Annotated in this window: 56 protein-coding genes and 1 tRNA gene (2 of these 57 only partly in view); 36 read left to right on the top strand and 21 right to left on the bottom strand. The window is 47.6% G+C overall.

Annotated elements, in window-relative coordinates:
* Positions 1 to 856: the 5' portion of a bifunctional DNA-binding transcriptional regulator/O6-methylguanine-DNA methyltransferase Ada gene (ada, locus tag HGT71_RS01415; protein WP_214216206.1), read on the bottom strand. Its footprint begins 212 nt before the window's first position; 856 of the gene's 1,068 nt are visible here — the first part of the coding sequence; it begins with the start codon at positions 854 to 856; the stop codon falls past the left edge of the window.
* 216 nt (positions 857 to 1,072) lie between these two features.
* Here ada and HGT71_RS01410 point away from each other — a divergent pair, with 216 nt between their 5' ends.
* The 4 genes from HGT71_RS01410 to dld all read left to right on the top strand — a co-directional run bounded on the left by HGT71_RS01410 (position 1,073) and on the right by dld (position 5,171).
* The gene (locus HGT71_RS01410; protein ID WP_214216504.1) at positions 1,073 to 1,882 is read left to right on the top strand and encodes a shikimate 5-dehydrogenase; all 810 of its coding nucleotides are present in this window, start codon (positions 1,073 to 1,075) and stop codon (positions 1,880 to 1,882) included.
* Between the two features lie 122 nt (positions 1,883 to 2,004).
* Positions 2,005 to 2,628, top strand: a complete 624-nt coding sequence (locus HGT71_RS01405) for a trimeric intracellular cation channel family protein (RefSeq protein ID WP_048913279.1) — start codon at positions 2,005 to 2,007, stop codon at positions 2,626 to 2,628.
* Positions 2,629 to 2,713: 85 nt separating this feature from the next.
* Positions 2,714 to 3,358 carry an oxygen-insensitive NAD(P)H nitroreductase gene (gene nfsB / locus HGT71_RS01400; RefSeq protein ID WP_048913278.1) on the top strand — a complete coding sequence of 215 codons (645 nt, stop codon included), beginning with the start codon at positions 2,714 to 2,716 and terminating at the stop codon, positions 3,356 to 3,358.
* Positions 3,359 to 3,473: 115 nt separating this feature from the next.
* On the top strand, positions 3,474 to 5,171 hold the full coding sequence (gene dld, locus HGT71_RS01395) for a D-lactate dehydrogenase (protein ID WP_214216205.1): 1,698 nt from the start codon (positions 3,474 to 3,476) through the stop codon (positions 5,169 to 5,171).
* 40 nt (positions 5,172 to 5,211) lie between these two features.
* Here the strand turns inward: dld and HGT71_RS01390 are convergent, their stop codons facing one another.
* Together HGT71_RS01390 and HGT71_RS01385 are read right to left on the bottom strand one after the other, a co-directional pair.
* Positions 5,212 to 6,081, bottom strand: coding sequence for an NAD(P)-dependent oxidoreductase (locus HGT71_RS01390; RefSeq protein WP_214216204.1), 870 nt, complete (start codon positions 6,079 to 6,081; stop codon positions 5,212 to 5,214).
* Positions 6,082 to 6,466: 385 nt separating this feature from the next.
* Complete coding sequence (locus HGT71_RS01385) at positions 6,467 to 7,513, bottom strand: AbrB family transcriptional regulator (RefSeq protein ID WP_214216203.1); 1,047 nt, start codon at positions 7,511 to 7,513, stop codon at positions 6,467 to 6,469.
* Between the two features lie 163 nt (positions 7,514 to 7,676).
* Between HGT71_RS01385 and HGT71_RS01380 the strand changes: the two genes are divergently transcribed.
* Both HGT71_RS01380 and HGT71_RS01375 read left to right on the top strand, forming a co-directional pair.
* Positions 7,677 to 8,834 carry a hypothetical protein gene (locus tag HGT71_RS01380; protein ID WP_214216202.1) on the top strand — a complete coding sequence of 386 codons (1,158 nt, stop codon included), beginning with the start codon at positions 7,677 to 7,679 and terminating at the stop codon, positions 8,832 to 8,834.
* On the top strand, positions 8,831 to 11,602 hold the full coding sequence (locus HGT71_RS01375; protein ID WP_214216201.1) for a virulence factor SrfB: 2,772 nt from the start codon (positions 8,831 to 8,833) through the stop codon (positions 11,600 to 11,602). The genes HGT71_RS01380 and HGT71_RS01375 overlap by 4 nt, the downstream gene beginning before the upstream one ends.
* Here the strand turns inward: HGT71_RS01375 and HGT71_RS01370 are convergent.
* From HGT71_RS01370 to HGT71_RS01355, 4 genes are all read right to left on the bottom strand, one after another.
* A complete protein-coding gene (locus HGT71_RS01370; RefSeq protein ID WP_214216200.1) occupies positions 11,599 to 11,895 on the bottom strand; it encodes a barstar family protein in 297 nt (98 codons plus the stop codon). The genes HGT71_RS01375 and HGT71_RS01370 overlap by 4 nt on opposite strands.
* Positions 11,896 to 12,369 (bottom strand): ribonuclease domain-containing protein, encoded by a 474-nt coding sequence (locus HGT71_RS01365; protein ID WP_214216199.1) that lies wholly within the window; start codon positions 12,367 to 12,369, stop codon positions 11,896 to 11,898.
* 107 nt (positions 12,370 to 12,476) lie between these two features.
* Complete coding sequence (locus HGT71_RS01360) at positions 12,477 to 12,818, bottom strand: helix-turn-helix domain-containing protein (protein ID WP_048912118.1); 342 nt, start codon at positions 12,816 to 12,818, stop codon at positions 12,477 to 12,479.
* Positions 12,819 to 12,932: 114 nt separating this feature from the next.
* Positions 12,933 to 13,382: an RrF2 family transcriptional regulator gene (locus HGT71_RS01355; RefSeq protein ID WP_048912117.1), complete on the bottom strand. Its 450-nt coding sequence runs from the start codon at positions 13,380 to 13,382 to the stop codon at positions 12,933 to 12,935.
* A 206-nt stretch (positions 13,383 to 13,588) separates the two neighbouring features.
* Between HGT71_RS01355 and tus the strand changes: the two genes are divergently transcribed.
* Positions 13,589 to 14,509, top strand: a complete 921-nt coding sequence (gene tus, locus HGT71_RS01350; RefSeq protein WP_214216198.1) for a DNA replication terminus site-binding protein — start codon at positions 13,589 to 13,591, stop codon at positions 14,507 to 14,509.
* Here the strand turns inward: tus and fumC are convergent.
* On the bottom strand, positions 14,506 to 15,903 hold the full coding sequence (gene fumC / locus HGT71_RS01345; protein ID WP_214216197.1) for a class II fumarate hydratase: 1,398 nt from the start codon (positions 15,901 to 15,903) through the stop codon (positions 14,506 to 14,508). The genes tus and fumC overlap by 4 nt on opposite strands.
* Positions 15,904 to 16,149: 246 nt before the next feature.
* Here fumC and HGT71_RS01340 point away from each other — a divergent pair, with 246 nt between their 5' ends.
* Positions 16,150 to 17,643, top strand: coding sequence for a YdgA family protein (locus HGT71_RS01340; RefSeq protein WP_214216196.1), 1,494 nt, complete (start codon positions 16,150 to 16,152; stop codon positions 17,641 to 17,643).
* Positions 17,644 to 17,704: 61 nt separating this feature from the next.
* Here the strand turns inward: HGT71_RS01340 and HGT71_RS01335 are convergent, their stop codons facing one another.
* Together HGT71_RS01335 and HGT71_RS01330 are read right to left on the bottom strand one after the other, a co-directional pair.
* Complete coding sequence (locus HGT71_RS01335; protein ID WP_214216195.1) at positions 17,705 to 17,965, bottom strand: putative hemolysin; 261 nt, start codon at positions 17,963 to 17,965, stop codon at positions 17,705 to 17,707.
* A 66-nt stretch (positions 17,966 to 18,031) separates the two neighbouring features.
* A complete protein-coding gene (locus HGT71_RS01330; protein ID WP_214216194.1) occupies positions 18,032 to 18,277 on the bottom strand; it encodes a hypothetical protein in 246 nt (81 codons plus the stop codon).
* A 197-nt stretch (positions 18,278 to 18,474) separates the two neighbouring features.
* On the opposite strand from HGT71_RS01330, the gene add reads away from it, so the two are divergent.
* From add to dtpA, 9 genes are all read left to right on the top strand, one after another.
* Positions 18,475 to 19,476: an adenosine deaminase gene (gene add / locus HGT71_RS01325; protein ID WP_214216193.1), complete on the top strand. Its 1,002-nt coding sequence runs from the start codon at positions 18,475 to 18,477 to the stop codon at positions 19,474 to 19,476.
* A 130-nt stretch (positions 19,477 to 19,606) separates the two neighbouring features.
* The gene (gene rsxA / locus HGT71_RS01320; protein WP_048912111.1) at positions 19,607 to 20,188 is read left to right on the top strand and encodes an electron transport complex subunit RsxA; all 582 of its coding nucleotides are present in this window, start codon (positions 19,607 to 19,609) and stop codon (positions 20,186 to 20,188) included.
* Complete coding sequence (gene rsxB / locus HGT71_RS01315) at positions 20,188 to 20,766, top strand: electron transport complex subunit RsxB (RefSeq protein ID WP_099822106.1); 579 nt, start codon at positions 20,188 to 20,190, stop codon at positions 20,764 to 20,766. Before rsxA ends, rsxB begins: the two co-directional genes overlap by 1 nt.
* A complete protein-coding gene (rsxC, locus tag HGT71_RS01310) occupies positions 20,759 to 23,161 on the top strand; it encodes an electron transport complex subunit RsxC (protein WP_214216192.1) in 2,403 nt (800 codons plus the stop codon). Before rsxB ends, rsxC begins: the two co-directional genes overlap by 8 nt.
* Complete coding sequence (gene rsxD / locus HGT71_RS01305) at positions 23,162 to 24,220, top strand: electron transport complex subunit RsxD (RefSeq protein WP_214216191.1); 1,059 nt, start codon at positions 23,162 to 23,164, stop codon at positions 24,218 to 24,220.
* 3 nt (positions 24,221 to 24,223) lie between these two features.
* A complete protein-coding gene (rsxG, locus tag HGT71_RS01300) occupies positions 24,224 to 24,856 on the top strand; it encodes an electron transport complex subunit RsxG (RefSeq protein ID WP_214216190.1) in 633 nt (210 codons plus the stop codon).
* Positions 24,853 to 25,557: an electron transport complex subunit E gene (locus HGT71_RS01295; RefSeq protein WP_048912106.1), complete on the top strand. Its 705-nt coding sequence runs from the start codon at positions 24,853 to 24,855 to the stop codon at positions 25,555 to 25,557. Before rsxG ends, HGT71_RS01295 begins: the two co-directional genes overlap by 4 nt.
* Positions 25,554 to 26,186, top strand: a complete 633-nt coding sequence (gene nth / locus HGT71_RS01290; RefSeq protein ID WP_214216189.1) for an endonuclease III — start codon at positions 25,554 to 25,556, stop codon at positions 26,184 to 26,186. The genes HGT71_RS01295 and nth overlap by 4 nt, the downstream gene beginning before the upstream one ends.
* 239 nt (positions 26,187 to 26,425) lie before the next feature.
* The gene (gene dtpA, locus HGT71_RS01285; protein WP_214216188.1) at positions 26,426 to 27,907 is read left to right on the top strand and encodes a dipeptide/tripeptide permease DtpA; all 1,482 of its coding nucleotides are present in this window, start codon (positions 26,426 to 26,428) and stop codon (positions 27,905 to 27,907) included.
* Between the two features lie 30 nt (positions 27,908 to 27,937).
* On the opposite strand, the gene uhpT is transcribed toward dtpA, so the two are convergent.
* From uhpT to anmK, 5 genes are all read right to left on the bottom strand, one after another.
* Entirely contained in the window at positions 27,938 to 29,323 is a 1,386-nt protein-coding gene (uhpT, locus tag HGT71_RS01280) for a hexose-6-phosphate:phosphate antiporter (RefSeq protein ID WP_214216187.1), read from the bottom strand.
* A gap of 124 nt (positions 29,324 to 29,447) precedes the next feature.
* Positions 29,448 to 30,317, bottom strand: a complete 870-nt coding sequence (gene pdxY / locus HGT71_RS01275; RefSeq protein ID WP_214216186.1) for a pyridoxal kinase PdxY — start codon at positions 30,315 to 30,317, stop codon at positions 29,448 to 29,450.
* A 52-nt stretch (positions 30,318 to 30,369) separates the two neighbouring features.
* Complete coding sequence (tyrS, locus tag HGT71_RS01270; protein ID WP_214216185.1) at positions 30,370 to 31,644, bottom strand: tyrosine--tRNA ligase; 1,275 nt, start codon at positions 31,642 to 31,644, stop codon at positions 30,370 to 30,372.
* 129 nt (positions 31,645 to 31,773) lie between these two features.
* Positions 31,774 to 32,433 (bottom strand): pyridoxamine 5'-phosphate oxidase, encoded by a 660-nt coding sequence (gene pdxH / locus HGT71_RS01265; RefSeq protein WP_214216184.1) that lies wholly within the window; start codon positions 32,431 to 32,433, stop codon positions 31,774 to 31,776.
* Positions 32,434 to 32,464: 31 nt separating this feature from the next.
* A complete protein-coding gene (anmK, locus tag HGT71_RS01260; RefSeq protein ID WP_214216183.1) occupies positions 32,465 to 33,586 on the bottom strand; it encodes an anhydro-N-acetylmuramic acid kinase in 1,122 nt (373 codons plus the stop codon).
* 209 nt (positions 33,587 to 33,795) lie between these two features.
* Here anmK and HGT71_RS01255 point away from each other — a divergent pair, with 209 nt between their 5' ends.
* The gene (locus tag HGT71_RS01255) at positions 33,796 to 34,275 is read left to right on the top strand and encodes an outer membrane lipoprotein (RefSeq protein ID WP_048912097.1); all 480 of its coding nucleotides are present in this window, start codon (positions 33,796 to 33,798) and stop codon (positions 34,273 to 34,275) included.
* 88 nt (positions 34,276 to 34,363) lie between these two features.
* Here the strand turns inward: HGT71_RS01255 and slyA are convergent, their stop codons facing one another.
* The gene (slyA, locus tag HGT71_RS01250) at positions 34,364 to 34,807 is read right to left on the bottom strand and encodes a transcriptional regulator SlyA (RefSeq protein ID WP_048912096.1); all 444 of its coding nucleotides are present in this window, start codon (positions 34,805 to 34,807) and stop codon (positions 34,364 to 34,366) included.
* Between the two features lie 139 nt (positions 34,808 to 34,946).
* On the opposite strand from slyA, the gene HGT71_RS01245 reads away from it, so the two are divergent.
* From HGT71_RS01245 to HGT71_RS01235, 3 genes are read left to right on the top strand one after another with little or no spacing between them, the layout of a single operon-like run.
* The gene (locus HGT71_RS01245; RefSeq protein ID WP_214216182.1) at positions 34,947 to 35,177 is read left to right on the top strand and encodes a DUF1656 domain-containing protein; all 231 of its coding nucleotides are present in this window, start codon (positions 34,947 to 34,949) and stop codon (positions 35,175 to 35,177) included.
* Between the two features lie 18 nt (positions 35,178 to 35,195).
* The gene (locus HGT71_RS01240) at positions 35,196 to 36,062 is read left to right on the top strand and encodes an efflux RND transporter periplasmic adaptor subunit (RefSeq protein ID WP_214216181.1); all 867 of its coding nucleotides are present in this window, start codon (positions 35,196 to 35,198) and stop codon (positions 36,060 to 36,062) included.
* Positions 36,062 to 38,077 carry an FUSC family protein gene (locus HGT71_RS01235; protein WP_214216180.1) on the top strand — a complete coding sequence of 672 codons (2,016 nt, stop codon included), beginning with the start codon at positions 36,062 to 36,064 and terminating at the stop codon, positions 38,075 to 38,077. The genes HGT71_RS01240 and HGT71_RS01235 overlap by 1 nt, the downstream gene beginning before the upstream one ends.
* Here HGT71_RS01235 and HGT71_RS01230 read toward each other — a convergent pair.
* On the bottom strand, positions 38,069 to 38,308 hold the full coding sequence (locus HGT71_RS01230) for a DUF1289 domain-containing protein (protein ID WP_214216179.1): 240 nt from the start codon (positions 38,306 to 38,308) through the stop codon (positions 38,069 to 38,071). The genes HGT71_RS01235 and HGT71_RS01230 overlap by 9 nt on opposite strands.
* A gap of 131 nt (positions 38,309 to 38,439) precedes the next feature.
* On the opposite strand from HGT71_RS01230, the gene nemA reads away from it, so the two are divergent.
* From nemA to rnt, 3 genes are all read left to right on the top strand, one after another.
* Entirely contained in the window at positions 38,440 to 39,552 is a 1,113-nt protein-coding gene (gene nemA / locus HGT71_RS01225; RefSeq protein WP_214216178.1) for an N-ethylmaleimide reductase, read from the top strand.
* A gap of 40 nt (positions 39,553 to 39,592) precedes the next feature.
* Positions 39,593 to 40,003 carry a lactoylglutathione lyase gene (gloA, locus tag HGT71_RS01220; RefSeq protein ID WP_048912091.1) on the top strand — a complete coding sequence of 137 codons (411 nt, stop codon included), beginning with the start codon at positions 39,593 to 39,595 and terminating at the stop codon, positions 40,001 to 40,003.
* A 75-nt stretch (positions 40,004 to 40,078) separates the two neighbouring features.
* The gene (rnt, locus tag HGT71_RS01215; protein ID WP_214216177.1) at positions 40,079 to 40,753 is read left to right on the top strand and encodes a ribonuclease T; all 675 of its coding nucleotides are present in this window, start codon (positions 40,079 to 40,081) and stop codon (positions 40,751 to 40,753) included.
* A 13-nt stretch (positions 40,754 to 40,766) separates the two neighbouring features.
* On the opposite strand, the gene HGT71_RS01210 is transcribed toward rnt, so the two are convergent.
* Positions 40,767 to 41,099 (bottom strand): Grx4 family monothiol glutaredoxin, encoded by a 333-nt coding sequence (locus HGT71_RS01210; protein ID WP_048913987.1) that lies wholly within the window; start codon positions 41,097 to 41,099, stop codon positions 40,767 to 40,769.
* Between the two features lie 346 nt (positions 41,100 to 41,445).
* On the opposite strand from HGT71_RS01210, the gene HGT71_RS01205 reads away from it, so the two are divergent.
* Together HGT71_RS01205 and purR are read left to right on the top strand one after the other, a co-directional pair.
* Positions 41,446 to 42,231: a C40 family peptidase gene (locus HGT71_RS01205; protein WP_214216176.1), complete on the top strand. Its 786-nt coding sequence runs from the start codon at positions 41,446 to 41,448 to the stop codon at positions 42,229 to 42,231.
* Positions 42,232 to 42,431: 200 nt separating this feature from the next.
* The gene (gene purR, locus HGT71_RS01200) at positions 42,432 to 43,457 is read left to right on the top strand and encodes an HTH-type transcriptional repressor PurR (protein WP_214216175.1); all 1,026 of its coding nucleotides are present in this window, start codon (positions 42,432 to 42,434) and stop codon (positions 43,455 to 43,457) included.
* On the opposite strand, the gene punR is transcribed toward purR, so the two are convergent.
* The gene (punR, locus tag HGT71_RS01195) at positions 43,454 to 44,356 is read right to left on the bottom strand and encodes a DNA-binding transcriptional activator PunR (RefSeq protein ID WP_214216174.1); all 903 of its coding nucleotides are present in this window, start codon (positions 44,354 to 44,356) and stop codon (positions 43,454 to 43,456) included. The genes purR and punR overlap by 4 nt on opposite strands.
* A gap of 103 nt (positions 44,357 to 44,459) precedes the next feature.
* Here punR and punC point away from each other — a divergent pair, with 103 nt between their 5' ends.
* Together punC and cfa are read left to right on the top strand one after the other, a co-directional pair.
* Positions 44,460 to 45,629 (top strand): purine nucleoside transporter PunC, encoded by a 1,170-nt coding sequence (gene punC, locus HGT71_RS01190; protein ID WP_214216173.1) that lies wholly within the window; start codon positions 44,460 to 44,462, stop codon positions 45,627 to 45,629.
* A 211-nt stretch (positions 45,630 to 45,840) separates the two neighbouring features.
* A complete protein-coding gene (gene cfa / locus HGT71_RS01185; protein WP_214216172.1) occupies positions 45,841 to 46,989 on the top strand; it encodes a cyclopropane fatty acyl phospholipid synthase in 1,149 nt (382 codons plus the stop codon).
* 37 nt (positions 46,990 to 47,026) lie between these two features.
* Here cfa and HGT71_RS01180 read toward each other — a convergent pair whose 3' ends face one another.
* Positions 47,027 to 47,635 carry a riboflavin synthase subunit alpha gene (locus HGT71_RS01180; RefSeq protein WP_214216171.1) on the bottom strand — a complete coding sequence of 203 codons (609 nt, stop codon included), beginning with the start codon at positions 47,633 to 47,635 and terminating at the stop codon, positions 47,027 to 47,029.
* A gap of 159 nt (positions 47,636 to 47,794) precedes the next feature.
* On the opposite strand from HGT71_RS01180, the gene HGT71_RS01175 reads away from it, so the two are divergent.
* The 8 genes from HGT71_RS01175 to HGT71_RS01140 all read left to right on the top strand — a co-directional run bounded on the left by HGT71_RS01175 (position 47,795) and on the right by HGT71_RS01140 (position 57,399).
* Complete coding sequence (locus HGT71_RS01175) at positions 47,795 to 49,168, top strand: MATE family efflux transporter (protein WP_214216170.1); 1,374 nt, start codon at positions 47,795 to 47,797, stop codon at positions 49,166 to 49,168.
* Positions 49,169 to 49,300: 132 nt separating this feature from the next.
* Positions 49,301 to 49,377, top strand: a tRNA-Val gene (locus HGT71_RS01170).
* A gap of 350 nt (positions 49,378 to 49,727) precedes the next feature.
* On the top strand, positions 49,728 to 51,152 hold the full coding sequence (gene treB, locus HGT71_RS01165) for a PTS trehalose transporter subunit IIBC (protein ID WP_214216169.1): 1,425 nt from the start codon (positions 49,728 to 49,730) through the stop codon (positions 51,150 to 51,152).
* Positions 51,153 to 51,188: 36 nt separating this feature from the next.
* Positions 51,189 to 52,850 carry an alpha,alpha-phosphotrehalase gene (locus HGT71_RS01160; RefSeq protein WP_214216168.1) on the top strand — a complete coding sequence of 554 codons (1,662 nt, stop codon included), beginning with the start codon at positions 51,189 to 51,191 and terminating at the stop codon, positions 52,848 to 52,850.
* A gap of 94 nt (positions 52,851 to 52,944) precedes the next feature.
* The gene (locus tag HGT71_RS01155; protein ID WP_483407263.1) at positions 52,945 to 54,234 is read left to right on the top strand and encodes a maltoporin; all 1,290 of its coding nucleotides are present in this window, start codon (positions 52,945 to 52,947) and stop codon (positions 54,232 to 54,234) included.
* A gap of 446 nt (positions 54,235 to 54,680) precedes the next feature.
* The gene (pykF, locus tag HGT71_RS01150) at positions 54,681 to 56,093 is read left to right on the top strand and encodes a pyruvate kinase PykF (RefSeq protein WP_214216166.1); all 1,413 of its coding nucleotides are present in this window, start codon (positions 54,681 to 54,683) and stop codon (positions 56,091 to 56,093) included.
* A 526-nt stretch (positions 56,094 to 56,619) separates the two neighbouring features.
* Positions 56,620 to 56,856: a major outer membrane lipoprotein gene (locus HGT71_RS01145; RefSeq protein ID WP_048912082.1), complete on the top strand. Its 237-nt coding sequence runs from the start codon at positions 56,620 to 56,622 to the stop codon at positions 56,854 to 56,856.
* A 129-nt stretch (positions 56,857 to 56,985) separates the two neighbouring features.
* Complete coding sequence (locus HGT71_RS01140; RefSeq protein WP_048912081.1) at positions 56,986 to 57,399, top strand: hypothetical protein; 414 nt, start codon at positions 56,986 to 56,988, stop codon at positions 57,397 to 57,399.
* On the opposite strand, the gene ydiJ is transcribed toward HGT71_RS01140, so the two are convergent.
* Positions 57,396 to 57,671: the end of a D-2-hydroxyglutarate dehydrogenase YdiJ gene (gene ydiJ / locus HGT71_RS01135; RefSeq protein ID WP_214216165.1), read on the bottom strand. The gene runs 2,784 nt beyond the window's last position; the window shows 276 of its 3,060 coding nt (coding positions 2,785-3,060); the start codon falls outside the window, past its right edge; the stop codon is at positions 57,396 to 57,398. The two genes, HGT71_RS01140 and ydiJ, sit on opposite strands and share 4 nt — an antisense overlap.

Raw genomic sequence — 57,671 nt, 5'->3', positions numbered from 1 at the left:
CTAGGGGAATATCGCGTAACGCCCGCCATACACGCTCTTGGAAGACAGTACCTTGAATATCTAAGGGTAAGTGCCAGGTCGAGCCAGGGTGTTCGATATAACCAATGATTTGGGCGACGATCTGTTCGTAATGCGCATCCCCGCCCACCAAAATGGCATGAGGATATTGTTGCTGGAATTGTTCAATTAACGAGTCAGGCTCATCGCCTAAGCTAATCGCACAGACCCCCTTCTCGCTTTGCGCGACCAATACCGAGCCGAGGCTGCACTGCCCGAGTGCAAAATAAATCGTCACTCCCGCAGCGCCCCGCTGATAGTGCTTCGCTGTCATCCCGAGGCGTTGCGAGGCAGTTTCGTAAAATCGGCTATTGGCATTGAAACCCGCTTGGTAAATGGCCTCGCTGACCGATTGCTGTGGATTCTTAAGCTGTTCTCGTAAGCGTATGGCACGCAATCCCGCACTGTACGCTTTCGGCGTCAGTCCCGTTACCGATTTGAAAATACGGTGAAGATAGCCGCTGCTTACTGCACAATGATCGGCCAGTGTCGATAAATCCGGTAACTGTTCAGCATTCTCGATCAGATAACAGCTCTTTTTTACGATGGCGAGCCACTTGGCAGGATAGCGAGGCGTCGGTGTGCTGGCCTCGCTTAAGGTGTAGCCTGCTGCCTCGGCCGCCGCACTATGGCGAAAGAATTCGACATTGTCTCGGGCAGGTAAAATCGTCACCGCACTCGGGAGGCAATATTGACCGGTAGACGGAACTGCCACGACAAAGTGGTCATCGGCGGTGGCATCACGGGTCTTCACGGCTTGCCAACAGGCGTCATCATTCGGATAGCGTGGGGTAACCATTAGGCGTTAACTCCTGACAGTGACTGAGTGGCCTAAACGATAGAGGATTATACTGTTCATTAATATCCGTTTTTTAACCTGCTGTCCTTTTTGCAGAAATATCCACCTGTTTGATCACTAAATAATTTTCTGCGTCGCATTTTTTTAGCGTTTATCTTCCAATGGAATGGGTTCACTGATAATAATATCGCAATATATTATGACTGGGACTGAATGATGCTTAATAAAGATACCCAACTCTGTATTTCTCTTTCCGGCCGCCCCAGTAATATTGGCACCCGTTTTCATAATTATCTTTATCAGAAACTCGATATTGATTTTATTTATAAGGCTTTCTCGACGACCGATATTGAAGCAGCGGTCAAAGGCGTGCGAGCATTAGGTATCCGCGGTTGTTCAGTTTCTATGCCGTTTAAAGAGAGCTGCATTCCATTTATCGATCACTTAACGGATTCGGCCATAGCGATCGATTCCGTCAATACCATCGTCAATGATAACGGTGTCCTCACCGCTTATAACACCGATTTTTTAGCGATTCGCCAGTTGATCACCGACCATCTGCCAGACAATTCACAAACTGTGCTAGTACAGGGTGCAGGCGGGATGGCTAAGGCCGTGGTGGCTGCCTTTCATGATGCCGGATTTACTCAACTCAGTGTAATGGCGCGTAATGAGCAGAGCGGTAAAGCGCTTGCAGAGAAGTATCACTATCGCTATCAGTCGCCCGACGAGACTACCACTGCCGATATTATCGTCAATGTCACCCCAATTGGTATGACTGGCGGCGCAGAAAGTGACACCCTCGCCTTTACCGAATCGATCGTGGATGCGGCTGACACCGTCTTCGACGTCGTTGCGTTCCCGGCACAAACTCCGCTGGTGAAAAAAGGTCATGCACTGGGTAAGAAAGTCCTGAGTGGTGATCAGGTGATTGCGCTACAAGCGTTAGAACAATTTGCGTTATATACCGGGGTCAGACCCAGTGATGCATTAATGCAAGAGGCCTCTGTTTTCTCCCGCCAATAACGTTTCCTGCCCTCAAGGCACGGGAAACGCTTTTTTCCGTGCCCGTTATGGCATATCATCTGCCGGTCTCGTTGAGACCCATCCTTGATGGTGCTCCCTAATCTGCTATGAGCGCTTAAGCCATGACTGTTCTTCTGCATTTTATTGATGTATTTGGTACTTTTGTTTTCGCATTAAGTGGCGCGACAGTCGGCGTTCGGCATCGCTTTGATCTGTTTGGCGTTTTCGTCTTGGCTTTTGTCACGGCGGTAGGAGGTGGTTGTGTTAGGGATCTCTGTTTAGGTGCTACCCCTCCTGCTGGGTTGATCAACGTTGAGTACCTTGTCTGTGTCATCATCGCGATTATGCTGATCAGCTTTTTTCAAAAGATTGTGTTCTCTTTCGAGAAACCCGCCCTCTTCTTTGATGCCCTTGGTCTTGGCTTTTTTGCCGCTTTTGGTGCAAACAAAGCTTACGTACATACCCACGAGATCTTTTTTTCCATCCTAATGGGCTGTATTAGTGCCGTGGGCGGTGGATGTCTGCGGGATATTCTTACTGGCCGTTCTCCTGTGATCCTCACAAAAGAGATTTATGCCAGTGCGGCACTGATTGGTGCGGGTATTCAGATTTTAGGTTCATCGGGTATTATTCCGCCGCAATACAGTATCTGGCTTGCAATTGGTAGCTGCACGGCGATACGGATGCTTTCCCTGCGCTATAACATCACGCTAAAAACCATCGCCAATAAGTATCTCGATGAATGAGTTAACCCTATGTGCTTGATGTATTGCTCTACTCAATAGAAATCATTACCGTATTGAGAAATTCGCGCACAAGGTCCCTTATAACATGAACATTACTGAACTGGCTTCTAACCGATTTACCACTAAGGCCTACGATGCCTCACGTCCACTGACTGAACAGCAGATCGCAGATGTCCTATCGTTGTTACAGAACAGCCCTTCTACACTTAATTTGCAAGGTTGGCATTTCCATGTGATCACCACTGAGGCTGGCCGCGAAAAAATTGCGCCCGCTATCTTCGATTTGAATAAAACCAAAGTGGCACAAGCCCCTCTGGCTATCGTTTTCTCCAGTATCAATGGTATCAGTGAGCAACACTTGGACGAATTAGTGGCGCAAGAAGCGCAAGACGGCCGTTTTCGTGATGCGGAAGCTCGCCAGAAAAATGATGCAGGTCGCCGCGGTTATATCAATAATGTCGCCCACTCCGCTGAGTTTCAGCACAAGTGGATGGAACGTCAGCTCTATATTGCCTTAGGCTTCCTACTACTCGGTGCCCCTGCGCTCGGGCTACATGCTACGCCAATCGAAGGCTTTGATACCCAAGAGATGGATAAGATTCTGGGATTAGAGGCTCAAGGTTTGCACAGTGTAGTGATGGCAACGGTTGGCTATAACAGCGATGCTGATTTCAATGCACAGCTGCCTAAGTCGCGCTTCCCACTCGATAAAATTATCACTAAGTTATAACCCTTAATTCGGTAATCGCTAAAGATTACCGAATTGTTGATTTCCCGCCCCCTTTCCCCTCAAAGCTTTTAGGTATATTGTTTTGCTATCACTTAGCAGCAAGGACCAGGCGGATATGGAACAACAAGCTTCAGCATTGCTCAACACGTTATCGGGCATAGTCGGTAACAAGCAAGTCTTAACCTCTCAAGATGATAAATCCTTTTACACTACTGGGTTTCGTGTCGGCCAAGGCGAGGCACTCGCCGTAATAATCCCCGAATCCTTGTCTGCACTCTGGCAGGTATTGCAACACTGCGTTGCCGCAGAGGTTATTATTTTGATGCAAGCCTCTAATACCGGGATCACTGGCGGCTCGACGCCGGATGGTAACGATTACGATCGTCCCATCATTATCATCAGTACTCGCCGCTTAAAAGGGATTCAGGTTATCGATAATGGCCAACAGGTCATCGCTTATCCTGGCTCTACCCTTACCGAATTAGAAGATATCCTTAGGCCCTTACAGCGAGAGCCTCATTCGGTGATTGGTTCGTCCTGTATCGGTGCCTCGGTTATCGGCGGCTTATGTAATAACTCAGGTGGGTCACTCATTCGGCGGGGGCCAGCCTTCACTGAAAAATCGCTTTACGCGCAGATTAGCGAGCAAGGTGAAATTTCCCTCGTTAACCATCTAGGGATCGAATTAGGGGAAACACCTGAAGAAATCTTACAGAATCTTGAGGCCAAGCAGTTCACCACTGGGGATATCGATACGTGGCAAGGCAAGATATGGGCCGATGATTACGCTGAAAAACTGCGTGATACCGACTCTGCCACCCCCGCGCGTTTTAATGGCGACCCGCATTATTTACATGACAGCGCAGGGTGTGCCGGAAAGATTATCGTTTTTGCGGCAAGGCTTGCCACCTTTCCTGCCAGTAAAGGAACAGAGACCTATTATATCGGGACTAATGATGAAAAAGTCCTGATAGCGCTACGACGCTATCTATTAACGAAGCTGGATCAGTTACCGATCCAAGCGGAATATATCCACGCTAACGCCTTCGATATGACGCTACGTTATGCCAAGCATATGATCTTAGCGATACGCCAACTCGGCCCTCAGTCAATTCCCGGTATGATGGCGAAAAAAGCAAAATGGGACGTCAGGGTAAAAAATATCAAGTGCCTACCAAGGAATTTAACCGATCGCTTGATTCAAGGCTTCAATCAAATTACCCCTCCGCTCGTCGCCAAGCGTATCTTAGACTATCGCCGTCGCTATCCGCATCATTTACTGATAAAAGCGGACAGTGAACAAGCCGCGCAAATGACTGCCCTGCTGAATACCTTTTTTAGCGACCAGCAAGGTGATTATTTTATCTGCGATAAAAACGAGGCCCAAGATGCGTTTTTAATCCGCTTTGCGGTCGGTGGGGCTGCGATTTCGTATTGTGATTATTTGGGTATCGACCCGAATGAGCGGCTGATAGCCTTTGATGCGGCATTTCGCCGTAACGACGAGCAATGGTTATTTGATCTTCCTGCTCACCTTCAGGACCAAATCCAAGCCGATTCGTGTTGCGGGCACTTCTTCTGTTTAGTGAACCACCAGGACTATATATTAAAACCTGAGGTTGATGGTAAGCAGTTTAAGCAAGAGGTTATCGATTATATTGAACAGCGTGGCGCGCGCTATCCTGCTGAACATAATGTCGGGCATTTGTATGCTGCTAAGGAAGATTATCAGCAACACTGGCGCGAACTCGATCCCACTAATAGTTGTAATCCGGGTATAGGTAAGACGAGTCGTCGCAAGTTTTGGCAGTAATTGGAAACGGCGTTCTCCCTGTGGAAGAACGCCGATTAGCTTACTGTTTTTCGAGATACTGTGCGATCACCGAGAGATCTTTTTCCCCCAATCCGGCGTCTACTGCAGACTGCCACAGTGATGTGATCGAATGTAGATTTGGCATCTGTTCAGCCCCGCCAGCTTCTGCGGCGAGCGTTGCATCTTTTAACGCCCACTTTAGCTGCATCTGTGGCGCATAAGTACCTTCATCAATCATCTCTAATTTCGTTTTCGCATAAGGGGCAGCGAGCGGTCCCCCTTCTAAGACTGACCAGAGCGTTTCGGGACTAAAACCCAGTTGCTTCGCTAAGCAGTGGCTTTCCGCCAAACTCTGTACCAGACCGATTAACCAACTGTTGACCACGAGTTTCATGGCGCTGCCTGCTCCGGCATCACCTAACCAGTGAGTGCCTTTGCTGATGGCGGTAAACACGGGTTCGATCGTTGATTGCAGCGTGCGATCGCCGCTAGCAAGTATCGAGATCTGTGCCATTTCTGCGGGTTTTTTCGTTCCTGAAACCGGGGCATCGATAAAACCGATATCAGGACGTTTCTCTTTCAAAAAGGTATGGAGTTGCTGCGTAGCATCGACGCCTATCGTTCCCATTTGAACGACGATGGCTTGGTCTGCTAAGGCGTCGATGACGTGATGCATAACATCTAAGGTGATCTCAGCATTCGCGAGCATGACCAGCACCACTTCACTTCCCTCAACCGCTTGAGCCGGGCTAGAGGCTAGGGTCGCGCCCTGTTCAACTAAGTCTTTCCCTTTTTCTGCGCTACGGTTCCATACCCTTAACGTAAAATTATTTTTTAGTAAGTTACTGGCAAAAGCGTGACCCATTGCCCCTAACCCAAGTACTGAAACAGTAGTAATCTTCGTTGGCATTTTGGCTTCCTCTCGTGAGTAAACACAGTGTAGTGCAGAACAATCGATTTGTGGGCGTTGAGCAAGGCTGAAACATATTTTGTAGTACAACTGATCGCTTTGAAATATTGCATTACCGGTTATCGGAAGTGCAATAGGACGGTGATTATCTAGATATCTTGAAAATGTGTGAATACGGTAGGTCGCGAAAAAATCTTAGAGTGAAACTCATCAGAGTATTAGTCGCCGAATATTCCTTCGTCAGCCACCGCATGTGATGGCCGACCTGAGTTCGTTGAAGCGAGTTCCTGCTGAGAGATAGCGATCATTATGACTCACAAGAATATATAGTCGCTTGCCGTCGGTTCATCCTCCCCATCTCGTTTGAATTACCTCGCGCGGTGAATTAATGTAGCCACCGCGCAATCAAACGAGATAAGGCTGGCCCTAAACAGAGCACTGCAATAAAACGCCCTGTCTGCATCGACATAACAAATGGCTGATTCACTGACACGGATGACGCAATAATGGCCACAGAATCGGCGCCCCCCGGGCTAGTTGCTAAATAGGCACTTAACGGATCGATACCCGCATATTCGACTAACATCCACGCAAACCCGCAGCAAATAGCCATCAACAAAATGACCGAGAATAGAATGGCGGGTAATGCATGAAAAGCATAGCGCAGAATATCTTTGGTAAAGCGTGCACCTATGCTCCAGCCAATCATGGCATAAGCAGTGGCGAGTAAAGGCAACGGTAACTCAATCTGCAGGCCACCGACATTCATTGCGAGATTACTGATGATCATGCTCAGTAATAAAGGAGCCGCGGGGAGCTTGATGAATTTGGCGAGGATTAAGGCGAAGAGGATAATAGCTAAGGTAATGAAAAAAGCGCCCCAAGCAACAGGCTGTTCGAGTTGCGTAATCGCCGAGGTGGCAGCGCTTTCAGGAGCCAGATAGTGACTAACAACGGTAGCGAGTAGCGTCACCAATAGTACACGCAAATATTGCATAAAGGCGACTAACCGGACGTCGGCACCAAAATTTCCGGCCATCAGGGTCATGGCCGTCGCCCCGCCAGGGGAGGATCCCCACAGGGCAGTTGTCCCGGGTAGCACTTTACATTTCGCTAGCACTGCACCTAATAAAGTGCTAACCGCAATCACCGAAAATACTGTCATGATAAAAATCGGCCAGGTGTGCTGCATCTCTTTAAACACTTCGATTGGCATGGCACGCGCAATCATCGCCCCTACTACCGCCTGTGCTGCACGAAAGAGTGTGCGATTCAATGAGACCATTTGTTTGGTCACCGCAAAGAGTATTGCGATAAACATCGGTCCCAGGAGTAAGGCCGCCGGAAGATGGATCAATTCTAGTAAGGACACAGCGACTAGACTGAGAACAATTAATACAAGCCAACGTACTACACGCGGTGAATGTAACACACGCCCTCCCTGTCAATCGTTAGCGGTGGAATAACTATACGGCTAATAATAGTAATAATAGCCTAGTTAGACAGACTAAACGTAATCTATTCGCAGCATAAGGTGAGACCCGCCTCCGTATCATAAGTTATTAATCACGCAGAATGAATAGACTGGATGGCTGATGGCACAGGCAGGCTTACCCCTCGACAAGGGACACGATTATATAGCGGTCAAGGTAGAGGGGATCCCCCTTGGTCGCTATGCACCGCAAATATTCCAGCTGTTATCGCAGCACGGCCTCGACGCGGTAAGGCGGATGCTGGCGCAACCGGTATTAAGTGATCAAGGCATCGCGTTACAGTGGTTTCCTCACAGGTCAAGCCAAGTCATCACGCCTTGGTGCCAGGCCACCTTATCGCAGCAAGTTGACTGCCTAGCGCAGCTGATGGAAAGAATTGATACGATTACTATGCTGCGTCAGCAACTCGCCGGTCAGCGTACCCGCTCTCTGACGATTATCGACCAAATACTGCAAAACTTAACCGTAATCCCCTCCACAGAGGCCATTTTTTTGGCGGATCAACAACCGCTGTTAGCGCAGTGGGGCTATTATGATCAGGGGCGGACTGCCGTCGATATCCCTTCTCTTCAACACCATTTACAGCAACGTCTTGGGGACGAGTCTGCAGCGGATGACACACCTACGGAAAGCTCACCATCGAAACGGTCTAGCGGACCCTACCGCTACGCCCTTACCGTGGCGGTTATTACCCTTTCTATCGCAGGAGCGATAACCTTCCTACGACCGAGCACAAAGCCAACGCTTGCGACGCTTCCAGATATCATTTCGACGGTAGATGAGATTCAGCAGTCTGTGCAGGACATAATGGCGGCAAGTCAAGCCTTGCCGCTTCAACCCGCAGAACTGACGCTGCCTCTCCCTGAGATCAGACCCATTAGGGTAAAAAAAAGCCGCGTACCGCTTATGATCCCGGCACGTTCGCGTTACCAAGGAAATGTCGATTTTCTAAACGGGACTTGGCTGGCCAACATTAGACTAGCCAACACGACCGCCGCCGTGACGTTTGACTTCAGCCACGGCAAGGCGAGCACACGTATTACTTTTGGCCAGCAAAGGTGTATGACGACCAGCCAATCGGCCTTTACCTCCAGCGGCAAGTTGGTCATAAAGACAGCGAAAGCACGTTGTGACGAGGGGATGACGCTCCCGATTATCACCCTTGTTTGTGAAAAAAGCGCACCGAATACCCAATGTCGCTGGCAGCAAAATCCGTCCACCCTGCTGCCCGTTAAGCTTTATAGCGAGAGAACCCTATGACCCATTTAGGCCAACAGCCTCAGATACTGTTTGTAGATTCAGGGATACAGTTTATTGATCATCATATTGTCATGAACGATCCGGTAGCGACTGAGACGGCATTTATACGCGCAAGTGTTCAGGGGCCGATGTGCGAGGTAACTCCTGATGCAAGAGGTCAGTACCAGTATAGTGAATATGACGGCGCTGCGGTCGAATGGGTTCGTCCCGAGTACGTCTTTTCACTTTCAGCGTCGCTAACCGCTCTCCAACACCAGTGGCTGCCGATCCCCTATTTCACCCTGCAAGGCGAAACCTGCGCAGCACGGCCAATAAATTGGGCCCGGGTATATGTGTCGCCCCATCCGCAAGCCGAACAGGGTTGGGACGTTACGCTCGCCTTCGACACAAAAGTGAGTCACGAGGATGATGGCTTACAGCCCAGTCAGTTCGAAGTGGATCAGGGACAGCTCTTTGCCTTGCCGCGTCATCCCAAGGTATGGCAAGCTTTTTTTCAGCAACATTGGGTCAGTGCTTGGATGACCGCTATTTTTCCTGCCGCAAACCCTACCCCGTCCTATATCTGGCAAGCTCACTATATCAACCTGCTAAAGATCCTGGTGCATCGCATTAAGCCCCGGCCCCTTTTATTACGCGAGGTTGCCTCGGACAGCGAGTCTATTGCGGTGGAGGCAATCATCGACTTGGGCAATAGCAATAGTTGTGGTGTGTTATATGAAGTGGATGCCCACTGCGCGAACCCACTAAGTCTCTGTAGTGAATTACAGTTGCGGGACCTGAGTTGTCCGACCCGACAGGGATATACCTTGTTTAGCAGCGAACTCAACTTCTCACCAGCGCCTTTTGGTCAGGCTGGACACTCTTCAGCCAGTGGTCGACTGGATGCTTTTCAATGGGGGTCTTTGGTACGTATCGGCCCTGAAGCTCAGCGCCTCAATGCACACTCCCATCATGATCTACAACCTCAAGGGATAACCTGCCCGCGTCGCTATATTTGGGATGATCACCCTTCAAATGTCGTGTGGTTCAACGCGTGTCGGACCGATCAGGCGCAGTACTCATCCATCGATCACCCCCTGAGCTTATTATTAAATGATCAAGGAAGTTTACTTGATGAATTAGCAGATATTGATAAATTCCCGGTATTTGTGCCACAGTTTTCGCGCTCCACGCTTTTTACTTTTCTGATTATCGAATTGGTCAATCAGATCGCGATACAAATTAATAGCCTACATTATCGTCAACGATACGCTAACCACGATATTCCACGCGTCATTACTAGGCTGACCTTCACCCTCCCAGTTAACTTTACCGCGCTGGAACGCCAACGTTTTCGACTTCTAGCCGAAAGAGCGATAACGCTGATCAAAAGGTTACAGCCTACATTTTTTCCGGTGAGCAGCCCTGAGATTGAAATACGCTTTCCTTGGGACGAAGCCTGTTGTGGGCAAATATTTTGGCTTTGGCAGCAATTGCGCACCCAATCGGTGGAGGCGTTACAGCAGCGCTACCAGCGCTCACCGCATACTGCGCATTTACGTATTGCATTAATCGATGTTGGTGGCGGCACAACCGATGTCGCCGTGACGGAATATCCGCTTATCTCACCCGAAAATGCTGCTGCACCGGCCTTTAGTCCGCAATTACTACGCAGAGAGGGCTTCACCCTAGCGGGTGACAGTTTGCTCGAAGATATCATTACTCATTTTCTCTTGCCGCAACTTGGCGATCACCTTCGTCAACAAGGGCTTACCTCGGTAGGAACCATTCTTGAACGTTTATTGAGTCGTGAGAAGAGTTGTGAGGGCGATACGGTATGGCGTCAGTATGTCGTCAGGCATTTATTGTTACCCGTCATCGACGATATTTTACAGCGCTATCGTCTGCAGGAAACCGCGTATTTCTGCCGTATCAGTCAACTACTCGACGCCGACGTATTGACTTACATCGAGAACAACCTCAAAGAGAAAATTGCCTGTTATTCAATTGAATTACGAACATTATCTTTTCAGTTTTCATTTGGTGAATTTGTCGATTTCTTAAGTGGCCCTCAATGTCGCTTGGGCCAACTTCTGCAACTCATAAGTGACACTGTCACTAGAGAACGTTGTGATGTGGTCTTGTTGAGTGGTCAAGTGATGGAGCTAGCGCTGTTTCAGCAAAGATTTCGCCAACTACCGGTTCATTGCTGCTTGCTAACAGAGTTACCGACCGATGCAGCGTTACCATTCTGTACGACAGGAAAATTAGCAAACGGTAAGCATGCGACGAGTCTAGGCGGCCTACTCTACGCATTGATAACCCAACACATTACCGCTGATCGGTCTATTCTCCCAGGCAATATCAGCAATGTGCCCGTTCCACGTTGGTATGGGCCGCTAACGCAAGAGGGACAACTGCATAAGGTATTATTGGGTTCTACTTGTCAGGCTGTGCAACGCACCTTGCTGACTATCACCCAATCAACCTCTATTGGTTACCGTTGTAAAGAGGATGATGCGGTGATCGCTTCGCCACTTTTTGCGCTGATCCCTAATCGTCAAAAAATCAAGCAGCTAGTATTGGGCGTGACCATCGAACTGGAGTGGGCCTTCGATACAGAGGGCGAATTACTCGCCCTACCGAAAGTGATTAGCGTTGTCGACAGTCAACGGCAAAGCATCGATCCGCATTGGATAAAGGTAGAGTTGAATACCTTATCTTTGCGTGGCGACAGCCAAGAATATTACTGGCGTGATGACGGACGCGTTATGTCGCCTATCACCTAGTGTGACGTCGTATCGGCCCGCTCGATAATAATATGATACAACTTAGGCGCTTCTTCTCTTACTTCATCCATAAGTGCCAGTATGGCAGCTAGGGGATGCTCAGCCTGCAGTTGCTGGGGCTGAAGTTGATGAAAGTAGCAGGTTAAAGGTAAGGGAATTTCACCGGTTAACCAGTCCCATAAAGCATCGAGCGAGTCGCCGAACAGATAATCGGTTGAATATTGCTGGCGTAACTGATGATAAAAATCAGCCCGCGAATGGATCTGCTGGCAATCAAAATGGAGCGTAAACATTTAGGGCACCTGTTGGAAGCTACGATAATGATCGGTGGTCAGATAAATAAGCCCATCGGACGAAAATAATAGACGATCACTGTTACGGCGCCCACAACTGAAGTTGACGTCAGCCTCTTGCCATGAACGCCCCGCTTGTTCGGGTAGACGATGTTCGCGATTAGAGAAACGCTCTCCGCCAATCACCCTTCCTGGCAAGACCTCACACAGATTCCCTTTTGACGCCACCCAGCCCTTGCGACGAGCCTCACCCTTGCGGATATAGTAATCAGGAAGCGTTCGATGAGCGCGCAGGTAACGTGCCACGTTGCTGGGATCAGTATTGGCTGTTATCGAAGGAGCTGAAGTCGAAGACTGTTGCGTAGTGGAAGACGGCGTGATGTGAGATGTTGATGGGCTATGACAGGCTTTTAGCGCGTAGCCGATCAGTAACATGATCACGATAATAAAAGGACGATATTTTTTCAGCTGCATATAAAGGAGATGGCAGGGAGACAATTTAGGAAGTCTAGCAGAGTAGCAAGGGGATTGCGATCAGCACACAACAGATTCACCGCCTCGGCAGGAGGCGGGTGAGGAGATCAATGCATTGTTTGAACAGGTGAGGCATTACGTCGCCAAGTGCCTGGCGCCATACCGTATTGACGTTTAAAGCTGCGGTTAAAGGATTGCTGGGAATCGAAGCCCATTGAAATCGCGACCGATAAGATAGGTTCATCAGAATGCGTTAACCGGCAAGCCGATTTTTCTAATTTTTTTGTTCTGATATATTCACCTAAGGCGTGACCTGTGTGTTCTTTAAACATACGTTGTAAATGCCATTTTGAATAACCGGCACGGTCAGCGACCATATCTAAGTTTAAGCGGTTCTCGATATGGGTGTCAATCCAATGAATTAAATCATCAAAGAAAGAACCATTCATCTGCGACTCCTAGCGACATAAAGTGTATCTTTTTTAGTTGCATTAAATAATGCACCCTAAACTTTTTAAATGCAACCTTTAAAGTTACACTTTATTTTTATGTTTTACACTGAGTCATTCTGAGAGTGGATTGAGGTCCTTACCCTGCTTAAGGGCGATTAGCGCATCGGCAACGGTGTGTTGAGCGAGAACATTCAGAGAGGCTTGTTCGGCCTCTTCCGCTATCTGCTTGAAATACCAACAGACATTGGCACTCACTATACAACACGGTTTTTTGACATCAGGTCGAGAATTCAATAATTTTTTCTCTTGGCTGACGGCCATATAAATATCGCAGAGCGTTATCTCTTCAGCAGGACGAGCAAGATGGATGGAGCCAGTACGGCCCAGAGTTGTAACGAAGATTCCTTCACGTGTCAGCGGGACCATTAATTTCCGGATCAAGCTTGGATTAGCTTCAGCGCCATTACCGAGGGTATTGCTGGTCGAACGTTTTCCTTGTTCTTCAGACATAGCGACACTGAGAACCATTTGTAGCGCAGTTGGAAAACGATAATCTAACATCAAAGCCTCTTCAGGTAAGAAATAAGAACATGTAGCAAGAACTCCACTACTCTACCAAATAATAGGCATGATAAGAAGTTCAGCACCGGGTCATCGCACATTATACGTAGTCCCGCGACGCATTTCTATTGACTCAGAGATTGCGATTGTCGCCGAAGCACACTAGAATGAGTTAACACTATAGTATGTTGTAACTAAGGTGATGGATGCGTTATACATTAGTCGAAGAAATGCGTGAAACGCTTACTCTCATTGAAACTGAGCTGGCAACGTTTTGCCAGAACATTGAATCAGCCCAACTTTTAGCGGCTCGGGTCTTCACCCTCCCGCCAATAGCCAAAGGCGAAGAACTCGACCCAACACCCGCTATCAAGGTTGAACAGTATATTGGTCGCCAAGCCCGTCAGCGTGCATTACAACATTTTTCCCACCTTTATTTACAACAGCAATCCGAGCAACAGAGTACGCGAAGCGCGACACGCTTACCGGGGGCGGTCTGTATAAAAGTCAGTGCACAGCAGCAACAGAGCCTGATGGCATCAACTACCCTCATTAATCAGGCTAAGCAGCACTTCCAACAGCTGATCACGGTAGAGAGTGGGCTGCCCTCCACTGCGCGATTCCCTTTTGTGCATCAACACTTTCCGGGGCTATTGACCTTAAACGTCTACCGTTCGCTCAATGTTTACCCCAGCCTTGACTCTGTTAATTTCGGCTGGGCCAATAAACATGTGATCAAGCGCTATAGTCAACAAGACATCATTGAGATACTAGAAAAGAGTCTTAATGCAGGGCGCGCACGCGCCCCTTGGTCACGCGAGGAGTGGGCAGAGAAAGTGCAAGAGGAGTTACAACTGATTAAGCAGTTGCCTCGCGATTGTCGGTTAAAAATCAAACGGCCCGTTAAGGTCCAACCGATTGCGCGTCTCTGGCAAAGTCATCAGCAGAAACAGACCCAAGTTGCTTGTCCGAATCCACTGATTATTACCTGCTTAGAGGGCGAGACTCTTCCTGAGCTCGGCAGTTTGCAACACTACGATGAGGAAAACATTACGCATCGTCACAAGCCCGATGCGCGCTCAGCAACCTTAGTGATCCCTCGCCTCTGGTTATGGAAAGAGGATTAACCTTGTTGTTGCCCGGTCATCTGCTCGGGTTTAACCCATTGCTCGAACTGTTCTTCACTCAGGTAGCCTAACGCTAACGCCGAGGCTTTAAGCGTTAGCCCTTCATGGTGAGCCTTCTTGGCGATTTCCGCAGCCTTGTCGTAACCAATATGCGGATTGAGCGCGGTGACTAACATAAGTGAGTTTTCGACCAGCTGTTGGATACGTTGGCGATCGGGTTCGATACCTTGGGCGCAATGCTCAGTAAAACTGTGCATGCCATCGGCCAATAATCGTAAACTTTGTAACACGTTGTGGATAATCATTGGCCGGAACACGTTGAGTTCGAAGTTACCGGAAGCACCGCCGACCGAAATAGCCACATCGTTACCCATAATCTGTGCGCAAATCATCGTCAAGGCTTCACATTGCGTAGGATTGACCTTGCCAGGCATGATTGAGCTACCCGGTTCATTTTCAGGGATGGTAATTTCGCCAATACCACTGCGTGGGCCACTGGCTAGCCATCTCACATCATTCGCTATTTTCATTAATGATGCGGCCAATCCTTTTAATGCGCCGTGAAAATGCACTAAGGCATCGCAGGTCGCCAAGGCTTCAAATTTATTTGGGGCTGAGGTAAAGGACTCCCCAGTAAAGCGGGCGATCTCTTTTGCCACGCCGTCGGCGTATTCCGGATGGGTATTCAACCCCGTCCCGACTGCCGTCCCCCCTAACGCGAGTTCTGACAGGTGATCCATGGCTGCCAGTAGATGGGACTTGGCGAAGGTTAACATACTTACCCAACCCGAAATTTCTTGCCCTAAGGTAAGGGGCGTCGCATCTTGAAGGTGCGTCCGACCTATTTTTACGACATCGTTAAAACTTTCGGATTTTTTTGCTAAGACTTGCGTTAAGGCTTCCAAGGCCGGCAATAGCTGCTGCACGGCGGCAAGTTTGGCCGCGATGTGCATGGCGGTTGGAAACACATCATTAGAACTTTGACTCTTATTCACATCATCGTTTGGGTGGATCTTTCGGCCCATCCCTCGCTCCCCACCTAACAATTCGCTACCACGATTGGCGAGGACTTCGTTCATATTCATATTTGTTTGCGTCCCCGACCCGGTTTGCCAAATCGCCAAAGGGAATTCAGTCGGATGTTTATCTGCTAACACTTCATCTACCGCATCAATAATGGCAGTAGCTTTTTCGGCCTCTAATAAACCAAGTTGATGGTTAACGGAGGCCGAGGCACGTTTAGTAATGGCGAGGGCATGGATCAGTGCAGGGGGCATTTTTTCAGTGGAAATTCGAAAATGTTCTAGTGAGCGTTGAGTTTGCGCGCCCCATAGCTGATGGTGAGGGACTGCTATCTTACCCATTGAATCGTTTTCGTAGCGAAAATCACTCATGTTGCTCATTCCTCTTTGACATAAATATTCCTTAATTCTACGCCTAATTGGTAAATTTGCTGCGCGAGGGCATTAATTGAGAAAATGATGAGCCAGGAAATCAAAATGTCTGTTCGACGCCCCCCATTCCTTGATAGATTAGGCGGTTAGAATGTAAAAGCGTGTAAAACAATTGTGTGGCAGTGGAGAAAATCCTTCACAGTGACCGCTGGCCAGATATCAGGATCGATAAGGACCCAATGAATTATGAAGAAGTCTAACGTTGCTATCGCTGTTGTTGTAGGGATTGGCGTTCTCTGGACCGGTGGCGCTTGGTTCACAGGTAAAAAAGCAGAACAGCGTATTGATGAGGTCGTGGCACAACTTAATGAGCAACTCACTCAGCACTATCCCGAGGCGGGATTAGTCGTGACGCGCCAGGGTTACGAACGGCACATATTTAGCAGTACCACACAATTTATCGTGAAGAGTCGTTTACCGGCGGATGATGAAAATGCCCTTTTAGCGCCAGGAGACCAATTGGTCTTCAACGAGAAGATCAGTCATGGCCCTCTCCCACTTGCGCAGCTAAAGCATTTCACTCTAATCCCTTCACTGGCCTCGATTCATAGTGAGTTGGCGAATACCCCGACGGTGAAGTCGCTGTTCGACTTCACCAAGGGTAAAACGCCATTCTCCGCAGAAACGCGCATTGGTTACGGCCATGCAACGTCATCTGCAATCCAGATCCAACCCATCCAATATAATGCCGAGGATAGCAGCCTAAGTAGCGATGCGATTAATATCGCGTTGAAAACTTCCCCGGATAATAGCGCAATCACACTTAATATTGACTCTGGAAAGGTGTCGCTCAATTTTAAAAATGAAGCCGATGTCGATACTGAGATGACCCTTAATGGACTTACTTTACGGTCGGATAGCCATCTCAGTAAAGAGGGATTACGGGTCGGGACACAGCAGATTGATGCGAAGAATTTCCTTTACGCACTTAACCATAAGCCTGCGGTGCAGCTCACAGGCATTCAGGGTCACTCTGATCTCGATAGTGCTAAAAATTTGGTTAATGGTAGCCTTAATTACCAAATTGATAAGATCGAGTGGCAGCAGTTACCGCTTGGCTCCGCCAATCTGAAACTGTCATTACACGATTTCAGTGCAAGCGGCATGAAAACCTTCTACGATAACTACAATCAAGCCGTTCAAAAAAACATGGCGAATATCTCTCACGTCACCAATCAAGATGAACTGCAAGCGATGCAGAATGAAGTCAATGCGGCAGTGTTACAGAACATCCCTGCCTTACTGGCTGATGCGCCACAATTTTCTGTCGATAACTTGACGCTGAAAAATGAGAAAGGTGAAAGTCAGTTCTCCCTGAAAGCAGACTTCAATGACCCCACTAAAGCACAAGGTAACGGTCAGGGATTATCAGGAATTGTGGATAGTTACTTGAAACAACTGAACGCTTCATTAACGATTAATAAACCCATGGCAACGCAATTGTTATCGGTGATCGCTCAATCGGAAGGCGTTCCCGTTGAACAAGCCGGTCAATTTGCTGCACAACAGGTTCAATCCTTATCTGCGTTAGGCGAAATGTACCATCTGACGACCCAAAACCCAGAAAGTATTCAGTCAGCGTTACACTATGCCTCTGGTCAAGTCACCGTGAACCAAGACAAAATGACCCTTGAGCAGTTTATTGAACAGTATCTAACCTCAAGTAACAGCGAACAATAAGCTGGCACCAAAACAAAAAACCCCACAGACGTGGGGTTTTTTATAAGTCATTCGTCTGCCGCTACTTCTGTGGGTGGTCGCGACGAAAGAATGCCCATTCTTCAACCCTCTCTCCGCTCGGTAACGTACAGTAGCTGGCTACTCCCTGTGCGGTGTTCACGTTATCTAACTGCCCTTTCTGCGACAGACAGTAGACGGAAGCTGGGTTCGCCATGCCGATCTGACGTTGGGTTTCAGGATGCGAGTCGGAGTGGGCACATCCTGCTAATGTTGCCATGACTGCGATACCACCGATACTTACCAACAAAGACTTTCTATTCATCTCGATCTCCTAAGGGTTACGCACACAGTATATCGAACAATCATCAATGCTGAGATAAGAAGCGGCCTAAAGTGAAGAGATTAAGCGGTCAACAACAATATCGCCTTGGTGATTACGTTGCGTAAGACGGTATTCACCACTGTAAGAACGACGTAGATTCATCTTGTCTTGCAGTATCACTCCGCCAGTCACCCGCCCTTGCCCATCGATAATTTGCCATTCTTTGATCGATGTCTGACCTTGAGTGTGTAAATGGGTTTCGCGCAATAACGATAAATGTTCGTTAGCGGCGAGGGTTAAGTAATCATTCATCAGTGGTTTTACCTTATGCCGGGGATCTCTGGGTTATTTTATAGGTAAATTTAATCCACTCAATCTAATTTGCTTATCGATATAGATTATAGACCGTCTGTAATCGAAAACTTACTCGCAGAGAATGAAATAATTGGCATCTCGGTGGGGGATGTTTTTATACTATGCAGTCCATAAACATTTTTGAAGAGTCGACCATGATTATACCCCAACTCCCCCTCACCGATATCCACCGTCACTTAGATGGAAATATCCGTGCGAGTACTATTCTTGATTTAGGTCGAGCCTTTGATTGTGGATTACCTGCCGACGACATCGAAAGCTTACGTCCTCACGTACAAGTGATGTCTAACGAGCCAGACTTAGTCAGCTTTTTGCAAAAGCTCGATTGGGGTGTGAAAGTACTGGGTAATCTGGACGCCTGTCGCCGCGTAGCTTACGAAAATATTGAGGATGCCCTGCGTGCAGGGATCGATTACACCGAATTACGCTTTTCTCCTGGCTACATGGCCATGTCCCATAAACTGCCTATTGCCGGTGTGGTAGAGGCCGTGATTGATGGCGTCCAAGCAGGCTGTCGTGATTTCGGGATTAGCGCTAAATTAATTGGTATTATGAGCCGGACTTTCGGTGAACACGCCTGTGAGCAAGAGTTGGCCGGCATTCTGGCGCATCGCGACCAGATCGTCGCCGTCGATTTAGCCGGAGATGAATTAGGTTTTCCAGGCGACCGTTTTCTGACACACTTTCAGCGTGCACGCGATGCGGGGCTTCATATTACCGTTCATGCAGGCGAAGCCGCTGGACCAGAGAGTATTTGGCAAGCGATCCAACAATTGGGAGCGGAACGTATCGGCCACGGGGTTAAAGCGGTGCAAGACCCTGCATTGATGGACTATTTAGCGGAACATGGCATTGGAATCGAATCTTGTCTAACCTCTAATATCCAGACCAGCACCGTCGCCGACCTTGCTCAACACCCGTTGAAAAAATTCTTACAACATGGCGTGATGGCCTCATTAAATACGGATGACCCGGCAGTACAAGGGATCGAACTCGCCCATGAATATGAGGTTGCAGCCCCTGCCGCTGGCTTGACCCCCGCGGAGATCCGTCAAGCCCAAGAGAACGGATTGTATATGGCCTTCTTGTCTGCTGAAGAAAAACGCGTCTTAAAAGAGAAAGTGGCACAACGTTGAGCACAAATGGTTAACTTTTAGCCAGAAATTTAATACTCAGTGCTTATCAACCGGTATATTTAAGTTACGACGTTGAGATACTCCCGATATTTTCAGATAATATCGGGAGATTTTATTTAATGGCAACCACATGACTGATTATCTTCTCCTCTTTATTGGCACAGTGTTAGTGAATAACTTTGTGCTAGTGAAATTTTTAGGGCTCTGTCCATTTATGGGCGTGTCTAAAAAACTCGAAACTGCAATCGGTATGGGCATGGCGACCACCTTTGTGATCACCCTCGCATCAATTTGTGCCTGGTTGGTTAATCACCTTATTTTGGTCCCCCTCGATCTGGTTTATTTGCGGACCCTTGCTTATATCTTGGTTATTGCCGTTACGGTTCAATTTACAGAGATGGTGGTGCGTAAGACTAGCCCATCGCTTTATCGACTATTGGGTATATTTTTACCTCTTATTACCACCAACTGCGCAGTGCTTGGCGTGCCCTTATTGAGTGTTAATTTGCACCACAGTTTCTTACAAGCCGCAGTCTATGGTTTTAGTGCATCGCTTGGCTTTTCACTGGTCATGGTACTGTTTGCCGGTATTCGCGAGCGCTTGGTGTTGGCCAATGTCCCTGCTCCCTTTAAAGGTTCGTCTATCGCATTGGTCACCGCAGGCTTGATGGCACTGGCATTCATGGGCTTTACAGGACTGGTGAAGTTTTGATTACCGCAATTTGTATCGCAATTGTTGCTTTGAGTATTTTAGGGTTAGGCTTTGGAGGGCTACTTGGCTATGCCTCTCGGCGTTTTAAAGTCGAAGAAGATCCGATCGTTGAACAAATTGACGAATTACTTCCGCAAAGCCAGTGTGGGCAATGTGGTTATCCTGGTTGTAAACCCTATGCAGAGGCGGTCGGTAATCAGGGTGAGCTGATTAATAAGTGCGCCCCAGGGGGGGAACAGACGATGCTGCGTATTGCAGAGTTGTTAAATGTCGACCCTCAACCGATCGAAGGGGACGCTGAACTAAAGCAACCTGAGAAACAGATTGCGTGGATCGATGAAAGTAATTGTATCGGCTGCACCAAATGTATCCAGGCCTGTCCTGTTGATGCCATCGTCGGGGCCACCCGCGCCATGCATACCGTTATTACCGATTTATGTACGGGCTGTGATCTCTGTGTCGCCCCTTGTCCGACGGACTGTATAGAAATGCGCCCAGTCCCTACTACTCAGGATAATTGGAAGTGGGATCTTAATACCATCCCCGTCCGTGTTATACCGGTTGACCATCATGTTTAATTTTTTCTCACGTTTACGCCGCGAGCCGATTTGGGATTTCAAAGGCGGCATTCATCCGCCTGAAATGAAGTCGCAATCTTCAGGTACACCCTTGTCTGAGGTTCCGCTGCCACCGCAGTTTATCTTGCCGCTCAAGCAGCATATTGGCCATGAAGGCGAAATTTTAGTTTCGGTAGGAGATCATGTATCGCGCGGCCAGCCCTTAACCTTTGGTAAGGGTAAGATGCTACCGATCCATGCACCCACTTCTGGCACCGTCACCGCCATTGCGCCGCATATTACCGCGCACCCCTCTGCCCTGTCTGAGATTGCGATATTTATCGAACCTGATGGACAGGACAGTTGGCAGAAAATGCCGGTTATTACCGATTATCAAGCCTGCGATCGGCAGTTAATTGTAGAGCGTATTCATCAGGCTGGCGTGGCGGGATTGGGCGGTGCAGGCTTCCCGACAGCAACAAAAGTCCGTGGTGGATTACAGGGCGTTAAAACGCTGATTATCAATGCTGCAGAGTGCGAACCTTACATCACGGCCGATGATCGCTTGATGCAAGATTGCGCACAAGAGATCCTCGACGGGTCGCGTATTTTAGGCTGGTTACTGCAGTCTGAGAAAATCATCATCGGTATTGAAGATAATAAACCCGAGGCAACTCGTGCGTTAACTCAAGCCTTGGGGGCTGCCAAGGATATTATCATTCGGGTTATTCCCACCAAATACCCTTCCGGTGGTGCCAAGCAGTTAACCAAGATTTTAACCGGTCGCGAAGTCCCTAAAGGGGGACGTTCTTCTGACATCGGTGTACTGATGCAAAACGTGGGGACCGCTTACGCAGTGAAACGTGCGGTCATCGATGGAGAGCCGTTAACCGAGCGCGTGGTGACCTTAACAGGAGAAAACCTTAGCCATCCGCGTAACGTCTGGGGACGTCTAGGTACCCCGGTTGAACACCTCCTGAATTTTGCCGGTTTTCGACCACAACCCGAGCAAATGGTGATTATGGGCGGTCCATTAATGGGCTTTACCCTGCCAGCATTGACGGTTCCTATTATTAAGATTTCTAACTGCTTGATCGCCCCTTCACAACAGGAGATGGGACAGCCGGAAGAAGAACAGAGCTGTATTCGCTGTAGCGCCTGTGCAGATGCTTGTCCTGCTGGGCTGTTACCGCAGCAACTTTACTGGTATTGCCAAGGCGGCGATCATGATAAAGCGCGCGCCTATAACCTTAATGATTGTATTGAATGCGGCGCCTGTGCCTATGTCTGCCCCAGTAATATCCCGCTCGTGCAATATTATCGTCAAGAGAAAGCAGAACTCTTAGCCATCGATATTGAAGCCCAGCGGACCCAAGAAGCGAAGGCACGCTTTGAAGCTCGCCAAGCACGGTTAGAAAAAGAGAAATTAGCCCGTGAGGCGCGCCATGCCGCCGCCAAAGCACGGGTGACCAATGTCGAAAAAGATCAGGTCAACGCTGCACTTGCCCGTGTTAAAGCACGGCAAGCAACGGCCGATGTGCCAGTGGCCGCCACGACAGGTGATACGCCTGATAATAGCGCCGTGATCGCTCAGCGGGCGGCACGCAAAGCGAAAGCCCGTGCCTACCAAGCGGAGCAACAGGCCGCGCACTCTGAAGAAGACTCTCGGCAAGCGGCCGTGGCGGCAGCGGTTGCTCGCGCTAAGGCGAAAAAGGTACAAACGCAATCGGATCAAGAAGAAGCATTGGTCACGGCCGATGACTATGATAGCCAACTTAATGCCCATTCAGTGGGTGTCGAGGCAGTTACCGACTCATCCGATGCAGCGCATAGTGACCCGCGCAAAGCGGCAGTTGCCGCAGCGGTTGCCCGTGCCAAAGCAAAGCGAGCTGGACAGGTAGAAGCGACATGCAGTGATCCTGAGGTCACTCCCACTGAGACCGACCCGCGCAAAGCAGCGGTCGCCGCGGCTATCGCCCGTGCCAAGGCGAAACGTGCCGAGCAGGCAGAAGCGACAAGCAGCGAGCCAGAGGTCACCCCGACTGAGACTGACCCGCGTAAAGCAGCGGTCGCCGCAGCGGTTGCCCGTGCCAAAGCAAAGCGAGCTGGACACGTAGAAGCGACAAGCAGCGATCCTGAGGTCGCCCCGACTGAGACCGACCCGCGCAAAGCAGCGGTCGCCGCGGCTATCGCCCGCGCCAAGGCGAAACGAGCTGGACAGGCAGAAGCGACAGTCAGCGAGCCAGAGGTTACCCCGACTGAGACCGACCCGCGTAAAGCAGCGGTCGCCGCGGCTATCGCCCGTGCCAAGGCGAAACGTGCGGCACAGGCAAAAGAAACGGACGACAAACCAGAAGTCACTGGTGGTCAACGTTCACCCCAGACATCACACCCGACATCGGTATCAGAGGATTAAATGGCTTTTCGCATCGCTAGCTCTCCTTACACTCATAACCGTCGTAGTACGAATCGTATTATGACGTTGGTCTTGCTTGCAGCCATTCCTGGACTTTTTGCCCAGTGGTTCTACTTTGGATGGGGAAACTTAATCCAAATAGCCATCGCTGCCATCGTTGCTTGGGGATGTGAGGCGGCCGTATTACGCTTGCGTAAAAAACCCGTCCTGCCAACCCTTGCCGATAATTCTGCCCTCCTCACCGCGTTTCTGTTAGGCGTCAGTATCCCTTCCTTAGCGCCATGGTGGGTGATTGTTATCGGAACCGCTTTCTGTATGATCTTCGCTAAGCAGTTATATGGCGGGCTGGGACAGAATCCTTTCAATCCAGCGATGGTCGGTTATGTCGTGTTGCTTATCTCGTTTCCAGTCCAAATGACGGGCTGGCTACCCCCGGAAGCCTTACAACATTCGACGTTAACGTTGCCAGAAACCTGGCAGATGATCTTTACCGGCCATAACGCATCGGGCCTGACATTGCAGCAATTACAAATGGGTGTCGATGGGATTAGCCAAGCCACACCTCTGGATAATTTTAAGACTGGACTGCGGGCGGGCCACTCTGCACAAGATTTGCTCGCGCAACCTATCTACCATGGCATTATTGCGGGGCAAGGTTGGCAATGGATTAATATCGGTTTCTTATTAGGCGGCCTTTACTTACTCGCTACCAACACTATCCGCTGGCATATTCCAGTCAGTTTTCTCGTTTCACTCGCAATTTGCGCAACATTGGGCTGGTTCTTCTCACCACATAGTTTGGTTTCGCCGCTCATTCATCTCTTTTCGGGCGCGACGATGCTCGGCGCATTTTTTATCGCCACCGACCCTATCTCAGCCTCGACCACTGACCGAGGCCGTCTCCTCTATGGAGCCTTAATTGGGGTACTCGTTTGGTTGATCCGCAGCTTCGGTGGGTACCCAGATGGTGTTGCTTTCGCAGTATTGTTGGCAAATATCTGCGTTCCGCTTATTGATTATTACACTCAGCCTGCCGTATATGGCCATAATAAGGAATAGCCGATGATCGATTCTATTCGTAAAAATGGAGTGATATTGGCTATCTTCGCCGCGGTAACGACCGGTGTTACCGCTTTGGTTAATGAAGTGACCAAACCCACCGTCGCTAAGCAAATGGCGATACAAGAGAAAACGCTTCTTGACCAAGTGGTTCCCCCTCACCTGTACAATAACGACTTACAAAAAGAGTGTTATTGGGTGACTAATCCGGTCCTCGGGGATAATCAACAACATCCGTTTTATATCGCGCGCAAAGACGGCAAACCGATCGCCGCCGCTATTGAAACCGTTGCTCCAGATGGCTACTCTGGAGCAATTAGAATGCTGGTCGGCGCAAATTTCTCAGGCACAGTGCTGGGCGTACGGGTAACAGAGCACCACGAAACCCCAGGCTTAGGCGATAAAATTGAATTACGTATCTCCGATTGGATTACCCATTTTGCCGGCGTCAGTATTCACGGTGCCGAAGATAGCCATTTCGCGGTTAAGAAAGATGGCGGTGATTTCGATCAATTCACCGGCGCGACCATCACGCCACGTGCGGTCGTCAACGAAACCAAACGAACTACGCTCCTGATAGCCCAATTAGGGGAAAAAATTAATACGCTACCTAAATGTGGGGATAAAACACCATGAGTGAAGCGAAAGAACTACTGATTGGTGGGTTATGGAAGAATAACTCATCTCTTGTACAGCTATTAGGTCTCTGCCCGCTACTGGCCGTGACCTCGACGGCAACCAATGCCTTAGGACTGGGCTTAGCGACCACCTTGGTCCTTACGCTAACCAATAGCGCGATCTCGCTATCCCGTCGTTGGATGCCTTCCGAAATTCGTATTCCAATCTATGTCATGATCATCGCGTCAGTCGTGAGCTGCGTACAACAGTTAATTAATGCCTATGCCCATGGGCTGTACCAGTCTCTCGGCATCTTTATCCCTCTGATTGTCACCAACTGTATCGTGGTCGGCCGTGCAGAGGCCGTTGCCTCTCGTTCTAATGTCGGCCTCTCTGCTCTTGACGGTTTCGCCATCGGCATGGGGGCAACCTGTGCGATGGTGACCTTAGGATCGATTCGCGAAATCATCGGTAACGGCACGATCTTTAACGGCGCAGACCAGCTACTCGGGCCTTGGGCGAAAGTGTTGCGGGTCGAGGTCTTCCATTTCGATTCGCCAATGTTATTAGCAATGTTACCACCGGGCGCCTTCATCGGCTTAGGGATGTTGCTCGCGGCCAAGTATCTGATTGATCAACGCACTAAACAAGCCAGTGCACGTAAAGCGTCGCAGCAGGCGCAAGTGGCAGAGAACAACTCGGTAGGACATGCAGGATGAATAAGCTTAAACGTCGGGAAATCTTGACGCGTCTTCGCGATAACGACCCACACCCGACGACAGAGCTGGTGTTTCACTCTCCTTTCGAGTTGCTGATCGCAGTGTTACTTTCCGCTCAAGCCACCGATGTCAGCGTCAATAAGGCGACCGTCGGGCTTTTTGCCCAAGCCCCCTCTCCGCAAGCCATGTTGGCACTAGGGGTTGAAGGGGTTAAACAGCATATTAAAACGATAGGATTATTTAATACGAAAGCGATTAACGTCATTAAAACCTGTCAAATCTTGGTCGAACAGCATCAGGGGGTGGTGCCTGAAAACCGAGAAGCCCTAGAGGCACTCCCTGGGGTTGGGCGTAAAACGGCTAATGTTGTCTTAAATACCGCCTTCGGCTGGCCAACGATTGCCGTGGATACCCATATTTTCCGCGTGGCAAATCGCACAAACTTCGCCCCTGGTAAGAACGTTGACCTGGTTGAACAACACCTTTTAAAAGTGGTGCCTGCTGAGTTTAAAGTCGATTGCCATCATTGGTTTATCTTGCATGGCCGCTACACCTGTATCGCGCGCAAACCTCGCTGTGGCTCCTGCCTAATTGAAGATCTCTGCGAATACCGTGAAAAAACTGAGTAAAATATTTTCTGCTAGTTAATTTATTTAGATAATATTTACTACCGTGTGTAAGCTTTATCACATTTCTTATCACTATCAGATTACTATTTAACCATATAAGAAAAATCTCTTGCTCTGTCTTTAATAATCGGACACATTACCGACTTATCAATTTTATTACATGAAAAATCTTCGTGGTTTATCCCGCGTATCACAGCAATTCCTAGCGTTATTTTAGGATTGGCAACACCGAGGTTTATGTGTCTACTGCAAACAAACAACATCATAATAATGAACAGGTGAGTTTGAATGTTTTCAAACAACCTAAAGCTTTCTATCTGATCTTTTCGATCGAACTCTGGGAACGTTTCGGATTCTATGGCTTACAAGCCATCATGGCAGTTTACCTGGTCAAACAGCTGGGAATGACGGAAGCCGATTCAATCACCCTATTCTCTTCTTTCAGTGCACTCGTTTATGGCATGGTCGCGATTGGCGGTTGGTTGGGTGATAAAGTCCTAGGGACTAAGCGCGTGTTAATGCTGGGCGTGATCGTCCTAGCCTTAGGGTATAGCCTGATCGCTTTCTCCGGCCATCAAATTGCCTTGGTCTATATCGGGATGGCGACAATTGCCGTGGGCAGCGGGTTATTTAAAGCGAACCCCTCTTCGCTTCTTTCCACCTGCTATGCCAAAGATGACCCCCGTATCGACGGTGCCTTCACCATGTTTTATATGTCGATCAATATCGGTTCTCTGGTATCGATGATGTTGACCCCGGTACTGGCCGCTCATTACGGCTGGAGTGCGGCATTCTCGCTGTCTGTGGTCGGCTTGGTTATCACCTTACTTAACTTTATCTTCTGCCAAGGTATGGTAAAGAATTACGGTTCAAAACCGGATTTCGCCCCGTTGCAATGGCGCAAGCTGTTTATGACCCTTATCGGTGTCGTCGTCCTGATCGCATTAGCGACCGGCTTATTGCATCACCAAGATATCGCCCGCATGGCGCTGGGTGTCATCGCTGTCGGTATTGTATTGGTCTTTTTAAAAGAAACCCTGAAACTAAAAGGGTCTGAGCGTCGTAAGATGATCGTTGCTTTCATTATGATGCTTGAAGCGATTGTCTTTTTTGTTCTGTACATGCAAATGCCGACATCATTAAACTTTTTTGCCATCCATAACGTTGAGCATCAAATCTTAGGCTTTAGCTTCCAACCCGAGCAGTTCCAAGCGTTAAATCCCTTCTGGATTATGCTGGCCAGCCCGCTGTTAGCCGTGATTTATAATAAGTTAGGTGACCGCCTGCCGATGCCTTATAAGTTTTCCATCGGGATGTTCTTATGCTCCGCAGCATTCTTAGTATTGCCTATCGGCGCAAAAATGGCTTCCCAGCAAGGCATTGTTTCCGTTAACTGGCTAATCTTAAGCTACGCTTTACAGAGTATCGGCGAGCTTATGATTTCAGGCTTAGGCTTGGCAATGGTCGCGCAGCTTGTACCACAACGCCTAATGGGCTTTATTATGGGCTCTTGGTTCTTAACCACTGCAGGAGCAGCCATGATTGCGGGTAAAGTCGCAAACCGTATGGCTGTTCCAGAGAATGTTGTTGACCCACTGCAATCACTGCATGTGTACAGCAACGTCTTCATGCAAATTGGTCAAGTTACCTTGGGGATTGCAGTAGTTATGCTACTGGTTTCACCCTTACTGCAACGCATGACACGTAACGTCAACGCTTAATAAAAACCCCGTCCTAGGACGGGGTTTTTTCTACCGTGATATGGCCCGCTTAGCGATACTGCGTATTTTCTTCTCTTCAAGCACTGCCACCACTGTCATGATAGCAATACATCCAATGGCGGCGGCATCCAAGGCGGCAAAGGTTCCTGCCCACCCTGTCATACCAAAAATAGAGTGACCATCAGCAATCATCCCCAATCCCAGTTTCGCAAAACTGTCGCCCACTAAATAGGCAAAAGTTCCTTTGATACCATCGGCCGCACTAATCGCTTTTTTGGGTACGAACCCCACCGCGGCAACGCCAATCAGTAATTGAGGACCAAATACCATAAATCCAAGGAAGAATAATGAGGTGAGGTACACCCACTCTTCTGTCGCGCGTTGGTAGATACCTAACGTGATGATGATGAATACCAGTGCGATACAAGCGACTAACGCTCTTCGTCCACGTGCCAGATCGGAAAGGAATCCCCAAAGAAGCGTACCGACTAAGGCGCCGGCCTCGAATAAGGTAAAGCCTTGTATCGCGACTTCCTTGGAGAGTTTGAGTTCATTATACGCGTAAACCGTTGACCACTGGTCGATACCAATCCGCATCACATACAAAAAGATATTGGCAAAACAAAGAAGCCAAATCACTTTATTTTTAAGGACATAGGTAACGAATATTTGCCACTTGGTTAAGGTTTCGTCGTCTGCCTCTTCATCCTCTTCGCTTTTAGGCTCATCGAAAAGCACTTCAGTATTCCCAAGACCATAGGCCTCCGGCGAGTCATTACCAAAACGTAATGCGATAAAGCCGACCACCAGCGCAATGATTGAGGGGAAGACAAACATCCCGATAACGTGTCCATTAAAGAAAAAGTGTGCACCGAATAAGGCAACACCCGCCGCGCCTGCACCGCCAAGATTGTGAGAAATATTCCATAACCCTAGATAAGTGCCACGTTTTCCACGTGGCGTCCATTTGGTGATAGTCGAATAGCTACAGGACCCCCCAGTACTTTGGAAAAAGCCGCTGAGTGAATAGCAGGCCACCATTAGCCATAGCGCCACCGAACCCGAGCCCATGCTGGCACTGAACCCCAGCATACAGAGAGCAGAAAGGATTAGCATTAAGGGTAAAAACTGCTTAGTGTTTTTCCCGTCAGCATAATAGGAGAGTAAGGTTTTACCGACACCGTAGGTAATTGAGAACCCCAGCCCAATTAATCCCAACTGGGTCAAACTTAACCCATAAGTGGTCACCATATCATTTTGCGCAATATTAAAATTTTTGCGGATCAGATACATGGTCATGTAACAAATGAATACGACAAGATAAGACTGTATAAAAGGTTTGAACCACATTTTAAGACGTACACTGGCCGGAAGATCCAGCATAGGCAGTCGTTTTTGTTTTAAAAATTGCAGCATGTTCCCATTCTTCCATGAGCGTTAGTGTGGGAAGAGTCTAGGAAATATTCGAGGGGTAGACGCTGATGTTTATCAAAGCTTGAAGAATGTGACCTCTAGTAATGAGATAAAGGTCACACTTTTGTTAGAGAGTATCGATAGGTATGGCACGGAAATGATGGGTCGGCGTTGCGATCTCATCTTGAGCCGCGACCAGTTGTAGCTCATATTCGCCCATGCTGTGCGTCTTCAACATCACGCCATAGACTGCAGCGGTAATATGCTCTAAGGCTTGATCATAGCGCTTACCTTGCAAGAGATTGACTAACAGCAAGCCACTCGTCAGATCGCCTACTCCTACCGGCTGCCTTACCCCAAAATCAATTAACGGTCGCTGAATATGCAACGCTTCCTGTGCTGTTACCAGCAACATCTCGAATTGATCACTGCGTAGTCCAGCGCGAGATAGGTGCTTAACCAGAACTACCTTAGGCCCCTTTGCGATCAGCGAACGGCTCGCCTCAATGGCTTCGTTAAGGTCGTTGACAGTCCGGCCGGAGAGCATTTCGAGTTCTAATAAATTAGGAGCGACGATATCGCTGGCAGGTAATGACACTTGGCAATGATACTCTGCGACACCAGGTGCAACAATACAGCCTTTTTCGGGATGTCCCATGACTGGATCACAGAAGTACCATGCGTCAGGGTTAGCCGCTTTCACTTGCTGGACTATCTCTAAGATTTTTTCACCCTGCTCGGCAGAGCCTAAATAGCCACTCAAGACTGCATCACAGGTTTTCAAGCGGTCGATCGCTGCTATGCCCTGCACGATATCAGTCAGGTGCTCAGCAGGCATTACCGTACCTGTCCATTGTCCATACTGCGTATGGTTAGAGAATTGAACTGTGTTTAACGGCCAAACGTTGGCGCCCATCCGACGCATGGGGAACTCAGCCGCAGCATTACCTGCATGGCCATAAACGACATGGGATTGAATTGCTAAGATATTTTTCATGTTTGCACGTCTATTTTATCAATAAAAAAAAGGCCGTTTCCGGCCCCTTTTACTATGCCCAATTAATCAGGCAGTAGTGTTTTTTTCCACGACGCAATAAGGTATATCGTCCATGTAGTTTATCACTGTCGGTGAACCGATACTCAGCATCCTCTTGTTTAGCCCCATTCACCGAAACGGCTTTAGAGCTAATCATTGTCCGAGCTTGACCACGAGAGGGTACCAATTCCGCTGAGACTAAAGCTTGTTGTAGATCAGCTTCCTCGCTAAGGGTGATTGTTGGCATGCCATCTTGCGCGAGTTGAGCGAAATCGCTCTCGGTAAGCTCGCTTAACGTCCCTGCAAATAAGCTTTGAGTAATACGTTTCGCCGCTTCCAACCCTGACTCACCGTGTACCATGCGCGTCACTTCTTCAGCCAACACGTACTGCGCACGTGGCGCTTTACCGCTTTGTTGATCTTCCGCTTCGAGCGCATTGATCGCTTCAATACTCATAAAGGTGAAGAATTTCAAGAAGCGATAAACATCGGCATCGGCGGTATTGATCCAAAATTGATAAAACTTATAAGGGCTGGTTTTGATCGGGTCGAGCCATACTGCACCACCTTCCGTTTTACCAAATTTAGTGCCATCTGATTTGGTGATAAGCGGTACCGTCAGTCCAAAGACTTGGTTTTGATGCATTCTACGCGTAAGGTCGATACCTGAGGTGATATTACCCCATTGGTCTGAACCACCGATCTGTAGTGCCACACCGTATTGCTTATTCAAACTGGCAAAATCATAACCTTGTAACAAGTTATAGGAGAACTCGGTGTAAGAGATACCTTGGTCTTCACGATTCAGACGTTGTTTAACGGCTTCTTTATTAATCATTTGGTTAACAGAGAAGTGTTTACCAATATCACGTAAGAACGTCAGAACATTCATCCCACCGAACCAATCGTAGTTATTGGCGGCAATCGCGCTGTTCTCTCCGCAATCGAAATCCAAGAAGGGTGAGACTTGGCGGCGGATTTTTTCAACCCACTCTTGTACCGTATCTTCGGTATTGAGTTTTCGCTCGGCCGCTTTAAAGCTTGGATCACCGATGAGTCCTGTGGCCCCTCCTACGAGTGCAACAGGTTTGTGGCCAGCATCTTGGAAACGTTTTAGACAAAGCAGTGGCACCAAATGCCCCAGATGCAAGCTGTCTGCGGTAGGATCAAAGCCGCAATACAGTGCAATAGGCCCTTGTGCCAGTCGCTCTGATAACGCCTTTTCATCCGTTACCTGGGCGATCAGCCCTCTTTCTTGCAATTGTTGGATAAGGTTACTACTGGTCATTAAAGACTCCACGTTGAACAGTCTGCACCTAAACTGGTACACAGTTTCCGCCACCGGCGAATAAAGTAAGCGCCATAGAATAATTCGCTACGCACAAAGGTTCCAGCATTGAACGCATTAATTTACGCGTTATGGCGCAAGGCGATCAATTTTCCAGCAATCGTCCTGTTTTTGATAGATAAAACGGTCATGCAGGCGATGTTTTCCCCCCTGCCAAAATTCTACCGCTTCAATTGTCACACGATACCCTCCCCAAAAACTAGGAAGCGGGACCTCACCTTGCTGGAATTTTTGTTTCATTTGCTGAAAGGCGGTCTCGAGCACACTACGACCGGAGATACGACTCGACTGCTGAGAAACCCAAGCACCAATTTGGCTTTCAAAGGGTCTTGAGTGGAAATAAGTTAACACCTGCGAGATCGGAAGCTTCTCTGCTCGGCCGATCACCATCACTTGCCGTTCTAAAAAGTACCACGGGAAATGTAACGAAATACGGTTATTTTCTTGCAGGTGTTGGGCTTTACGGCTGCCTAGATTGGTATAGAAGGTCATACTCTGTTCATCAAGGTGCTTGAGTAACACGATACGTTGGTAAGGCTGACCTTGATTATCTACCGTTGCCACACACATGGCAGTGGGATCAGGAAGTTGTGCTTCACAGGCCTGTTTTAACCATTGATTAAACAATTCAATCGGCGTATCCGGTAAATTCTCACGACGCAGTCCCCCTAAGGTGTACTCACGACGGATATCGGTTAACTTGGCAAAAGGATCACTAGCGTGGCTCATGGTTTATTCACTCTCTCGCTACTAAAGTTGATTAACGCTCATCAAGGGGGTTAGCAGGGAAAATAGCCCCTAACACCGTAAAATCTTTCGCACCGGTGACCGCCGGTAAATTCCCAGGTAATCCCGATACGGTCCGATAGGCCAACCAAGAAAAAGCCAGGGCTTCCATATCATCACTACTGATCCCAACCTCATCGGTTAGCGCCACCTGTGTGCCTGGAACTCGTGACGATATCTGCTGCATTAGCGCTTTATTATGCCCGCCCCCGCCACAGATCAGTAAGCGGTCCCACTCACCCTGTTGTCTAACCAGATCGGTGATGCTGATCGCCGTTAAGGCGAGTAAAGTGGCTTGTACATCTTCTGCCGCTATCGGGCCAAAATCGGCCAACTTTTTCTCGATCCACCCGAAGTTAAAATATTCGCGGCCAGTGCTTTTCGGTACAGGGCGTTTAAACCAAGGATCCGCGAGCATCGTATCGAGCAACGCTGCATTGACCTGACCTGAGCTTGCCCACTGGCCATCTTTATCATAGGGCCGCTGATGATGATGCCACATCCAAGCATCCATCAGAATATTACCAGGTCCCGTATCGAAGCCTCTAACAACTTCCCCTGGTGACAGTAACGACACGTTGGCGATACCGCCGATATTTAAGATAACTCTGCGCTCATTAGGGTGCGTCAGCAGTGCACGGTGAAAAGCGGGAACCAATGGCGCCCCTTGTCCGCCCAATGCCATATCACGCCGGCGAAAATCACCCACAACCGTGATGCCTGTGCGCGTAGCAATCGTATTATTGTCGCCCAATTGCATACTGAATGGCGCATCGCCTTGAGGTTCATGCCATACCGTTTGCCCATGACAACCGATAGCGACCACATCCCGTCGGGTAAGTCCTTCACGCGCCATTAGCGCAAGAATAGCGTCGCTGAACAGTCGTCCTAAACGGGTATCAAGCTGACCAATTTGTGACAGTGTCACAGACTGCCCTTGGTTGATATTGAGGATCTGTTGACGAATCGCTAATGGCATCGGATGGCAATAGCTGGCTTGCAGCGCCACAATATTTTGATCGATGGCCGCGAGTACCACGTCTATGCCATCTAAACTTGTTCCTGACATTACGCCAATAAAGCGCCCTGTTTGCATATGACCACTCCCCTGAATTCGGCTCTCTGTTGACCTGTGACTCATATAAGCAAAATCGTTGCAGCATATTGAGTTATCGTTAAGGTTAAATCGCTACACTCTAGGCTAGATGACTAGGCTAGTATGATCTTTGTAGATTGTACTATACTTAATTCGATTTCTAATGCTTGCATAGTTGATAATGCACTCACTATTGAAAGGAGTTTCAAATGTTAAAAAGGTTTTCAACTGTTGCCGCAGCAATGACCGTTGCTATGACCCTAACAGGATGTGTAAACGACAATTCATTGTCTGGGGATGTGTACTCTGCTAACGAGGCTAAGCAAGTACAGAATGTGACTTACGGTACGCTTGTTTCCGTCCGCCCGGTGAAAATCCAAGGTGGCGACGACAGTAATGCATTAGGGGCTATCGGCGGTGCGGTACTCGGTGGCTTCTTAGGTAATACTATCGGCGGTGGCGCAGGAAGAAGCTTGGCCACAGCGGGCGGCGCAATCCTAGGTGGCGTTGCCGGTCAAGGTGTACAAGGTGCGGTAAATACGTCTAACGGCGTTGAACTCGAGATCCGCAAAGACGATGGCAATACTATCATGGTCGTTCAGAAACAAGCGGCAACGCGTTACTCACCGGGTCAACGTGTCGCTATCGCGACCAATGGCAGCCAAGTGACGGTTTCACCTCGTCGTTAAGCCAGAAGACTGAGCCTGACATGCCCCTCTTATGAGGGGTTTTTTATTTGTCAGTCAGTAAACAATGAATACTCTAAGTGCCTACTATTTAAGCTTTCAGCTCATTTTTTTGAATTTCGACAATATTCAGTTCTAAACGAGCAATTAAACTCTTTAATTGTTGGCGTTCTTGGTCGGAAAGACCTTGTAAAATGTCATTACGACTTTGCACGATGACCGACTCGAGTTGTTCAATAATTGGCGCGGCCTGTTCCGTTAGTGAGATACGCTTTGCGCGACGATCTTCGGCACAAGCTGAACGAACGATTAGCCCTTTATGTTCAAGTTGATCAAGGGTTCTTACCAATGAGGGTTGTTCAATACCGATCGCTTTTGCGAGTTGGATTTGTGATTGATCAGCAGGTAATTCATGTATGTTATGTAATGTGACCCAAAGTGTCTGTGTTAAGCCTAGTGGCTTTAAGCGATTATCAATAATTGCACGCCATAAACGCACTAGTCTTGCTAAATCTGTCCCCAATGAAGATTCCATAACTTTACCTATAATTAGTTTGCTAAGTAGTATAGTCAGTTTTAGACTATTTTCCGTTTTCCTTTTCGGAATTACAAATAAGTATCGGTCATAAAAGCGATTTGTTTAAGAGTTATATAGTTAAATAAGGGATTTAATAATGCCTGTGTCACAATTTCCACTGACTTCAGCCCTAACTGACTTGGTTGTCGGTGACATGCTATTTTTCCCCCCCATCTTCAAATCGGTATTACTGGGCTTCTTTTTTTGGTTGATTATCCATCCCCTTATCCGCCATAAAATTTATTCAGGTCATATTTGGCACCCCACTTTATTAGACCTCTCGCTTTTCTTCCTCTGCGTGTCTGCCGCCTTGGCGATACTGAGATAGTATGATGGACAACTTATTATGAAATTTAATGCGTTACGCTATTTCTCTACCTTATTTACCTTCGCGATAGCGGTCCTCGCCGCATGGTGGATGTGGAATTACTATATGCAATCTCCCTGGACGCGTGACGGTAAGGTCCATGCGGAGATGGTGAAGGTGGCTTCTGAGGTCGAAGGACGCTTGATCGAACTTCCGGTAACCGATAACCAATTCGTTCATAAAGGGGACTTATTATTATCCTTAGACCCACGCCCTTACCAAATAGCGTTAGAAAATGCTCAAGCGCAATTAGCCAAGAGCGAGGCTGATTCACGTAAAGCCGAACATGAGTCCACTCGGCGAGCCCAACTCTCCACTAATATCATTTCGGCTGAAGATCAAGATAGTTACCGCCAATCGGCCAGTGCGATGAAAGCCAGCATGCTGGCTGCCAAAGCCAACGTAGATCAAGCGGAGTGGAACCTTTCTCAGACCAAGATCGTTGCCCCCGTCGACGGATGGGTGACCAATTTCCATCTGCGTAAAGGGGACTACATCAACACGGGGTCGGCCCTGTTTGCCTTAGTAGATAGCCACTCATTCTATGTTGTCGGTTATTTTGAGGAAACCAAATTACGGCATATTCGTCCTGGATTACCAGCGACCTTAACGTTGTACAGTGACAATGCAGCATTGAAAGGACGGGTCGAAAGTATTGGTCGAGCCATCAGTGATCAGAGTGTCGATTCAGACAGTTCCCTTGTGCCAGATGTTAAACCCACTGTTCCTTGGGTAAGACTGGCTCAGCGTGTTCCCGTCAGGATCGCGTTGACCAATTTGCCGCAACAACAGTTGTTAGTCGCAGGAACGACCTGCACCATCGTTATCCATCCGGAATCGCACTAATGTCTTGGCAGTGGTTAGCTTGGGAAAACTTACCTTGGATTCGTGCTACGCGCGGCCAGTGGCGTTATGCCTTACGTAACACATTTGCGATGTGCATTGCCTTAAGTTTTGCCTACAGTCTCGATCTTGATCAGCCCTATTGGGCCATGACTTCGGCAGCCGTAGTCAGCTTTCCAACTATAGGCGGCGCAATCAGTAAAAGCTTAGGTCGGATTGTCGGCAGCTTGGTGGGTGCTTTGGCTGCAATTCTGATTGCGGGCAATACTCTTAACGACCCGTGGTTATTTACCTTGAGCTTTGCGACATGGTTAGGGTTTTGTACTTGGATTGCGAACCTTCATCAAAACAATGTTGCTTACGCCTTCTCATTAGCCGGTTACACCGCAGCCTTGATTGCCTTCAGTACGGTCAATATCACCGAGTTCAGTCAACTCTGGGATATTGCACAAGCCAGGGTCTGTGAGGCCATAACCGGGATCTTGAGCGCTGGGTTGATGATGATGTTACTTCCTAGTACCTCCGATGGCGATACTTTGATGGTGACCCTTAAACAGATGCAAGCTCGCTTATTGGAACATGCGCGGCTGTTATTAAATCGAGAGACAGCAGACAAAGCTCAAAGCGCACACGAGAACATGATTGGCCAGATTCTGACCACTAATCTTTTACGGATTCAAGCCTATTGGAGTCATTACCGCTATCGACGTCAAAATAAGGTATTGAACTATGTACTACACCAGCAACTGCGGTTAACCGGCGTATTATCCGGGTTGCGTAGGATGTTACTCAATTGGCCTGACGCCCCGCCCGCACTGTTTCAGGCAATCGATATGTTACTAGCAGAATTAGAGCGGCCCGATTGTGACAAATATAAATTGGCAAAAATACTGCGGACACTTACACCAGAAATAAGCCAAGGCGATTATCGTCAGCTTGCGTTTGTCAGTCGCCTTCGCTATTTCTGCTGGGTCTATCTGGATGTGCAACGTTGGACTCGGCTGGTCGATAATGCTTCACCGGAGCAACGTTTGTCGCCGCCAAGCGTTCCCGCGTTGGCCTTAGAATCTGATCGTGCCGAAGCGCTACTCAGTGCTGGCCGCACCTTTTTCGCGATCGTAATAGGCTGTACCTTCCAAATTTATACTCAGTGGGATCAGGGGCCCGCGGCGTTAACCTTAACGGCAATTGCCTGTGTACTCTACTCGTCGGCCCCTTCCCCCTCGGCCAGCGTCACCCTACTGTTGAAGACTTTACTTATCCTTTGTGTGTTGAGCTTTGTGATGAAATTCGCGGTGATGATTCAAGTCTCGCAACTGTGGCACTTTTTATTCATACTCTTTCCACTCATTGTAACGCTTCAACTGTTTAAATTATTGTTCCCTAAGCGTGCGGCCCTATGGGGACAAATCGTGGTATTTATGGGCTCTTTCATCTCAGTCAGTAACCCGCCCAGCTGGGATTATGGCGCGGTGCTGAATGCTGATGTGGCAAAAGTGTGCGGGGTAATCTTCGCTTGGTTAGCGTTCGTTTTAATACGCCCAAGTTCCGATGATCGAAAAAGCCTACGCCATATCAGAGCCATCCGGCGGGGTTTCTTGGATCAGCTGCGACCAAAACCCCATGCCAGCCGAAATCATTACGAATCGAGGCTCTATTTTCATATCAATCAACTGAAGTCTAGCCAACAGGCCCAAGCAAAGCTCTGGCTACTACGCTGGGGGGTTGTGTTACAGAATAGCGCGCATATTGTCTGGGAACTACGGTCTTGGCATACCCGCTCGCCACTGCTGAGCGCTCAGCGTGACCGATGCTTTCAGGTTTTACAAACGATTATCAGCGAACGCGGCGTACACAGTTCACAGCTTGATACGGCCTTGGCAGAACTCTCGGCTCAATGTGCCGATCTGGCACGAAGTCATGATCCTGAGGCAATTCGCTTAGCCGGAATTCTCTGGCGGCTCAACTGTTCGCTGGCCCAACTGGGTTACTCGGTTCCGCCTCAACCGTCAAAATAGCTCCCCTTGTTCGCCGATGTCCTCTATAGCATTCGGGGCAAGACGATGCGCGGCGCGTTGACGCAGTGTACAGAGTCGTAAGATATTAAGCTTTTGTGCATCGGTAAAACCTTGCCAGCCAAAGCGTTCTTCTCGGCTTCGAAAGCAACCTAAGCAATACCCACGCGCGTTGGCTTGGCAAAGCCCTCTGCAAGGATTCGGTAGCGAAAACATCTCAATTTGTTCTGCCATCGTTCCTCCTCTACTTGCGTTGATGACTGGCCCGACTTGTTGTTCTGTGCGATAGCGGCCTTACCCCCTTGTCGAGGGACCCAACGAAAACTACTCTGTGTTAAACCCTCATATTATAGCAGGAGAGTATTATGTCAGCGTTATCCCTCTTTTCCCCCTTACAGCTCGGCGCAATCACCACTCAAAACCGTATTTTTATGGCACCCTTGACGCGTTTACGCAGCATTGAGCCTGGTGATATTCCAACAGATTTAATGAAAACCTATTATCAGCAGCGTGCCTCAGCGGGCTTGATCATTACCGAAGCCACACAAATTTCTTTCGAGGCCAAAGGTTATGCCGGGGCACCAGGCTTACATACGGCTGAACAAGTGACTGCATGGCGATCGATTACCGATGCGGTACATGCGCATAACGGAAAAATCGCTGTGCAGCTTTGGCACACTGGCCGTATTTCCCACGCTTCTTTACAGCCTAACAATGCAGCACCTCAAGCGCCATCTGCCCTGCCTTCTCAGACTAGAACATCATTGAAAAATGAAAAGGGAGAAGTCTATCGCAGTGAAACAACGCTTCCCCAAGCGATGAGCGTCGCGCAAATTCAACAAGTCGTCAAAGATTTTGAGCAAGCCGCAGTCAATGCACAACAAGCAGGCTTCGATCTCCTCGAACTGCATGCGGCCCATGGCTATCTGTTACACGCCTTCTTGTCACCGGAGTCAAATCAACGTACCGACGAATATGGTGGCAGCCGTGAAAACCGGGCGCGTATTGTCTTCGAAATTATTGAAGCCGTCTCGCGCGTATGGGGAGCTGGGCATATTGGTATTCGCCTCTCCCCCGTGGGTACCTTCCAAGCCTTGGGTAATGGACCGCACGAAGAAGAAGATGCCATTTGGCTTATTGAGCAGCTCGATCGTTTTGGGCTAGCCTATCTACATTTATCGGAGCCAGACTGGGCAGGGGGTAATTCTTATACCACCGCGTTTAGGCAGTCGGTACGCGCTGCCTTCCGCTATACGATTATCGGTGCAGGAGCTTATACTTTAGAAAAGGGTGATGCTTTACTGGCTGAAGGATTGATCGACGCCGTAGCCTTTGGCCGCGATTTTATCGCCAATCCCGACTTGGTCGAGCGTTTTGCGCAAGGTGCTGCGCTGAATGCGCAACATCCGGAGTCATTCTACGGCGGCGATGAGCACGGTTACACCGATTACCCGTTTTTGCCGCACACAAAAAGCTGATATCCTACTTCACTGATAAAGAGCAATGTAACGAGGTTTTATGCGTTTTTTACATACCATGATCCGTGTTGGGGATCTTGACCGTGCGGTCGATTTTTATACCCGTGTACTAGGCATGCGTCTGTTGCGGACCAGTGAGAATAGTGAGTATCAATATACTCTCGCCTTCGTCGGTTACACTGACGAGACCGAAGGTGCAGTGTTGGAACTGACCTATAACTGGGGCGTTGACAGCTACGACTTGGGTAAAGGCTACGGGCATATCGCCCTTGAAGTCGATTCTGCAGCTGAAACCTGTGAACGTATTCGTCAAGCGGGCGGTAACGTGACGCGTGAAGCGGGCCCAGTGAAAGGTGGAAAAACGGTTATCGCGTTTGTTGAAGATCCCGATGGCTATAAAATCGAATTAATCGAGAAAAAAGACGCAGGTCTTGGATTAAATAACGATTAATCGTAGTGAAAGGGCTGCACCGCAGCCCTGTTTTTGTCATACTTGCCGACTATTTTCACTGTTATTGAGAACCAGATGTCAGACACTGCCAATGCCCACCTACTCAAACACCGTTTTCGTGGATTTTACCCCGTCGTTATTGATGTCGAAACCGCCGGTTTTAATGCACAAACCGATGCATTACTCGAGATTGCGGCAATCACCGTGCGAATGGATGAAGATGGCTGGTTAGTTGAAGATCAAAAGATTCATTTTAATATCACCCCTTTTGAAGGGTCGATCCTTCATCCAGAAGCGTTAGCCTTTACTGGCATTGACCCCAACGACCCAGAGCGTCAGGCCGTGAGTGAATACGATGCCCTGCATGCTATTTTCAAGATGGTCCGCAAGGGAATGAAAGAGGCTGATTGTTCACGAGCCGTCATAGTGGCCCATAATGCACATTTTGATCACAGCTTTACCATGGCTGCGGCACAGCGTGCGGGTTTAAAACGCAACCCTTTTCACCCTTTTGCCACCTTCGATACGGCCGCGCTCAGCGGGCTAGTGTTAGGCCAAACGGTACTCGCTAAAGCATGCATCAGTGCAGGCATGAGTTTTGATAGTGAACAAGCTCACAGCGCCCTTTACGATACCGAGCAGACAACTGCGCTGTTTTGTGAATTGGTGAATAGGTGGAAGCGCTTAGGAGGATGGCCATTGGTGGACGACACACAACAAGTGGTGGAGACGTCCCCACCACTTGCCTAACGAATAAGCCTGATTATTCGGCTTCGCGGTACTTATCTGCAGTCTCTTTGATCAGAGATTGCAGTTCGCCGCGCTGATACATTTCCATAATAATGTCACATCCCCCCACTAGCTCACCGTCTACCCATAATTGTGGGAAGGTTGGCCAGTTAGCGTAAGCGGGTAACTCAGCACGAATATCTGGATTCTGTAGAATATCTACATAGGCAAAACGTTCGCCACAACCTGATAAGGCTTGAACAGCTTGCGCAGAAAACCCACAGCTCGGCAGTTTAGGCGATCCTTTCATATAGAGCAGGATTGGGTTTTCAGAGATTTGTGTTTTAATTTTTTCTAGAGTGCTCATTTTGCTTCCTCAACAACAGCTTAATTTCTTATAGTGTACCGTTTATCGTGGCCGGTGTGAATTCTCTGATGGTGGAGTTTTGCATGGTGCGTATAGATAGGAATTATCTTATTAATAAACAATTATGTGATACAGATCACAATGATAAAATCAATTTTCCCTACTCTAGCCGATTTAATAGATAAGTAGTTAACGCAATCACGCTTAGTAACAGATTTAATTACATTCTCGCTTAACTTTTTGAAAAGTTCTGGATTAGAATGGCTTATGGGGCTGACAACGTTGTCAGAGGTTTTTTTTTACTCACTGACTCTTATTTGAGTACATCACTGACTAAATATAAAATATGCGGCTAATAATAACGCTTTCAATACTTGCTTTTATGCAACTTTTTTTCACTGTCGCTGAAGCGGCCCCTCACCGACATCTTAATGCCACGGCGCATAAATCGGTAAAAAAGGCGAGCGCTGAAGATACGCGTCGCAAACGCAAACAGGTAAAAACCGCAACTAAGCGCACTAAACAGCCCCAACCTCATAAAGTAAAGCATGTTGCTAAGAAAACCCTATCACGTACACACTCAACAAAATCTGCAAAACTGGCTAAATCTCGCATCACACAAAAGAAATATTATGCTGGCCAGAAAGTGTTAGCACGTCATAAAACGCGCATCGCCTCCCCCCACTCTGCAGCAATGGTGATGAGTGCTACCCATCATCAGAAATATCAGAAAGCCCGCCAAACTGCGATGAATAAATTGATGAACCAATTGGGTAAACCTTATCAATGGGGAGGCACCTCTCCGCATACGGGTTTCGATTGCAGCGGACTGGTTTATTACGCTTATAAAGATTTGGTGAAATTCAAGATCCCACGTACTGCCAACGAGATGTACCATTTACGCGATGCGGCACCAGTGAAAAGGAATTCTTTGCAAAAAGGTGACTTAGTATTTTTCCGTATTCATCGTCGTGGCGCAGCTGACCATGTCGGTGTCTATGTCGGCAATGGAAAGTTCATTCAATCCCCGCGTACGGGTAAAGATATTCAAATTACCGACCTAACTGGCGACTATTGGCAAAAACACTACATCGGCGCACGCCGTGTTATGACACCAAACTCTGTACGCTAGCACGCCTCTCTTTCACTACAATCCCCGTTAATCGGGGATTTTTTATTTCCAACACGGTTATCCCGCTTCCTACGTAACGATTTGTAAACTCGAGCAAGTTGTTGCGCAAAAAGCTCGTTTTAGCCTCTCCACCCTGCTAGAATTCACCCCCCTTTATTTTTAGTTGCGCAAACGCAAACGCTTTCCTAGGAGAATACCCCATGGCAACGATTAAAGATGTGGCAAAACTCGCCGGGGTTTCCACTACCACTGTTTCACACGTAATTAATAAAACGCGTTTCGTTGCGGAACAAACCCAGCAAACCGTGTGGGATGCTATAAATACTCTTCACTACTCACCGAGTGCCGTGGCGCGTAGCCTTAAAGTCAACACCACTAAGACCATCGGTCTATTGTCTACCTCAGTCGAAGCCCCTTACTGGGCGGAGATCATTGAAGCGATAGAAAAGAAATGTTTCCAGCATGGCTACACCCTATTGTTAGCTAATGCCCATACCGACTTTGAAAAACAGCGTGCCTACTTATCAATGATGGCGCAAAAACGCGTCGATGGATTAATGGTGATGTGTGCCGAATACCCAGACTCCCTATTAAAAATGCTTGAAGAGCACAGCCAACTGCCGATGGTGGTTATGGACTGGGGGAGTTCTCATGCCCAATTCACCGATACTGTTGAAGATAACGCTTTCGCGGGCGGACATTTAGCCGCTCGTTATTTATTGGATCGTGGCCATCGCGATATTGGTTGTATTCCAGGACAGATGGAACGCCATACGGGCGAGGGACGGTTAGCCGGATTTATTAAAGCGTTAAAGGATGCGGGCATTACGCCCCGTGAGGAATGGATCGTTCAAGGGGATTTCGAATCAGAATCGGGTTACCAAGCCATGCAACAGATTCTTTCTCAAAAACAACGACCGACTGCCGTATTCTGTGGCGGGGATGTGATGGCAATGGGGGCAATTTGCGCCGCCAATGAACAGGGATTAAATGTTCCTCAAGATATTTCGGTGATCGGGTATGACAATATCCGCAACTCGCGCTATTTCAGCCCGGCATTAACCACCATTCATCAACCTAAGATTGAATTGGGCGAAAAGGCGTTAGAAATGTTGCTCGATCGTATCGTTAATAAGCGCGATGAGGCCCAACGCCTTGAGATCCACCCTCAACTGGTTGAGCGTCGCTCCGTCATTGATGGCCCTTACATCGACTATCGCCGCTAACCTTCCGACACTAGCCACTCTTGGTTAAGAGTGGCAGTATCACCGAGATAATCCAAAATCCACTGCAAGGCAGGTGAAAAGCTATTTTCTCGCCAGCTCAGATAACAAGGGCTATCCGGAAAGCTTATGGGCAATTCAACAAGCGTCCCTTGCTGCAGGTAAGGCATAGCAATATGTGCGGGCACCATTGCCACACAAAGCCCATTTTGTACGCAACGCATCCCTACTGGCCAGTTGGGTACCACCAGACGCCGTTGGTTATCCAGAGTCCAGGTATCCCGGCGAGGAAGCACCCGTGACGTATCCTCGATCACAAGCGACGGCCATCGCCGCAGATCATCTTCCTCAATACGGATTTGACCCTGTAGAGGATGGTCGTTGGCGACTACGCAACACCAAGAAAGTTTTCCCATATCGCGAACGCTAAAGCGTCCAGTGACAGGCACGGCCTGGGTAGCGCCAATCGCCATATCCACGCGACCATCTGCCAGCGCATCCCATACACCATTAAAGACTTCGTCGTTAATATGAAGCTCGATATCAGGAAAGTGGCGATAGAAATCCACTACCAGTTGTTCGACGCGCGATTGTTTCACTATCCTATCGATCGCGACGGAGAAACGACCTCGCCAACCATTCGCCAGCTGCTGGCATTGTTGACGAGTACTATTCATTTTTTTGATAACACTTCGCGCTTCGGTAAGAAAATGCTCGCCGGAGGCGGTTAACACAACATCGCGATGACGGCGTTCAAACAGGTCGACCGCTAACCACTCCTCCACTTGTTTCACTGAGTAACTGATTGCCGAGGGTACTCTATGCAATTCGTGAGCGGCTCCCGAGAAGCTACCATTGCGGGCGACGCTATCAATAACAGTTAAAGTATATTCTGACCACATAGCTTGCTTTCAATTATTTTGAATAGTGATGGCAAATATTACCGTTTTACAAACAAGTCTGCATCCTTTTACACTTCCCGGATTATTTTGACTAGGACGCCCCATGCAACATCCCAAACTCTTCTTTGTTTACCTCGCCCTATTAAGCATGCTTGGATTTTTAGCCACCGATATGTATCTCCCGGCATTTACTGCCATGCAAGACTATCTGGTAACCAGTGCCAATATGGTCAGTGCCAGTCTGAGTTTATTCTTAGCCGGTTTTTGTTGCGCACAGCTATTCTGGGGACCTTTATCCGATAAGATCGGTCGTCGAACCGTCTTAGTATGGGGCTTGTCGCTGTTCACGCTGAGTTGTCTTGCGGTAGTTTGGGTGACGGATGCCCGTGTGTTATTAGTTCTCCGCTTTCTACAAGCCTGCGGAGTTTGTGCCGCGGCAGTGTGCTGGCAGTCTTTAGTGCTTGACCACTTTCCTAAGGAAAAGGCGCATAAAATGTTCGCGGCTATTATGCCGCTGGTCGCCCTCTCTCCCGCTCTTGCACCGCTAATTGGCGCGTGGCTGATTACGCATTTTGATTGGCAAGCCATCTTTGTCACCTTGACCTTAATCAGTGCCGTATTATTAGGGCTGACATTCTACTTACTGCCATCGGGCCGCTCACACGCCTCCAGCGAGACTGCGCATCTGCCTTATAAAAGGTTACTGTCACGGCCGCAATTTTTAGGCAATATTGTTATCTATGCCGCCTGTTCGGCCAGTTTCTTTGCTTGGCTAACGGGTTCGCCTTTTATCATGGGGCAATTAGGGTTAAGCCCTAGCGAGATTGGGTTGAGCTATATCCCGCAAACCGTGACCTTCTTAATCGGTGGTTTTGGTTGCCGTGCCTTACTCAATCGTTTTAGCGGCGAGCAGCTACTCCCTTGGTTACTGCTCGCGTACTTGGTCAGTGTCTCTGCGTTGCTTGTTGTGGGTTTATGGATGACCCCCTCGTTAACACGCCTACTGGTGCCTTTTAGCGTGATGGCGATGGCAAACGGTGCTATCTACCCAATCGTGGTGTCTAAAGCGTTAAAAGCGTTCCCTGAGCACAGTGGCAAAGCCGCTTCGGTACAAAACTTTACTCAACTTGGGTTATGTTTTTTGTACAGTCTTTGGGTCTCTTCTCAAATTGAGCACGTGGTCAGCATTACCGTCATCGCTATGGCATCAACGGTGATACTGGCGTTAATCGGCTATTTTTACCAAGCATCGGCCGATAAATCTGCTCGCTAACGCCTCTCCTATTCCGCACTGATCCTCTATTGAACTCTGCCGAACTCAGTCCTATACTGAATTCGGTGGATAACGTCATACAAAACTTTACGTATTCACTGCATTATAAAAATAACGAGTAGTCACTGATGAATAGCTGTTTACCTTTCTCCAGAAAGTCATGCAACCGCTTCCAAGCGTAGTGTGTTATTTGAACAGGTGATATACGCATATGTCTACATCATGTATAGAAGAAGTTAATTTAAAAGAAGATCATTGGTTTCGTATTGCACAAGAGTTACTCGACAGTGCAGATATTCAGATTAACGGCTCAAGGCCTGGTGATATTCGCATCATCAATCAGCAATTTTTTAAACGCGTATTACAAGAAGGTTCTTTAGGCTTAGGTGAAAGTTATATGGATGGCTGGTGGGAATGCGACCGCCTCGATATTTTCTTCACCAAAGTTCTGCGTCATAAATTAGATCATCAACTCCCCCGCCACTTTAAAGATACGTTACGCATCGCTACCGCGAGGCTCACCAATCTCCAATCAAGAAAGCGTGCGTGGATCGTTGGCAAAGAACATTACGACTTAGGAAATGACCTCTTTTCATTGATGCTCGATCCCTATATGCAATATTCTTGCGGTTATTGGGCAACGGCATCGACCCTTGAAGCGGCTCAAGAGGCTAAACTCGACCTAATTTGTCGTAAATTACAACTCCAACCAGGGATGACATTATTAGATATTGGTTGTGGCTGGGGGGGGCTCTCAGAATATGCAGCCAAACACTATCACGTCAAAGTGAAGGGCGTCACGATTTCCGCCGAGCAGCAAAAAATGGCGCAACAACGCTGTGCGGGGTTGGACGTTGAAATCTTATTACAAGATTATCGCGATCTTCACGAGCAGTTCGACCGAATCGTATCGGTTGGGATGTTTGAGCACGTTGGTCCGAAAAATTATGCGACCTATTTCGATGTGGCTGCTAGAAACCTGAAACCCGATGGTATTTTCGTATTACACACCATTGGGTCGAACCACACGGATCTTCACGTCGATCCGTGGATAGATAAATATATCTTTCCTAATGGCTGCCTACCTTCTGTCAATCACATCGCACAATACAGTGAACCGCATTTCGTCATGGAGGACTGGCACAATTTTGGTCCCGACTACGATAAGACATTGATGGCCTGGTATGAAAGATTTCTTGCCGCATGGCCTGAATTGTCACAACGTTACGATCCACGTTTCAAGCGGATGTTTACTTACTATCTTAATGCTTGTGCGGGGGCGTTTCGCTCACGCGACATTCAGTTATGGCAAGTGGTATTGAGTCGCGGAATTGATGGTGGATTGCGCGTAGCACGCTAAATCTAAAGCTCCCTTTACTCGGGAGCTTTTTTTATTGTTATTTTTTATTCAACATTCTTTCAACGGTATCAACAATAGCCTGTGTCTGGGTATCAATCTCAATATTGACGGAATCGCCTAATTTACGATCGGATAACAGTGTGCGTTCCAAGGTTTCAGGAATTAAGTGAACGCAGAAACGCCGCTCAGTGACATCTCCAAGGGTTAGGCTACAACCATCAATACCAATAAATCCTTTATGTAGGATATATTTCATCAGGCTTGAATCGTCAATTTCAAACCAGACCTCACGGTTATGCTCGGATTGAATAATTTTGCAGACTGAAGCTTGAGCCATAATATGGCCGGACATTAAGTGTCCGCCGATCTCGTCAGAGAATTTTGCCGCTCGCTCAATATTCACGCGGTCGCCAACGGTTAATTGTCCCAAATTTGTGACGCGAAGGGTTTCTTTGATTAAGTCGAAACTCACGATATTCCCTTCGATCGCGGTAACGGTTAAACAGCATCCATTATGGGCAACCGATGCGCCAATCTGTAAGGCATCTAGCCATTCCACTGGGAATTTGACTTTATGTGTTCGAAATAGCGGTTGTTCATCTATATCAATAATTTCAGCCGTGCCGAGTACAATACCAGTAAACATCTCTTCCCCCTTATTTTACTTCAGATTATCACAGATTAAGCCGCTATCATGACGTGCTGGTGCGATGAGGGAAAATAATTATGTTTTCTCCTTTATGAATGCACGCCATTGCGCGATGATAGCTTGAGATTGGGATAATAATTATGTTAAGGATATCCAGTGCGAAAGTATTTTAAAGAAGCTAAACAGTTACTTTTGTTAGCTATCCCTGTCATATTGTCGCAAACCTCGCAAACCGCGATGGGGTTTGTTGATACGACAATGGCAGGTTCGGTAAGTGCGACCGATATGGCGGCCGTTGCGATCGGTACCTCAATATGGCTACCTGTGATTCTCTTCGCATTAGGGATATTAATGGCGATCACGCCCACGGTCGCTCATTTTGCGGGCTCGGGACATAGAAACAAAGTTGGCGATCATGTTCAACAAGGTTTATGGCTTGCCACCTTCCTTTCAATTTTCGTGATTGCCATCATCTGGAATGCTGGAATATTTATTCGAGCTATGTCAGGAATCGATCCTAAGATGGCAGATATTGCTGAACGTTATCTGCACGCTCTGATGTGGGGAGCGCCGGGATTTCTTTATTTTCAAGTTATCCGCGACCAATGTGATGGCCTATCAAAGACAACGCCGAGTATGGTCTTCGGTTTTATCGGGTTACTGTGCAATATCCCGATTAACTATATCTTTATTTATGGTCATTTTGGTATGCCTGCACTGGGTGGGGTCGGCTGTGGTGTTGCCACCGCTTCCGTCTATTGGTTAATGTTTTTGGGCCTCTGGCTATGGACCAAAAAATCTCGTAGCCTAAAAGATATCCGCCCCACTGTTCGCTGGGCTAAACCCAACTTTAACGTCATCGCTCGGATTATCACACTTGGATTACCCATCGCCTCTGCCCTGTTTTTTGAGGTCACTCTGTTTGCGGTGGTGGCAATATTAGTTTCTCCTCTGGGCATCGTTGACGTTGCTGGGCACCAGATTGCGCTAAATTTTAGCTCATTGATGTTTGTTATTCCGTTATCCATGGGAATTGCGAGTACTATCCGCGTAGGCTATCAGTTAGGACGTGGGTCGACAGAAGGCGCTCGAATCGCCGCCTGGACATCTCAAGCTGTCGGATTATGTTTTGTCTGTTGTACTGCCATCGCGACGGTCGTGTTCCGACATGATATTGCCCGGTTATATAATGATGATCCTGCTGTTGTCGCGCTGGCGGGACAGTTAATGTTTCTTGCAGCAATTTATCAATGCTCAGACAGCGTACAAGTCATTGGCAGTGGGACATTACGAGGCTATAAAGATACTCGAGCTATATTCTTTATTACCTTTATTGCTTATTGGCTATTGGGACTCCCCTGCGGCTATATTTTAGCATTGACGGATGTTGTCGTACCGCGCATGGGGCCCGCTGGCTTTTGGTGTGGCTTCATCATCGGTTTAACCTCCGCGGCGATAATGATGGTTTCACGTATCATTAGCTTGCAGAAAAAACCGACTAATGTGATTTTAACTCGCGCAAGCCGATAAACAGTGCTTGAAATGATTAAAATTTCCACTCACTGATTAGATGTCAACCATTTAGTAGATATTTATGGTTTTCTGCTTGCCAGTCGCTAAGGATGCCGTTAATATTCGTCCCGCTGCAGCAATGCAGCGTGTGCGTCCGTAGCTCAGTTGGTTAGAGCACCACCTTGACATGGTGGGGGTCGGTGGTTCGAGTCCACTCGGACGCACCATTAATAATCGTACAATCCAATCCATCAATTTTTTAACCTGCATTTAATCCCACACATTTTATTTACCATTAATAAAATATATTTTATTATTAACTTTAATAATTAATTACCCTTCTTTTTTAAATTAAATCATTAAAGCTTTAATTAATATAAAAACATCTCCCTCTGATTAAAACACCTAATTAACCTATTTAAGTGATCTTCATCCCACAGCATTAATTATTAACAAGCCTTTATAACGTGAGCAGGTTAAATTTTACCTCTCAATTTTAGCGAGATAATTATCAGCCTTAAACCTCTGTCTCTGGCTGAAGTTAGGTCAGCTCTGCTATAAAATTAAAGGATGAATTATGAGTAAGCTGCATCAAAAGGAAATTGATAGCCTCGTGAAATTACTTGGTGGGCAAGCTAACATTAATAGTGTCAGCCATTGTATTACACGTTTACGATTAGTCCTTAACGATCCTAGCCTAGCCAAACCTAAAGAGATTGAAAAGCTGCCGATGGTAAAGGGTTGTTTTACTAATGCCGGGCAATTTCAGGTCGTGATCGGACCACAGGTAACGGAATATTATCAAGCCTTGATGGAAACCCTTGATCTCTCAAGTTCAGATAAGTCCTCTATTCGCCAAGCCGCTCGTAAAAATATGTCTTTTTCAGAAGCCGCCTTTTCGCATATCGCCGAAATATTTTTCCCCCTACTCCCTGCATTGATTAGTGGCGGCCTAATATTGGGGTTCAGAAATATTATTGGCGATATTCCTTTTCAGAATGGTCTGGCCCTCGCTCAGCTCTATCCCGTCTGGCAGACTATCTATGAATTACTTTGGTTACCCGGCGAAGCTATTTTTATGTTTTTACCGGTCGCGGTATGTTGGTCAACAGTCACTAAAATGAAAGGAACCCCTATATTAGGGATTATATTAGGTATCACCTTAGTTTCGCCTCAATTAATGAACTCTTATTTATTAGGTCAACAAATTCCGGAAATTTGGGATTTTAGTTGGTTTAGTCTGGAAAAAGTAGGGTATCAAGCGCAGGTCATCCCTTCAATACTCGCGGGGATGATGTTAGCCCTGATTGAGCGGCAGCTCACCCGTATTGTTCCTCTTTCCTTAAATTTGGTGTTAGTGCCCGTCACTTCTTTACTCTTCGCCATCCCATTAGCCCATGCGCTGATTGGCCCCTTTGGTCGTTTACTCGGTGAAGGCGTAGCATTTATCGTTCAGTATGTTATGACCGGAAGTTTAGCGCCAATTGGCGCAGCGCTGTTTGGTTTTCTTTATGCGCCTCTGGTAATCACTGGCATCCATCAAACGACGCTAGCGATTGATATGCAGATGATTCAAAGCATGGGGGGCACACCGGTATGGCCATTGATAGCGCTATCGAACATCGCCCAAGCCTCAGCAGTGGTTGCAATAATCCTAAGGGATAAACGTCGTCAACAGCGCGACGTTGCGGTTCCCGCAGCGATAGCCGCTTATCTAGGAGTGACTGAACCTGCAATGTATGGCGTGAACTTGAAGTACCGATACCCCATGCTTTGCGCGATGATCGGCTCAGCTCTCGCCGGTTTGCTCTGTGGCGTTAATCAGGTACTTGCCAATGGCATTGGTGTCGGCGGTCTACCAGGCATTCTCTCTATCCAGCCGCAGTTTTGGTTAACCTTTTTCTTCGCCATGCTTATCGCTATCACCGTACCGATCATTCTGACCTTGTTATACGCAAACTATTTAAGCCGTCGGCAACCCAATTTATCTGTTGAAGAGTAAATTTCACCCGTCGATGACTTAAGGAGATATCACATCATGGAAATAAATTGGTCCCAGGACAACGTAGTTTATCAAATTTACCCCAAAAGCTTTCAAGATACGGATCACAATGGTATTGGCGATTTAGCGGGTGTTATCCAGCGACTGGATTATTTACAGTTTCTCGGTGTAGATATTATTTGGTTGACGCCCATCTATCCCTCCCCCCAAATAGATAACGGGTATGATGTCAGTGACTATTGCAATATCGATCCGCTGTACGGCTCGATGGAGGATTTTGAACGACTGGTTCAACAAGCGCACCTCAGAAATATACGCATTATGATGGATATGGTGTTTAACCATACATCGACTGAACATCCTTGGTTTATTCAGGCATGTGATCCAACGAGCCAGTTTCATCCTTTTTATATCTGGCATGAAGCCCCTGAAAAGGGGTTACCGACAAATTGGCTGTCTAAATTTGGAGGGAGTGCTTGGCAATGGCAAGAGGACGCCGAGAAGTACTATTTACACCTATTCAGCCCGCAGCAAGCCGATCTGAATTGGGAACATCCGCCGGTGCGTCAAGCCATCAAAGATATTTGTCAATTCTGGGCGGCAAAAGGTGTTGATGCATTCCGACTCGATGTGATCAATCTCATTTCCAAACCCGCTGAATTTGTGGATGACCCGATCGGGGATGGTCGACAATTCTATACAGACGGGCCTAAGGTGCACCAATACTTACAAGAACTCAGCCGGGATGTCTTCCAGCCCCTCGGCCTCATTACGGTAGGTGAAATGTCTTCCACCACCTTATCGCATTGCCAACACTATGCAGCACGTGATCACCGCGAACTGACCATGGCCTTCAATTTTCACCATTTAAAGGTGGATTACCCCCAAGGCAATAAGTGGCGTATAGCTCGGCCTAATTTTGTGGAACTTAAGCAGATTATTAATTACTGGCAACAGGGGATGCATCAACGCGCCAACACGGCGCTATTTTGGGGGAATCACGATCAACCTCGTGTCGTTTCTCGGTTCGGTGAAGATAGACACTATCGCGTCGTCTCCGCAAAAATGCTCGCGATGGTGCTCTACGGTATGCAAGGTACCCCTTTTATTTTTCAAGGCGAAGAGATTGGGATGACTAATGCTGATTTTACCGATATTTCACACTATCGGGATATTGAGAGCCTCTCATTTTATACTGAACAAGGTAATCGTGGCACTCCTACTGCTGAATCACTGGCGATCCTTGCGACGAAATCTCGTGATAACAGTCGGACTCCGATGCAGTGGGATGAAGGGGTCTACGCGGGGTTTAGTCATACCGCCCCCTGGATATGCCTTAACCCAAATTACCGTCAAATTAATGTTGCTGCGGCCATCGCCGACCCAGATTCTATTTTACATACCTATCGCGCACTCATTCGCTTACGTAAGCAGTACGAGGTTATCCAGTTTGGTGACTACATCGACCTACTCCCCGAACATCCAGAAATTTGGTGCTATCTTCGCCGTTGGAATAATCAACGGTTGTTGGTCGTCGCTAATCTAACGTCTCTCTGCGTCGATTGGTCCCCACCAACCTCAGTCCCTGACTCACCCTATCAACTGCTGTGGGCAAATTACCCTACAGTCACCAATTACCCGACCGCTGGTCGGTTAAAACCTTATCAAGCCGCATGGTGGCTATGTACAGAGGACTAATAATCCGGTGAGGCGGGTTCATGGCCCAAGCTGCCAGCCACCACCTCCCTTTATCACTAATTTTTTTACTGTTTGATTGACACAGGAGTGACCAATTATGACTCAAGGAAGGGTTTCCCTCGTTGTATTTATCGCCACCACAGCAATGGTTTTTCCGGTCAGTGCCTTGGATTTTAAAGGCTATGCAAGGTCCGGTATTGGCTGGAACAGTCGCGGAGGAGAACAACAGTGCCAAACTGTTACCGGTGCGGCCAGTAAATATCGTCTCGGCAATGAATGTGAAACCTATGCTGAATTGAAACTGGGACAACAAGTTTGGCAGCAAGATGACGCGAGTTTTTATTTCGATACTAATTTAGCCTATGCCGTTTCACAACGAGCTGATTTTGAAGCCGTCTCCCCCGCGCTGCGTGAGGTAAATATTCAGGCCGAGAATCTCATCCCTGCACTTCCTGGCGCCAAGCTTTGGGCAGGTAAACGTTTCTACCAGCGCCATGATGTCCATATGATCGATTTTTACTATTGGGACATTTCAGGTCCCGGTGCCGGTATAGAAAATATTAATACGGGTTGGAGCTCGATCTCTTTTGCCGTGACGCGAAATAGTGAAACGGGTGGTTCACAGAGTTATATCTCACAACAAATGAGAGAAAAAGATGTTATCACTGATACCCTTGATTTCCGTATCGCCAATCTGAACGTCAACCCGGGTGGGTCATTGGAATTCGGACTTGATTATGGCAGAGCCAATCCGAGCGAGAATTACGTCCTGTCAAACCATGCAAGTAAACAGGGCTACCTCTTCACCGTATCACATCAACAAACGCTACCAAAAGGATGGAGTACTTCGGTGCTGCAGTATGCGACCGATGCCATGACATCATTAAATAATGGCCGTGCTGAAGGCGCAGCACTCAATAATAGAGGGAAAATGCTACGGCTTATTCAACATGGTAATGTTGAGTTGAATGACCGTTGGGGGGTTACTTATGTTGCAATGTATCAAGATATTCAACATGATAATCAAAACGGGACTCGTTGGCTCACTGCAGGCGTCCGCCCGATGTATCACTGGACACCCACAATGAGTACCTTAGTCGAGTTGGGCTATGACCAGGTTAAATCGCAAAAAACCCAACAAACGAATAGCCAATATAAAATAACCCTCGCACAACAGTGGCAAGCAGGGCCCGGGAATTTTGCCCGACCTGCGCTACGATTGTACGTGACTTATGCAGACTGGAAAGAGAAATGGGGATATGCGGAGACGAACGACTTTGGTCTGAGTAAGGGTATGGCCTATTCTGATACCTCCTCCCTGAAATTAAGTCGTGGGAACAGAGATGAATTAAGCGTCGGCGCACAAATGGAGATTTGGTGGTGACAAATACGACTTCGGGGTGAGTTGCTAGGGTCTCATACTTTGTCTTCCCCCTTTAGAAGACGGTGGCCTCTCCGTGTCACATGCTAAAAGTGACTTTCGAGAGGCCACCATTCATTGAGTTGCATCATTTTTCTCTTATTTGTTATTTAGCCGTTAACGAATTCTGTTTGGTTTCCGGCTACTAAGTGACTATAATATCGGGGTAACCCACTGAAAAGGTCTTTACGAATAACGTGATAAGGTCCTTAACGTACAGAGTGCCCGTCACTCACACTACTCTTAGCGCGATGCGTAAAGTCTATTGCTACGCATGCTGCTTTCTTCGTTTCAAAGATCTCCTTTTCAATCCAAAGAATTCGTTTTATTCCACCTTAGACGTTTTCCCAGCGGGTGTCGGTCGCTTTACCCCGTACAAGTTCATCCATTTCAACTAATAGACAAATATTATGAAAAAGACAAAAATCGTCTGCACCATCGGTCCTAAAACTGAATCAGAAGAGATGCTAACCAAGCTGCTTGATGCAGGAATGAACGTTATGCGTCTTAATTTCTCTCATGGTGATTATGACGAGCACGGTCAGCGTATTGCGAATCTGCGTGCAGTCGTTAGCAAAACCGCTCATCATGCTGCCATCCTTCTTGATACTAAAGGTCCAGAAATTCGTACCATGAAGCTCGAAGGTGGGAACGATGTTTCCCTGCAAGCAGGTCAGACTTTCACCTTCACTACTGACCAATCAGTAATTGGTAACAAAGAGCGTGTCGCCGTCACCTACTCCGGCTTCGCCGCCGATCTGAGTATTGGTAACACTGTTCTGGTTGATGATGGTTTACTCGGTATGGAAGTAACTGAAGTCACCGAAAACACCGTGGTCTGCAAAGTCTTAAACAACGGTGATCTGGGTGAGAATAAAGGGGTTAACCTACCAGGCGTTTCAATCCAACTGCCTGCGTTATCCGAGAAAGATAAACGTGACTTAGTCTTTGGTTGCGAACAAGGTATCGATTTTGTTGCGGCTTCTTTTATCCGTAAACGTTCTGACGTTTTAGAGATCCGTGAGCACCTGAAACAACATGGTGGCGAGCATATTCAAATTATCTCCAAAATTGAGAACCAAGAAGGTCTCAATAATTTTGATGAAATTTTAGAAGCTTCTGACGGTATCATGGTCGCTCGTGGGGATCTCGGCGTGGAAATCCCGGTCGAAGAAGTGATCTTTGCTCAAAAGATGATGGTGAAAAAGTGTAACCAAGCGCGCAAAGTGGTTATTACGGCAACGCAAATGCTTGACTCAATGATTAAGAACCCTCGTCCAACCCGTGCCGAAGCCGGTGACGTGGCCAACGCAATCCTTGATGGAACGGATGCGGTGATGTTATCAGGCGAAAGTGCGAAAGGTAAATATCCACTTGAAGCCGTTACAATCATGGCGACCATCTGTCAGCGTACCGATGCCGTGATGAAGAGCCGTATCGACGAGCTTAAAGAAGGCCGTAAACTGCGTATCACTGAAGCCGTATGCCGTGGCGCAGTGGAAACAGCTGAGAAATTGGAGTCTACGTTAATTATTGTCGCCACTAAAGGAGGTAAGTCTGCGAAGTCTATTCGTAAATACTTCCCTTCTGCGACTATCTTAGCGTTAACCGATAACGAAACAACGTGTCGTCAACTTCTTCTCACCAAAGGTGTTACCACACATTTGGTACCAGAAATTGCCTCTACAGATGACTTCTATCGCGTAGGTAAAGAAATCGCCTTAGCAGAAGGATTCGCGCAAAAGGGCGATGTTGTGGTCATGGTGTCCGGTGCATTAGTCCCAAGCGGTACCACTAACACAGCTTCTGTCCACGTGATTTAGTTTTAAATAAACTGATAAAGGTCAGGTTTGCTGGCCTTTTTTTTGCCTTAAATATTCTTCAAGCAGACTTTTTTTGATGTTGTTTATTTTAATTTGACTAGATAATTAATAAAAAACGTAATTAAATCGAAAAAAAGTGATCTTTTCCTAATTATTTTCTGACTTTATCTGAACTATCCCCTTTCGTTTTGGTCGTAGTAACACGATTTATTTTAATTTTTAATTAATTTTTAAAAATAACCCTCCCCTCCCGTTGAATAATCTATTACTTTTTTTTCTTTATTAGTGACTTATATATCGATTAATAAGATTAGTAACAGCATCTTTTGCTGTCTATCCAAAGGATAGCCCGATTGAAGTGTATTTTTCCCTCGAAAAAACTTATCAAAAAAAACAGAATGCGCACTATTTAATCGAATAACCGCTTTTAAGCATCTTCTTATAAAAAATTATTTCTCAACTTAAAAAACTTTGTGTAATACTTATCTGGCTACATGGATATTAACCTAATAACGAGGGTAAAATAATGAATCGTACTAAACTGGTACTGGGCGCGGTAATTCTTGGTTCAACTCTGCTTGCTGGTTGTTCTAGCAACGCTAAAATCGACCAACTGTCAAGCGACGTTCAAACTCTGAACACCAAAGTTGATCAACTAAGCACCGACCTGAACTCAGTACGTACTGACGTTCAAGCTGCTAAAGATGATGCAGCACGCGCTAACCAGCGTCTGGACAACCAAGCTCACTCTTACCGTAAGTAAGAGTCTTGGACTGAAAAATGGCACCCCTCGGGGTGCCATTTTTTTTCATTCGATCTCTAATCAACTCTTGCAAACCCATAATAACTCGCTATGATAATGATAATTGTTATCATTAAATAAGGAGCTATTATGCCTATCCCCCACTCATTCTCGCTCTGGATAACCGGTAATCTAGAAGCTTATCAGCACACATTAGAAGATTTACGTGTCGAGTATTATCTCGCTGAACGCCCGCTTTATCATAAACACTGTACCCTAAGCCAGTTGCGCCAATTCAACGATTTAAGTCTTAAAATTGCGGATTACTGCTACACGCAAGGGGATGACGATAACTACTTTGCCGTGTTATTTGGTCTTCATCAAAAATTGATTGAGCAGCTGCACAGTAATGTTCAACGTGAGGCGTTATTCAAGGCGCAAGCTATTCAACTCGCTCGTCACTCGATGACAGGACTCTGTCAGGTGTTTATCGCACAGGGGAATTGGCAGAAAGCCAGCGAACTGCAACGAGAGTTCTTGCAGTACGCTGACTCAATGAGCTAAAGGGATTGTGACCGTTGTCGAGCCAGTTGTAATAATGCTTGCAGAGGATGTTTGATCTTGTCCCCACCATAGCGTTTTACTTGGCTTCGACATGAAAAACCTGTTGCAAGGCAACGCTCGATAGGCTTATCCGCCAGCTGTGGCTGCCAAGATAAGCCAAAGATATTACGCGAATTCTCCACGTTTCGTGCTTCATGGCCATAGGTTCCCGCCATCCCGCAGCATCCTGCATTGATGGTATGCAACCTAGCACCAAATTGGGTAAAGATATC

The sequence above is a fragment of the Rosenbergiella epipactidis genome (genome assembly GCF_018494055.1).
Taxonomy (GTDB): Bacteria; Pseudomonadota; Gammaproteobacteria; order Enterobacterales; family Enterobacteriaceae; genus Rosenbergiella; species Rosenbergiella epipactidis.
Note: the sequence above shows the minus strand (reverse complement) of the source record. Positions and strands in the feature narration are given on the sequence as shown.

Bases quoted from the DNA above. Each gene is read 5' to 3' on its own strand.
- HGT71_RS01410 (WP_214216504.1), top strand. From the start codon at position 1,073: ATGCTTAATAAAGATACCCAACTCTGTATTTCTCTTTCCGGCCGCCCC.
- HGT71_RS01405 (WP_048913279.1), top strand. From the start codon at position 2,005: ATGACTGTTCTTCTGCATTTTATTGATGTATTTGGTACTTTTGTTTTC.
- nfsB (WP_048913278.1), top strand. From the start codon at position 2,714: ATGAACATTACTGAACTGGCTTCTAACCGATTTACCACTAAGGCCTAC.
- dld (WP_214216205.1), top strand. From the start codon at position 3,474: ATGGAACAACAAGCTTCAGCATTGCTCAACACGTTATCGGGCATAGTC.
- HGT71_RS01390 (WP_214216204.1), bottom strand. From the start codon at position 6,081: ATGCCAACGAAGATTACTACTGTTTCAGTACTTGGGTTAGGGGCAATG.
- HGT71_RS01380 (WP_214216202.1), top strand. From the start codon at position 7,677: ATGGCACAGGCAGGCTTACCCCTCGACAAGGGACACGATTATATAGCG.
- HGT71_RS01375 (WP_214216201.1), top strand. From the start codon at position 8,831: ATGACCCATTTAGGCCAACAGCCTCAGATACTGTTTGTAGATTCAGGG.
- HGT71_RS01370 (WP_214216200.1), bottom strand. From the start codon at position 11,895: ATGTTTACGCTCCATTTTGATTGCCAGCAGATCCATTCGCGGGCTGAT.
- HGT71_RS01365 (WP_214216199.1), bottom strand. From the start codon at position 12,369: ATGCAGCTGAAAAAATATCGTCCTTTTATTATCGTGATCATGTTACTG.
- HGT71_RS01360 (WP_048912118.1), bottom strand. From the start codon at position 12,818: ATGAATGGTTCTTTCTTTGATGATTTAATTCATTGGATTGACACCCAT.
- HGT71_RS01355 (WP_048912117.1), bottom strand. From the start codon at position 13,382: ATGTTAGATTATCGTTTTCCAACTGCGCTACAAATGGTTCTCAGTGTC.
- tus (WP_214216198.1), top strand. From the start codon at position 13,589: ATGCGTTATACATTAGTCGAAGAAATGCGTGAAACGCTTACTCTCATT.
- fumC (WP_214216197.1), bottom strand. From the start codon at position 15,903: ATGAGTGATTTTCGCTACGAAAACGATTCAATGGGTAAGATAGCAGTC.
- HGT71_RS01340 (WP_214216196.1), top strand. From the start codon at position 16,150: ATGAAGAAGTCTAACGTTGCTATCGCTGTTGTTGTAGGGATTGGCGTT.
- HGT71_RS01335 (WP_214216195.1), bottom strand. From the start codon at position 17,965: ATGAATAGAAAGTCTTTGTTGGTAAGTATCGGTGGTATCGCAGTCATG.
- HGT71_RS01330 (WP_214216194.1), bottom strand. From the start codon at position 18,277: ATGAATGATTACTTAACCCTCGCCGCTAACGAACATTTATCGTTATTG.
- add (WP_214216193.1), top strand. From the start codon at position 18,475: ATGATTATACCCCAACTCCCCCTCACCGATATCCACCGTCACTTAGAT.
- rsxA (WP_048912111.1), top strand. From the start codon at position 19,607: ATGACTGATTATCTTCTCCTCTTTATTGGCACAGTGTTAGTGAATAAC.
- rsxC (WP_214216192.1), top strand. From the start codon at position 20,759: ATGTTTAATTTTTTCTCACGTTTACGCCGCGAGCCGATTTGGGATTTC.
- rsxD (WP_214216191.1), top strand. From the start codon at position 23,162: ATGGCTTTTCGCATCGCTAGCTCTCCTTACACTCATAACCGTCGTAGT.
- rsxG (WP_214216190.1), top strand. From the start codon at position 24,224: ATGATCGATTCTATTCGTAAAAATGGAGTGATATTGGCTATCTTCGCC.
- HGT71_RS01295 (WP_048912106.1), top strand. From the start codon at position 24,853: ATGAGTGAAGCGAAAGAACTACTGATTGGTGGGTTATGGAAGAATAAC.
- nth (WP_214216189.1), top strand. From the start codon at position 25,554: ATGAATAAGCTTAAACGTCGGGAAATCTTGACGCGTCTTCGCGATAAC.
- uhpT (WP_214216187.1), bottom strand. From the start codon at position 29,323: ATGCTGCAATTTTTAAAACAAAAACGACTGCCTATGCTGGATCTTCCG.
- pdxY (WP_214216186.1), bottom strand. From the start codon at position 30,317: ATGAAAAATATCTTAGCAATTCAATCCCATGTCGTTTATGGCCATGCA.
- tyrS (WP_214216185.1), bottom strand. From the start codon at position 31,644: ATGACCAGTAGTAACCTTATCCAACAATTGCAAGAAAGAGGGCTGATC.
- pdxH (WP_214216184.1), bottom strand. From the start codon at position 32,433: ATGAGCCACGCTAGTGATCCTTTTGCCAAGTTAACCGATATCCGTCGT.
- anmK (WP_214216183.1), bottom strand. From the start codon at position 33,586: ATGCAAACAGGGCGCTTTATTGGCGTAATGTCAGGAACAAGTTTAGAT.
- HGT71_RS01255 (WP_048912097.1), top strand. From the start codon at position 33,796: ATGTTAAAAAGGTTTTCAACTGTTGCCGCAGCAATGACCGTTGCTATG.
- slyA (WP_048912096.1), bottom strand. From the start codon at position 34,807: ATGGAATCTTCATTGGGGACAGATTTAGCAAGACTAGTGCGTTTATGG.
- HGT71_RS01245 (WP_214216182.1), top strand. From the start codon at position 34,947: ATGCCTGTGTCACAATTTCCACTGACTTCAGCCCTAACTGACTTGGTT.
- HGT71_RS01240 (WP_214216181.1), top strand. From the start codon at position 35,196: ATGAAATTTAATGCGTTACGCTATTTCTCTACCTTATTTACCTTCGCG.
- HGT71_RS01235 (WP_214216180.1), top strand. From the start codon at position 36,062: ATGTCTTGGCAGTGGTTAGCTTGGGAAAACTTACCTTGGATTCGTGCT.
- HGT71_RS01230 (WP_214216179.1), bottom strand. From the start codon at position 38,308: ATGGCAGAACAAATTGAGATGTTTTCGCTACCGAATCCTTGCAGAGGG.
- nemA (WP_214216178.1), top strand. From the start codon at position 38,440: ATGTCAGCGTTATCCCTCTTTTCCCCCTTACAGCTCGGCGCAATCACC.
- gloA (WP_048912091.1), top strand. From the start codon at position 39,593: ATGCGTTTTTTACATACCATGATCCGTGTTGGGGATCTTGACCGTGCG.
- rnt (WP_214216177.1), top strand. From the start codon at position 40,079: ATGTCAGACACTGCCAATGCCCACCTACTCAAACACCGTTTTCGTGGA.
- HGT71_RS01210 (WP_048913987.1), bottom strand. From the start codon at position 41,099: ATGAGCACTCTAGAAAAAATTAAAACACAAATCTCTGAAAACCCAATC.
- HGT71_RS01205 (WP_214216176.1), top strand. From the start codon at position 41,446: ATGCGGCTAATAATAACGCTTTCAATACTTGCTTTTATGCAACTTTTT.
- purR (WP_214216175.1), top strand. From the start codon at position 42,432: ATGGCAACGATTAAAGATGTGGCAAAACTCGCCGGGGTTTCCACTACC.
- punR (WP_214216174.1), bottom strand. From the start codon at position 44,356: ATGTGGTCAGAATATACTTTAACTGTTATTGATAGCGTCGCCCGCAAT.
- punC (WP_214216173.1), top strand. From the start codon at position 44,460: ATGCAACATCCCAAACTCTTCTTTGTTTACCTCGCCCTATTAAGCATG.
- cfa (WP_214216172.1), top strand. From the start codon at position 45,841: ATGTCTACATCATGTATAGAAGAAGTTAATTTAAAAGAAGATCATTGG.
- HGT71_RS01180 (WP_214216171.1), bottom strand. From the start codon at position 47,635: ATGTTTACTGGTATTGTACTCGGCACGGCTGAAATTATTGATATAGAT.
- treB (WP_214216169.1), top strand. From the start codon at position 49,728: ATGAGTAAGCTGCATCAAAAGGAAATTGATAGCCTCGTGAAATTACTT.
- HGT71_RS01160 (WP_214216168.1), top strand. From the start codon at position 51,189: ATGGAAATAAATTGGTCCCAGGACAACGTAGTTTATCAAATTTACCCC.
- pykF (WP_214216166.1), top strand. From the start codon at position 54,681: ATGAAAAAGACAAAAATCGTCTGCACCATCGGTCCTAAAACTGAATCA.
- HGT71_RS01145 (WP_048912082.1), top strand. From the start codon at position 56,620: ATGAATCGTACTAAACTGGTACTGGGCGCGGTAATTCTTGGTTCAACT.
- HGT71_RS01140 (WP_048912081.1), top strand. From the start codon at position 56,986: ATGCCTATCCCCCACTCATTCTCGCTCTGGATAACCGGTAATCTAGAA.